The sequence below is a fragment of the Sphingomonas cavernae genome (assembly GCF_003590775.1).
Lineage (GTDB): Bacteria > Pseudomonadota > Alphaproteobacteria > Sphingomonadales > Sphingomonadaceae > Sphingobium_A > Sphingobium_A cavernae.
Window position 1 is genome coordinate 1021942 of sequence record NZ_QYUM01000003.1, and the last position, 53638, is coordinate 1075579.

Genomic DNA, 53638 nt, shown 5'->3' on the forward strand with positions numbered 1-53638 from the left:
GAGCCCGTCTCGGATCGCGGCGGCGGCCTCAGCGGACATGGTGATCCGCCCAGTCGCGACCGCCTCGCGCGCGGTCACGGCCTTGCCCGACACATCGACCATCCGGGCGGCGCCCGCCTCGTCGAGATGTGTCAGCCTGCTCATGCGACGCCCAATAGCTCGCGCGTCGCCTGTTCGACATCGCTCTGGCGCATCAGCGCCTCGCCGACGAGGAAGCATTTGACGCCGTGCTCTGCCATCGCGTCGAGGTCGGCGCTGTTGCGGAGGCCACTTTCGGCGACGAAGGTGCAACCCTTGGGTGCGCGCCCGACAAGTTCATAGGTTCGAGCAAAATCGACCGTGAAGTCCCTGAGATCGCGATTGTTCACGCCAATCAGCCGCGAGTTGAGCTTCAGCGCGCGATCGAGTTCGTCGGCGTCGTGCACCTCGACCAGCGCGTCCATCCCGAAGCGGATCGCCTCGGCTTCGATCTCGGCCATTTGCGCATCGTCCAACGCGGCCGCGATGATCAGGATCGCGTCGGCGCCCAGTGCGCGCGCTTCGGCAACCTGCCAGTGATCGACCATGAAGTCCTTGCGCAGCACGGGGATCGACACCGCTGCGCGCGCGGCCACCAGATAATCGTCATGTCCCTGGAAATAGGGGGTGTCGGTGAGCACCGACAGGCACGCCGCACCCGCGCGCTCATAGGCGGCGGCATGCGCGGGCGGATCGAAATCGGGACGGATCAGGCCCTTGGAGGGGCTCGCCTTCTTGACCTCGGCGATGAGCGCGTGGCCGGTCTTTGCCTTGGCGTCGAGTGCGGCACGGAAGCCACGTGGCGCGGACTGTTCGCGCGCGCGCGCCTCCAGCTCGGCGAGCGTGGTGACGCCCTTGCGACGGGCGACCTCCTCGCGCTTGGTGGCGCAGATTTCTTGCAGCTTATCCATGAACCACCTTCGTCATCCCAGCGAAAGCTGGGATCCATGCGATGACTGACACGGCACCGAGCTTCGCAAATATCGTCTGGATCCCAGCTTTCGCTGGGATGACGTCGGAAAGGGTATCGGGCTTCATCTGTACGCAATCCAGCAATCAAGCAGCGTGTTTGCGAGGCCGTTGTCGAGCACCTCGCGCGCTTCTTCCACGCCTTCTTCCCAACTTTCGACGCGACCCGCGACCATCAGCGCGGCAGCGGCGTTGAGCAGGACCGCGTCGCGATACGCGCCTGGCGCACCTTTCAGCATCGCGCGCAGAGCGGCGGCGTTGAAGGTCGCGTCGCCACCCTGAAGTGCTTCGAGTGGATGACGTTCAAGGCCGACATCCTCGGGCGTGATCCGCATCGTGCCCGCACCGGACGCGCCGACGCGAATGATCGTGCTCGGCCCGCCGATCGAGAGTTCGTCGAGCGGTTCGTCGCCCGAGACGAGCATCGTCGACTCGGTCCCGAGAAGGTCGATCGCACCCGCAACGACGGGAAGGAAATCGGGACGCGCTACGCCCATGAGCTGGCGCGTCACGCGCGCGGGATTGCACATCGGGCCGGTCAGGTTGAACACCGTCCGCCGCCCGATGCTCTTGCGGATCGGCGCGAGCCGGCCAAGCGCGGGATGGTGCTTCTGCGCGAACAGAAAACCGATGCCGATATCGGCAAGGCTGCGCTCCGCAGTCGCGGAGGCGCGGTCGAGATCGAGCCCCAATGCCTCGAGTGTGTCGGATGAACCCGCCTTGCTCGAAGCGGCGCGGTTGCCGTGCTTGGCGACGGGCACGCCGCATGCCGCGACGACGATCGCGACCGCGGTCGAAACGTTGACGCTGTGGCTGCCATCGCCGCCCGTGCCGCAGACGTCGATCGCGCCTTCGGGCGCTTCCACCACGATCATCCGCGCTCGCATCGCGCGTGCGGCGGCGGCGATCTCGACGCTGGTCTCGTCGCGTTCCGCCATGACGGTCAAAAAATGCCGGACGTCCTCATCGCTCGCCCTGCCGTCGAGCATGTCCTCGAACGCCGCATGCGCGGTCTCATGTTCGAGCGGGCGCGAGGCGTCGGGAAGTCGCGCGAGCGTCGTCATGCCAGCTCTTTCACCTTCAGGCCGGCGAGCCGCATGAAATTGGCGAGCATCGCATGACCATGCTCGGTCGCGATGCTTTCAGGGTGGAACTGGACGCCGTGGATCGGAAGGCTTTCATGCCGAAAGCCCATGACCGTGCCGTCAGGGGCGCGCGCATTGACGATCAGGGTCTCGGGCATCCCTTCCTCAGGCACGATCAGCGAGTGATAGCGCGTCGCGGTGAAGGGCGAGGGGAGGCCCGCGAACAACCCCGTGCCGTCATGCGTGACGGGCGAGGTCTTGCCGTGCATCAGCTCGCCCGCGCGGATCACCTTCCCGCCGAAATGCTGGCCGATCGACTGATGACCAAGGCACACGCCGAGCAGCGGCTTGCCCGCGCGTTCGCAGGCAGCGACGAGATCGAGGGAAATTCCGGCTTCATTGGGGGTGCACGGGCCGGGCGAGATCAGGAAGGCCTCCGCGCCCGAGGACAGCGCCTGGCCCGCCGAGATCGCGTCGTTGCGCACGACGTTCACCTCGGCGCCCAGCTCCATCAGATAATGGACGAGGTTCCAGGTGAAGCTGTCGTAATTGTCGATGACCAGTATCATGCGCGGGGCTCTATCGGCTGAGGGAGCGGGGGGAAAGCATTAGCTTCTATGCGCATCCCAAGCGCGGCTGTGGACGCCTAACTTCACTTAGCTTCGCATTTTTCTCACAAACGCGCATGTTGATTCGCTCCTTGCGTTTTCCGGGGCCGAATCGGCTCCGCCGGAACGTGACAGGAACGGGGCGTGTAGGACAGGCCGGATGCTGCGGGGCGTGACGGAGGAATGCGATGGTCCGGGTAAAGGCAGATAACGTCAAACCGTTCGGGCTGAGCCTGTCGAAGCCTTCACTTCTTTTCTCGGCGGGTCTGCGCGCGACACCAGTTTCGTGCGGAGAGGCAAAGCGAGCAAAGGCAAGAAGGAAGGAAAAGGCTTCGACAGGCTCAGCCCGAACGGGGCGGGGGGCGGTCAGCGATCGCCGAAAGCCGTGGTTCCGATATGTTTTGGCGATGCTGGCGCCGATATTGCTCTTCGCCCCGCCCGCGAGCGCGCACCCGCCGTCACAGGCCGAGACCGAGCAGGCGCGCGTCGAGATATTGAAGACGGTTGCCGAGATGCAGGCCGCGTGGAACCGCGGCGATTTTCGCGGCTACATGGCGGGGTTCAAGAACCCCGATGTGATCTTCGTCTCGGGCGGGCGGATCAAGGACGGGTGGCAGGGCGCACTCGACGATTATATCCGCAACTATGGCGCGTCGGACGCGACGCGGGGCACGCTGACCTTTTACGACATGAAGATCGAGCTGCTGGCACCCGATGCCGCGCAACTCATCGGGCATTACCGGCTGGATCGCCCTGAAAAGCCGATGGAGGGGATCAACACGCGATTGTTCCGCAAGGTGAACGGCCGCTGGGTGATCGCGCTCAACCATGTGTCGGCTTATGAGGTGGGGCGGTAGGAGCGGGTCTCTGCTATCGACCCGTCGCCACCTAGTTCCTCCCCGGTACGGGGAGGTGGCAGCCCGAAGGGCTGACGGAGGGGCTGCGCTGAAGTCAGGTTGCGCGCCAGCCCCTCCACCACGCTTCGCGTGGTCCCCCTCCCCGTACCGGGGAGGAACTGGGCGTCCGATTACTCCGCCATCAGCTTCGCAAGATCGTCCTTCCAGAACTTCGCCCAGGTGTGGGTGCCGTGGCCCTTGGTTTCCGCCGTGGCGGGAATCAGGATGAAGCGGACGCTCTTCAGGCGCTTTGTCGCGGCCTCGGTGATGCCGTAGCCGGGCGGGTTGATGAAATCGTCGGCGGAGTTGATCCAGAGCATGGGCGCGGTGATCTTTTCGAGCCCGGGCCAGGGATTGTAGGTGCGCGAGGCGTCGAGCTGGTAGATCAGGTCGTTGGCGTCGCGGGCCTTGATCGTGCGGTCGAAACTGGCTTCGAGATTGGCCTCGGCCTGGGCTCGTGTCGGAAATTGCTGCTGGAGCGCGAGCGGGTTGGCGCCGGCGAGGATGAGCAGATCGGCGGCGGTGCGCAGGCCCATCGGCGGCTGCGCCGTATAGTTGCCGCCGTTCCATGTCGGATCGGCCTTGATCCCGTCGATCGCCATCTTGCGCCACATGCGGTTCATGCCCGCGATCTCCACGGGGAGGCAGGCGAAGGGGGCGAGGCGTTCGGCGAAACCGGGATGCGCCTGACCCCAGACAAAGGCGTGCATGCAGCCCATCGAGGTGCCGAGGATGAGCTTGAGTTTGGTGACCTTGAGCCCTTCGCCGAGCATGCGGCGCTGCGCCTCGACCATGTCGTCATAGTCATATTTGGGGAATGCCATCTTCATGCCGTCGCTGGGCTTTGACGAGGCACCATGGCCGATATTGTCGGGCAGGATGACGTAATAGCGCGTGATGTCGAGCGGCTGGCCGGGGCCGTAGAGCTCGCCCGCGAATTGGGGCGACAGGAATTGCTTGCCGCTGCCGCCGGTGCCGTGGAGCACCATCACCGCATTGTCGATCTCGCCCTTGGCACCCCGATGCGGCGTGCCGAGCGTGGTGTAGTGGATGCGGAGTTCGCCGAGCTTTTCACCCGAGCGGAAGGTGAAGTTTTTGAGGACCGCGTCGGCTTCTTTGGTAGGAAGCGTCTGAGCGGTAGCCGGGAGGGCCGCTGCGAGGAGGAGGGCGGAAATTGCTCGGGAGATCATGTGCATGGGTGGGAGGCTAGCGGCGGTTCGGGAGCGCTGCAATGGCGCCATATTCCGTTCGGGCTGAGCTTGTCGAAGCCCTGCCTTTTCCCTTGCCCCGAAAAGAAGGACAGGGCTTCGACAAGCTCAGCCCGAACGGAGAGGGGGATGTGGAAGCTCGGGGCTACTGCCCGAAACCCGCTTCCCCCGCGATCCTGACCGCCTCCTTCGCGGCGGCGAAGAGCGCACCCGACTTGGCTTCGCATTCGCGCTGTTCATAGGCAGGGTCCGAATCGGCGACGATGCCGGCGCCCGCCTGAACGTGCATGACGCCGTCCTTCACCACCGCGGTCCTGAGCACTATGCAGCTATCCATCGAGCCGTCGGGCGAGAAATAGCCGACGCCTCCGGCATAGGCGCCGCGCGTCTCGGGCTCCAGCTCGGCGATGATCTCGCAGGCGCGCACTTTGGGCGCGCCCGAGACGGTGCCCGCGGGGAAGCCCGCGAAGAGCGCGTCGAGCGCGTCCTTCTTCGGATCGAGGCGCCCGACCACGTTCGAGACGATGTGCATGACGTGGCTGTAGAACTCGACGGTGTAGCTGTCGGTGACCTGCACCGTGCCGGCTTCCGCGACGCGGCCGACATCGTTGCGGCCGAGATCGAGCAGCATCAGATGCTCCGCGCGTTCCTTGGGATCGGCGAGCAGGCTGGCCTTGTTCTCGGCGTCTTCGGCAGCGGTCTTGCCCCGGGGGCGCGTGCCCGCGATCGGACGGATCGTGACCTCGGCATCGCGCGCGCGGACGAGGATCTCGGGGCTCGAGCCGATGATCGCGAAGCCGGGCATGTCGAGATAGTAGAGGAAGGGCGAGGGGTTGATGCGCCTCAAGGACCGGTAGAGGTCGAAGGGCGCGAGCGGGAAGGGCGTGGTGAAGCGCTGCGCCAGCACGACCTGAAATATGTCGCCTGCGGCGATGTAGTCCTTGGCCGCGGCGACCATCTCGCCATAGCGGCCGGGCGCGAGGACTGGTTGAGGTGCGATTTCAGTGTCATTCCCGCGAAAGCGGGAATCCAGAGCGGTGCTCGAAGAAGAAGCTGGATCCCCGCTTTCGCGGGGATGACATGGAAAGCTGGGAATGGGTTGAGCCAATCTGGCGGCTGCCGCCCCAATTCGATCCTCAGCTTCGGCGACCTTGGCCTCGGGCGTGCCCGGCGCGTCGGGCCAGACGGGGGAGACGAGGAACAGCTCGTCGGCCAGCCGGTCGAAGATCAGGATGACCGTCGGCCGCACGAACAGCATGTCGGGCAGTGCGAGCGGATTGGCTGTCGGGCGCGGGAGCTTCTCGACCAGTCCCACGGTCTCGTAGCCGAAATAGCCGACGAGGCAGGCGAGCGCGCGCGGCAGTTCGGACGGCACGTCCATCCGGCATTGGGCGACCAGTGTGCGAAGCGCGGAAAGCGCGTCGGCTTCCACAGGCTGGAACGCTTCGCGATCGGTCAGCCACCGCGCGTTGATAGCGGCGTCATTGCCCTCCGCGCGGAAGACCAGATCGGGCGCAATCCCGATCAGGCTGTGGCGCCCGCGCGTTTCGCCACCCTCGACCGATTCGAGCAGGAAATCGCCGCGATCGGGTTCCATCAGCTTGAGCGCCGCCGACACCGGGGTGTCGGTATCGGCGATCTGGCGGCGCCAGACGAGCGCGGGCCGGCCCGCCTTCAGCGCTTCAACGGCAGCGGCGCTCACTGCACGGAATCGGTGCCGGTGAGCTGGCGCTTCAGCGTGGCGGCGGCCTTGGCGTTGCGCTTCACGCCGAGCTCGGCCTTTGCCGCATTGGCGAACTGCGACACATATTCCTGACCCATCACGCGGCCCATTTCGGCCTGGAGGCCGGCGACGAGCTGGGGCTGGCTGGCGATGTCGCCCGGCGTGATCTTGTCGAGATAGACGATGAACCAGCCCTGCTTGCCCGGGGCCTCAAGGCGCTTGGCGCCCTTTTCGGCCATCGAGAAAAGCAGTGCGAGCGGCGGCGGAACGCGCTGGCCGCCGGCGGTGAGTTCCATGCGCCTGCCGCCGATCGTCTCGGGCGCGGGGAGCTTTACGCCCGCTTCGTTGATCGCCTGCGCCAGCGGCACGCCCTTGGACGCCTTGGCGATGATTGCGTCCGCGATCGCCCTGGCCTGGCGCGAGGCGCGCTCCAGCTCGAACGCCTGGGCCACCTGATCGCGGATCTGCGCGAGGGGGCGCGGAGTCGCGGGCACGATTCGCTCGACGTCGGACAGCGCGTATTGCTCGCCCTGGACGATCGTCTCGACGATCGGGTCGTCATCGACCGTCGCTTCGAAGGCGGGTTCGATGAAGCGCGCAAAGGCGGGGTCGGGGCGGAAGGCCTGATTGTCGGGGTCGATGCCTGCGGCGGTAATCGCGGGAGTGGAGATCGCGGTCAGCCCGTTGGCCTTCACCACCTCGTCAAAGGTCGCGCCGTCGGCAATCGAATCCTCAATCTTCGCCGCCAGATCGGCAAGCGCCGCGTCGAGCTTCTGCTTGCCCAGCGTCTCGGTGATTTCGCCGCGGACCGATTCGAGCGTCCGGGCCGGGACCGCCTTCACCGAATCGACGCGCACGACGTGCCAGCCGAGGCCCGAACGCTGCGGCGCAGTGATCGCGCCCTGCGCTGCGGCGAAGGCGGCGTCGGCGACCGCCTTGGAGGCGAGCTCGGTGAGCTTGGCGCGATCCTGTTCGGCGAGCGCCGCGGGTTCGAGACCCGCCTGCTGCGCGGCGGCGGCAAAGCTCGTCCCGCCTTTCACCTTGGCCTCGAAGGCGCGCGCGGCGTTCTGGTCCTGCAGGATCACCTGGGTCAGGCTGCGCGTCTCACGCGCGCCATATTTGGCGGCATCGGCCTTGTAGGCGGCGGCGATCTCCGCCTCGGTCGGCTTGGCCTTGTCCGCGAGCATTGCCTTGCCGAAGGTGGCATAGCGGATCACCCGGCGCTCGGGGACCGTGTAGCGCGCGACGTTCTGTTTGTAATAGGCGTCGAGCTCAGCCTGCGTCGGCGGGGTGCCCTTTGCCATCGCGGTCGAGGGGACAAAGCCGACAAGGCCGCTGCGCGATTCGAGCGCGAGCGCGGCATAGGGGCGCGCGATCGACGCGGGGATCCGCGTGGCGCCAGCCACGGGAACCAGCATCTGCCGCGTGTAAAGGTCCGCCGCGATGTCGTCACGGAGCTGCTTTTCGGTCACCTTGCGCTGCGAAAGCACTGAAAGGAATGTCGTGCGGTCGAACTGGCCATTGGGGCCGTTGAACGCGGGAATGCTGGCGATGTCGCCGTCGACGAGCCGCTTGCTCACGCCAAGGCCGATCGACCTGGCAAATTCCTCAAGCGCGCGGACGTTGATCATCTGCTCAAGCGTGTCCTCGAAGCCGCCCGCGCTGATGAAGTTCGTCATATCGAGCCCGGGCGACTGGCGCCGCTGGACGTCGAGCTGGTTGTTCACGCGCATCGACAGCTCTTCGGTCGAGATGTCGTGCTTGCCGACCTCCGCGACCGTGCTGCCGCCAAGGCCCGTGCCTGATCCCATCGATCCCGTGATGTCCGCGCCCGCGAACGAGATCGCGACGAGCACGATGAACAGGAAGCTGACGATCAGCCCGATCTTGGAATTGAAGAGGCTGCGGAGAAAGGTGATCATGCTGCGGCTCGTCGCTCGAATTGCGGAAGTGAAGCGCTGCTTTAGGGGGCAGACCTTTTTTCGACAAGGCATCGGCGATAAGGGGCACCGGGAATCATCAAGGGAGCCCGATAGATGGCATTGCGCAAACTGGTCGCCGGAAACTGGAAGATGAATGGCAGTCGCGCCCAACTCAGCGAACTGGATGCGATCGCCGCGGCGGCCGTCGACCACATGCACGTCGATGTCGCCATCTGTCCGCCCTTCACGCTGATAGCGCCCGCGGCCGAGCGGCAGCCGGGACTTGCGATCGGTGCGCAGGATTGCCATGCCGCGCCCAGCGGAGCGCACACCGGATGCGTATCCGCGGCAATGGTCGCCGAGGCCGGGGCGCGGCTCGCGATCGTCGGGCATAGCGAACGCCGCACCGACAATCATGAAACCGATGCCGAAATCCGCGCCAAGGCCGAGGCCGCGATCGGCGCAGGGCTGACCGCGATCGTCTGCGTGGGCGAAACCGAGGCCGAACGCGACGCGGGCCATGCGCTGCTCGTGGTCGAAGGCCAGCTCGAGGGTTCAATCCCGCCCGCGGGAACCGGAGAAACGCTGGTTGTCGCCTATGAACCCGTCTGGGCGATCGGTACCGGGCGCACGCCTTCGGTCGCCGATGTCGCCGAGATGCACGCCGCGATCCGCGCGCGGCTGGTGTCGCTGCTCGGCGGCGAGGGCGAAAAGGTGCGCATCCTCTATGGCGGTTCGGTCAAGCCTTCCAACGCCGCTGAATTGCTGGGAGTGAAGGATGTCGACGGCGCGCTGGTCGGCGGCGCGAGCCTGAAGGCCGCCGATTTCGTTCCGATTATCGCGGCTGCTCGCCAGGCGCTTGCGACGAACGGCTCGAACTAATCGAGACAACCTGCGCGAGACATTCGTATCAGTGCTCCTGCGCAGGCAGGAGCCCATGTCGGCAGGCACTCCGCCGCTTCGGACATGGGCTCCGGGTCAAGCCCGGAGCACTGATAGCTATCGGATTTTGCGCGGCCCTGCGCTACTTGCACTTGCGCTCCTGCTTGTATTCGCCGCTGCTGGTCCGTTCGCGCTTCACCTCGCAGTCACCATCCTTATATTCTTCCTTCCACGAGCCATCGGCCTTTTCCTCGAACTTCCGTTCGCGCCAGCGATCCTTGTATTCCTCCTTATAGTCGCCGCTGCTGGTGAGTTCGCGCTTCACTTCACGATCACCGCGCTTGTATTCCTGTTTCCATTCGCGCGCGCCGGCGGGCTCTGCGACCACAAGGCCGGTTGAAAGCAACGCGCCTGCGACAGTCAGCATCATGATTTTCATCGGATACCTCAGTTGATCCGTTTCGCGTATCGAGAATCGGGCAAGGGGCTTGAATGGCGCCTTAACCCCTCCAATCTCCGCACCACGCTGTCGCGCATGTCAGTCGGTTGAACCGATCGTGTGAACCCGCTATGGGGCAGCGCTTCATCTCTCCAGAATGTCGGCACAAGCACCCATGTTTCAATTCCTGCTCGTCGTTCACGCCATCATCGCCGCAGCGCTCGTTGCGGTGATTCTCATGCAGCGTTCGGAAGGCGGCGGCCTTGGCATGGGGGGCAGCCCGTCGGGCCTGATGTCCGCGCGCGGCGCCGCCGACTTCCTGACGCGGGCGACGACCGTGCTCGCGACGCTGTTCGTCGTGATGTGCATCGTGCTTGCGACGCTGGCCTCGTTCCGCACCTCGGGCACCGAACTCGACACCTCGCTGGCGCGCCAGCCCGCGACCCCGCCCGTCGAGGCGCCGCTGGGCGGCGTCGCGCCCGTGCTGCCGGCGCCCGCGCCCACGACCGATCCGCTCGCGGGTGTTGCGCCGGCCGTTCCCGCCGCTACGCCGCAGCCGGGTACGCCTGCACCGCGCAACGAACGTCGCTCCGCGCCGGGCAATCCCGATCCGGTGACAAGCACCGCGCCTGCGCGGGTTGCGCCGCCGACCGTGGTGCGCACGATCGCTGAACCGAGCACGCCTGCGCGCAACGAGGCGACGCCGGCCAATAATTCGGCGACGCCCAATCCGTAATAACGCCTGATTCACGATTTCTATCGAAGCGCTTTGCGCTTCGATGGCAAACGATCAGGCTTTGAAACCGGCCCGATTTTAGGGTCTTGACGCAATTTTACTGGCAGGCGCCAGATTCGGGCGCTTGCCGTAACCATATCTACAGGTCTAAGCCTTTACTCCCATGGCGCGGTTCATATTCATCACCGGCGGCGTGGTCTCCTCGCTTGGAAAAGGTCTCATGGCGGCAAGCCTTGCCGCCCTGCTCCAGGCGCGTGGATATCGCGTGCGCATTCGCAAGTTCGATCCCTATCTGAACGTCGATCCGGGGACGATGTCTCCCTATCAGCACGGCGAGGTCTATGTGACCGACGACGGCGCGGAGACCGACCTCGATCTGGGGCATTATGAACGCTTTACGGGCGTTCCCGGCCGCCAGTCGGATAACGTCACCTCGGGACGGATCTACCAGACGATCATCCAGAAGGAGCGTCGCGGCGACTATCTGGGCGCGACCGTCCAGGTGATTCCGCACGTGACCGACGCGATCAAGGAATTCGCGCGCAACGAGACCGACGATGTCGACTTCGTGCTGTGCGAGATCGGCGGCACGGTGGGCGACATCGAATCGCTGCCCTTCATGGAGGCGATCCGTCAGCTCAGGAACGATCTCGGCCGCAACAACAGCGTGTTCGTCCATGTGACGCTGGTGCCCTATATCGCGGCCGCGGGTGAGCTGAAGACCAAGCCGACCCAGCACAGCGTGCGCGACCTGACCTCGCTTGGCATCCAGCCCGATGTGCTGGTCTGCCGTTGCGAGCGGCCGCTGCCCGAGAGCGAGCGCGCCAAGATCGCGCTGTTCTGCAACGTGCCCAAGGAAGCGGTCATCCCCGCGCTCGACGCGTCGAGCATCTACGGCGTGCCGCTGCAATACCACGCCGAAGGCCTCGACAATGCGGTGCTTTCGGCGTTCGGTATGGACGCGGGCGCCGCCCCCGAACTGGGGCGCTGGGACGATATCATGGACCGCCTCGGCAATCCCGAGGGCGAAGTCACGATCGGCGTCGTCGGCAAATATGTTGGCCTGGCCGACGCGTACAAGTCCTTGAACGAAGCGCTGGTGCATGGCGGCATCGCCAACCGCGTGAAGGTCAATGTCCGCTGGATCGATGCCGAACTGTTCGAAAAGGGCGAGGCCGACATCGCCGCGCAGCTCGAGCCGATGCACGCGATCCTCGTTCCCGGCGGTTTCGGCGAGCGCGGATCAGAGGGCAAGATCGCCAGCGTGAAGTTCGCGCGCGAACGGGGCGTGCCCTTTTTCGGCATCTGCCTCGGCATGCAGATGGCGTGCATCGAAGGTGCGCGGAACACCGCGGGCATCGCCGATGCTTCGACCACCGAATTCGGCCCGACCGAGGAACCCGTGGTCGGCCTCATCACCGAATGGATGACCGCCGAAGGCCTGCAGAAGCGCGAAGAAGGCGGCGATCTGGGCGGCACGATGCGGCTTGGCGCCTATCCGGCGAAGCTCACGGGCAACAGCCATGTCGCGAGCATCTATGGCGCGACCGACATCAGCGAACGTCACCGGCACCGCTATGAAGTCAACGTCCATTACCGCGATCCGCTGGAAAAGGGCGGTCTGGTATTCTCCGGCATGTCGCCCGACGGCACGCTGCCCGAAATCGTCGAGCGGCCCGATCATCCATGGTTCGTGGGGGTGCAGTTCCATCCCGAGCTCAAGTCGAAGCCGTTCGATCCGCACCCGCTTTTCGCGAGCTTCATCGAGGCGGCACTGAAGCAAAGCCGCCTCGTCTGACGCGTGTCTTTTTGGCGACACTGTCGAGTTTAAGCCACTTCGGAGGCGCGTAACGATTGACTTAGCGGCGCTTTGCAACATTCTTCCCGCATCATTCCTGTCGTGCGCGATACGAAAAAGGGGAAGAATGAAGGCCGAGCAACTCTCCGCGCTGCTGCCAGAACATTCGATCTTTGCGTCTTGCAGCGAGGAAGAGCTTGCCGCGATCATCCTGCACGGGGTCTATCAGACCTATAAAAAGGGCAGGGACATCGTTGCGCAGGGCGATGAGGGCACATCGCTCTTCATCATGCTCACCGGAACCGCGCGGATTTCGATGGTGGCCAGCAACGGCCGCGAGATCATCCTCGACTATGCCGAGCCGGGCAGCGTCATCGGCGAAATCGCGCTGCTCGACGGCGGCGAACGCACCGCATCAGTGACCACGCTCGAAGAGGTGACCGGCCTCAGGCTTTCGCGTGAGAGCTTTGAAGGCATCGTCGCGCAATATCACGGCATGGCGCTGCGCATCCTGCGCGAACTCGCGCGCCGGCTGCGTCAGGCCAATGCGACGATCGAGAGCGACCGCGCCTATGCTACCGGGCCGCGGCTCGCGCGCTTTCTGCAGCGGCTGACACTCAGCGGCGGAACCGATGGGCGGTTGCGCCTCGACCTCAGTCAGGGCGAACTCGGCATGTTCGCGGGAATGTCACGCGAGCAGATTAACCGTCAGTTGGGAGCATGGTCCGACTCGGGAATCATCGCGCTCGAAGGCGGACGGATACGCATCATGGACAGCGCCCTGTTGGCGGAGATTGCCGAAACGGCCGAATAGGCTTGGTCGGCTGGGCCTTTGCGACCCGGGCCCGGACGACACACTTATCGGCGGCAATCACGCACAGGGTGCCTGGGGCAGCCGGAGCTTGATGGACCGGCTGCCCTTTTTCTTTGGAGGGCTCGCGCTTGGAGCATTGTGTGTAAAAACCAGAACCGCTCATCCTGAGGAGGGGCTGAGCTTGGCGAAGTCCCGTCTCGAAGTACCAGCTCAGTGCGTCCTTCGAGACGCCGTTTCGCCAAGCTCAACGGCTCCTCAGGATGAGCGGAGAGATGATGATAGCTTAATGCACAATGCTCGAATGCGCTCGGATAGCGTAGTTTGCCGTGTCGGCGCATCTCATCCCGGAGCCAAATGACAAGTGCCCGGATCGTTTCCGATCCGGGCACCCGCGTGACGAATGCTCGTCAGCCCCCTTGGATTGACTTCAGCGCGCTTCCAGTCCGTTCCCTTATACGTCCCGGTGGGCGAAGCTTTCCCCGAACCACGGCCTTTGGCCTGCGTTTCAGCATGCGGACGCTACGCAAAGCATTTCGGCTTGTCATCGCACGAATCGAGTCCGCACGACGATTGGCTTAACCCTGTGTTCATTTGGCCACAGGCTCAGGGTGTTGCCAGTGTACCAAGTCCTCCCTAGACCGCGTTGCAACATGCCCGCTTTCCCAAGGCTCAACCGATGATCCTTTCCCGCTACGAGCGGATGATCGCCAAACGTTATCTGCTGCCGGGAAAGGGGGAAGGGTTCATCTTCCTTGTCGCCGGGATCAGCCTGTTCGCCGTGATGCTCGGAGTCGCCGCGCTCATCATCGTGATGAGCGTGATGAACGGCTTTCGCGCCGAGCTGTTCGACAAGATCACGGGCCTCAACGGTCATGCGGTCGTCCAGGGCTATGGCGGGCGGCTCGATGACTGGCAGCAGGTGCTGATCGAGGCGAAGAAGACGCAGGGAGTCGTGTCCGCGACTCCGCTGATCGAACAGCCGCTGATGGCAAGCGCCGACGGCCGCGTCGAGGGCGTGCTGGTCCGCGGCATGACGGTCGAGGACATCCGGAACAACCCGCAGATTGCGGACAATGTGAAGCAGGGCAGCCTTTCCGCGCTTCAGCCGGGCAACGACAATATCGCGATCGGCGCGCGCCTTGCGGAGGCGCTGGGCGTTCGGGTCGGCAGCACGATCAGTCTCATCAGTCCGCAAGGACAGACCACGCCCTTTGGCAGCGTACCGCGCATCGTCAGTTACCGCGTGGCCGCAATCTTCGAGGTCGGCGTCTATGACTATGACAAGGCGTTCGTGGTGATGCCGATGCAAAATGCCCAGTTGCTGCTGCTGATGGGCGATGCGGTGGGCATGGTCGAGGTCGAGACCGTCGACCCCGACAATGTCGGTCCGATCCTCGCCCCGCTTGCGGAGGCGGTGGCGGGCAAGGCCGTCGTGTCGGACTGGCGTTCGATGAATGCGCAGCTTTTCGAGGCGCTGGCGGTCGAACGCGTCGCGATGTTCGTCGTCCTCTCGATCATCATTCTCGTCGCGGTGTTCAACATCCTGTCCTCGCTGATCATGCTGGTGCGCGCAAAGAGCCGCGACATCGCGATCCTGCGGACGATGGGCGCGACGCGTGGCGGTTTGATCAAGATCTTCATGACGGTGGGCGTCACGATCGGGACGCTCGGCATCGTCGCGGGGCTCGCGCTCGGCGCGGTGTTCCTGTTCTTCCGCCAGTCGGTGGTGAACTTCATCCAGCTCGTCACGGGGCAGAATCTCTGGGATCCTTCGATCCGCTTCCTGACCGAGCTGCCCGCGAAGACCGATCCCTTCGAAGTGATCGGAATCTGCGCGATGGCGCTGATCTTCAGCTTCCTCGCCACGCTCTACCCTGCCTTCAAGGCGGCGAGCACCGATCCCGTGCAGGTGCTGCGCTATGAGTGACGCCTTCCTTACCGTCACCCTGAACTCGTTTCAGGGTCCATGTGTCCGTCCCACCGCAGCGGAAGCGTTGGAATGGATGCTGAAACAAGTTCAGCATGACGGAGGGAGTCGTGGGTATGAGTGATATCCTCGCCACGACAGGCCTGAAGCGCAGCTTCATCCAGGGCGGTGAGACGATCGAGGTCCTGCGTGGAATCGACCTGCATGTCGGGCCCGGCGAGATCGTCGCGCTGCTCGGGCCTTCGGGATCGGGCAAGTCGACGCTGCTTCAGGCGGTGGGGCTGCTCGAAGGCGGCTTTGAGGGATCGATCCGGATCAACGGGCAGGAAGCCGCGCGGCTGGACAATGACGGGCGCACGACGCTGCGCCGCGACGCGCTCGGTTTCGTCTATCAGTTCCACCACCTGCTCCCCGACTTCAATGCCGAGGAAAATGTGGTGCTGCCGCAACTCATCCACGGTGCGGACAACCCCGCGGCACACGCCCGTGCGCAGGCGCTGCTGACGTCGCTCGGGCTCGGGCACCGGCTCAGTCACCGGCCGAGCCAGCTTTCGGGCGGCGAGCAGCAGCGCGTCGCGGTCGCGCGCGCGCTCGCCAATCGCCCCGCACTGGTGCTCGCCGACGAACCCACGGGCAATCTCGACGAGCACACGGCTGACATCGTGCTCGCCGAATTCCTGCGGCTGGTGCGCGAGGAAGGCTCGGCTGCGCTTGTCGCGACGCATAACGAGCGGTTGGCGGCAAAGATGGACCGCGTGGTAAGGTTGCACGAAGGGGTGCTCGAATAGGGAGATGACGATGACGGCGGTGACGGATTTCGCGGTGAAACTGCCCGACGGGGCGGAAAAGAAGCTCGCCGACTATGCGGGCAAGGTGCTGCTGGTCGTCAACGTCGCGTCCAAATGCGGGTTCACGCCGCAATATACCGGGCTCGAGGCGCTGTACCGCAAATACAAGGATCGTGGCTTCGAGATCCTCGCTTTCCCGTGCAATCAGTTCGGCGCCCAGGAACCGGGCAATGCCGAGGAAATCGCGAATTTCTGCTCGCTGACTTATGACGTGACCTTCCCGCTTTTCGGGAAAATCGAGGTCAATGGCGAGGGCGCCGATCCGCTCTACGACTATCTCAAGGCCGCGAAGCCTGGTTTGATGGGGACCAAGGCGATCAAGTGGAACTTCACCAAGTTCCTCGTCGATCGCGAGGGCAATCCGGTGAAGCGCTATGCGCCCAATGACACGCCTGAATCGCTCGAGAAGGACATTGAAAAGCTGCTTTGAGCATCTGTCATTCCCGCGAAAGCGGGAATCCAGAAGGAGCCGGTGCGCTCGGGCACCGTCTGGATCCCCGCTTTCGCGGGGATGACACATATAGTTCAACTTATATGTGACCGAATCACTTCAAAAATGACTAGGGTGCCCCATGCCCCACGCGCCCTTCGTTCCGCTTCGTATCTTCTCGTCCTTCACCATGCTCGATGGCGCGATCGAACCCAAGAAGATCGCGGTGCGTGCGCGCGAGCTTGGCTTTCCGGCGGCGGCGATCACCGACCGCAACGGGCTTTATGGCGCGATGGCGTTTTCGGATGCGTGCAAGGGCGCGGGCGTCCAGCCGATCATCGGCGGGATGCTGTGCGTCGCGCGGCCCGACATGCCCGACGGTGTCGAGCCGATCTTCGACTGGCTGGCGCTCTACGCGCAGGACGAGCAGGGCTATGACAATCTCTGCGCGCTCGTGTCCGCAGCGCATCTTGACCGCCCCGTCGAGCAGCAGGCGCATGTTCGCTTCGAGGCGCTTGAGGGCCGGACCGACGGTCTGATCGCACTCACCGCGGGGGCCGAGGGCGGTCTGACCAGGCTCTTCGCCGAAGAACAGATGGCGCGCGCGGAAGGCTATGCGGACCGGCTTCAGGCGCTGTTTCCCAACCGCCTCTATATCGAGATCGTCCGCAGGCTCGACGAGGTCGAAGGCAAGGCCGAGCCGCATCTGCTCGACCTCGCCTATGCGCGCGATATTCCGCTGGTCGCGACCAACCCCTGCTGTTTCTCCGATGCGGGGTTCCACGCCGCGCATGACGCGATGCTGTGCATCGCGGGCTCCTCCTATGTCGAAAGCGACGACCGCAAGAAGAGTTCGCCCGATGCCTGGCTGAAGCCCGCCAAGGACATGAAGCTGCTGTTCGACGACCTTCCCGAGGCGCTGGCGAACACGCTCGTCGTGGCCCAGCGCTGCGCGGTGATGGCGCCCAAGCGCGCGCCGATCCTGCCCAGCCTTGCGGGCGACCGCGAGGGAGAGGCAAGGAAACTGCGCGAGGATGCGCATGCCGGGCTGGAGGCGCGGCTGGAGAAAGCGGGAATCGCCGACGACGAGGCGCGCAAGACCTATTTCGACCGGCTCGATTTCGAGGTCGGCATCATCATCCAGATGGGCTTTCCCGGCTATTTCCTGATCGTCGCCGACTTCATCAAATGGGCGAAGGACAACGACATTCCGGTTGGACCGGGCCGCGGATCGGGCGCGGGCTCTGTGGTCGCATGGGCGCTCACCATCACCGATCTCGATCCGATCAAGCTGGGTCTGCTCTTCGAACGCTTCCTCAACCCCGAGCGCGTCTCGATGCCCGACTTCGACATCGACTTCTGCGAAACACGGCGCGAAGAGGTGATCCGCTACGTCCAGCAGAAATACGGTCGCGATCACGTAGCGCAGATCATCACCTTCGGGCGATTAAAGGCGCGCGCGGTGCTCAAGGATACGGGCCGCGTGCTCCAGATGAGCTATGGCCAGGTCGACCGGCTCGCCAAGCTTGTCCCCAACCACCCGACCGACCCGTGGACGCTGGAACGCACGCTGGAGAAGGGCGGCGTGCCCGAATTCCGGCACGAGTACGAAACCGACAAGGATGTGCGGAGACTCGTCGATCTCGCGATGAAGCTCGAGGGGCTGCCGCGCCACAGCTCCACCCACGCCGCGGGCGTGGTGATTGGCGACCGCCCGCTCGACCAGCTCGTTCCGCTCTACCGCGATCCGCGCTCGGATATGCCCGTCACCCAGTTCGACATGAAATATGTCGAGGGTGCGGGGCTGGTGAAGTTCGACTTTCTTGGCCTCAAGACGCTGTCGGTGCTGCAAAAGGCGGTGCAACTGCTTGAAAAGCGAGGGACGACGGTCGATCTGGCGGCGCTCGAATGGGATGATCCCAAGGTCTACGAACTGCTCCAGCGCGGCGACACCGTCGGCGTGTTCCAGTTGGAATCCGAAGGCATGCGCCGCACGCTCGCTGCGGTGCGCCCGTCGAACTTCGGCGACATCATCGCGCTCGTCTCGCTCTACCGTCCGGGCCCGATGGACAACATCCCGATGTTCGGCGCGCGCAAGAACGGCCGCGAATCCATCGAGTATCCGCATCCGATGCTCGAGGGCATATTGTCGGAAACCTACGGGATCTTCGTCTATCAGGAACAGGTGATGCAGGCCGCGCAGATCCTTGCGGGCTACAGCCTGGGCGACGCCGACCTGCTGCGCCGCGCGATGGGCAAGAAGATCAAGGCTGAGATGGACGCGCAGCGCGCGCGCTTTGTCGACGGCTGCGCCGCGAACCAGATTTCCGCGGAAAAGGCCAATGAGCTGTTCGATTTGATCGACAAGTTCGCAGGGTACGGCTTCAACAAGAGCCACGCGGCCGCCTATGCCCTTCTCGCCTACCAGACCGCCTGGCTCAAGGCGCATCACGCGCCCGAATTCTTTGCCGCGTCGATGTGCTTCGATATGGCGCTGACCGACAAGCTCGGCATCTTCGTCGAGGATATGGGGCGACTCTCGGTCCCGTGCCTGCCGCCGTGCATCAATGGGAGCGAGGCCGAATTCTCGGTCGAGGACGGGCCCGACGGGCTTTCGGTGCGCTATGCGCTCGCGGCGCTCAAGGGCGTCGGCGAAAAGGCGATGGAATCGCTCGTCGCCGAACGTGTCGCGAAAGGCGCTTACGCCTCGCTCGACGACTTTGCCGACCGCGTCGATCCCCGCGCGCTCAACCGGCGCCAGATGGAAAGCCTTGCCGCGGGCGGTGCGTTCGACACGATCAATTCGGACCGCGCGGGCGTGTTTGCGGTGGCCGAGACGATCCTCGCGGTCGCCTCGCACGCCGAGGAACAGCGCACCAGCGGGCAGGGCGGCCTGTTCGGCGGCAACGAGGCGAAGGCTGCCGCAATCCAGATACCCCAGAGCGCGCACTGGACGCTCGCCGACCGCATGGCACAGGAAAAGGATGCCTTCGGCTTCTATTTCTCGGCGCATCCGATCGACCGTTTCCGCCATCTTGCCGATGCGCATGGGGCGCGGAGCTACGCCGCACTTTGCGCCCAGCCTGCGCCCGCGGATGCCAGCCGCACCCCTGGCATGATGGCGGGGCTGATCGAGGATGCGCGTTGGCGCACCTCGGCGCGCGGGCGGCGCTATCTGATGGCGACCTGTTCGGACGCCTCGGGCCAGTTCATCGCCACATGCTTCGACGACGACGTCGCGAAGGACCTCGAGGACGCCGCGCGCGAAAACGGGTGCGGCTTGCTGACCGTGGAGCTCGATCGCCGCCCGGGTGAGGAAACGCCGCGCGTGACGGTCAAACGCATCCAGCGTTTCGAGCAGCTCGTCGGCAATGTCCGGCTGATACTCGACGTCACGGTCGACGATCCGTCGGTCGTCGTGCTGATCGCAGGTCTCGTCGCAGGCGCGCGGGGCAGCCGCGGCGAACTCGTGCTCAACGCGCAACTCGCCGATGGCGCGAGCGCACGCGTGCTGCTCGGGCGCGACTATCTGCTCGATGCCGAACTCTCCGCGCGGATCGAGGCGCTTCCCGGTGTCCTCGCGGTATCGCTCAGATCCGCCGATCAACCCCGGCTTGCGCTCGTCTCCTGACCAGCTAACATTCCCGTAAACAAGAATACGGGAGAGTGAAGAATGCTTGGCGGAATGCAGGATTTCGAGCTGCGCGTGCCGCGTCTGATCGACCATGCCGAGCGCGAGCATGGCCAGCGCGAAATCGTCAGCTACTGGGCCGATGGCACGACCACGCGGACCAACTGGGTGGGCATTGCGCGCGATGCACGGAAGCTGGCGCAAGCGCTTGAAAAAATGGGCGTGAAGCGCGGCGATCGTGTGGCGACGCTGGCGATGAATCACAGCCGCCATCTTGTCGCCTGGTACGGCGCCATCGGCATGGGCGGGGTCATCCACACGGTGAACCCACGGCTGTTCGACGAGCAGCTTGTCTATATCGCCAACCATGCCGAGGATAAGGTCCTGTTCTACGACAAGGCGTTCCAGCCGATCATCGACCGGCTGAAGCCCGAATGGACCTCGATCGAGCATTTTGTGTGCTTCGATTCGGATAGTTCCGACGGCCCCTCGACTTCGCTCGGGACAGGTTTCGAGGCGTTGATCGCCGCCGAGGACGGAGACTATCGCTGGGTCGAGGGCTCCGAGCGCGAGCCCTGCATGCTCTGCTACACCAGCGGGACGACGGGCAACCCCAAGGGCGTTCTCTACGAGCACCGCTCCTCGGTGATCCATTCAATGGCGGAGGTCGCGCCCAATGTGTTCGACCTGTCGAACCAGTCGGTGGTGCTGCCGATCGTGCCGATGTTCCATGCGGCTGCCTGGGGACTGCCCTTTGCGGGCGCGCTCGCGGGCGTGAAGTTCGTCTATTCCGCGGTCAATGACGGCGCGGTGCTGTGCCGCCTCTTCAATCAGGAGAAGGTGACGCATTCGGCGGGCGTGCCCACCGTCTGGCTCGCCATGTTCCAGCACATGGACGCGACGGGCGAGACGCCCGAGCATCTGAAACTTGTCACCATCGGCGGCTCGGCCGCGCCGCGTGCGATGATCGAGCGGCTGATGAAGATGGGAATCCGCGTCGGCCATGCATGGGGCATGACCGAAACCTCGCCGATCGGCACGATGGGCGCGCCGACCTGGAACTGGGACGAGATGAGCTTCGAGGAGCAGGTCGATCAGGTCGCCAAGCAGGGCCGGGTGCCATTTGGCGTGGAACTGCGCGTTGTCGGCGAAGACGGCCGGGAGCAGCCGCGCGACGGCGTGAGCTCGGGCCGGCTCCAGATCCGCGGCCCATGGGTGATCAAACGCTATTTTCAGGACGCCTCGGGCGATTGCGTCGATGCCGAGAGCTGGTTCGACACGGGCGATGTCGCGGTGATGCACCCCTGCGGGACGATGCAGATCACCGACCGTTCGAAGGACGTGATCAAATCGGGCGGCGAATGGATCAGCTCGGTCGAGCTTGAAAATGCGGCGGTGGGCCATCCGGCCGTGGCCGAGGCCGCGGCGATCGGCATATACCATCCCAAATGGGATGAACGTCCACTGCTCCTCGTGATCAAGAAGGCGGGCGCCGAGGTTTCGGCCGCCGAGATCACTGCCTATCTGTCTGACAAGGTTGCGAAATGGTGGCTGCCCGATGAAATCCTGTTCGTCGAGAGCCTCCCGCACACCGCGACAGGCAAGCTGCTCAAGACCGCGCTTCGGACGGAGTATAAGGATCACAAGCTGCCGGGGGTGACCGAGGCGGCGTGATTGGCGGTGATCGGTCCTTGATGGCGGGATGTTCTGCGACCCAGTGCATTGAGCGTAAAATGTGCATCATTATGCCGCTCATCCTGAGGAGCCGTTGAGCTTGGCGAAGTGAGCAGGTTCGAACGTCCCCCGGATACGCAGCCATGCCGAGGGCATGGCAGGCCTGCTCACCGTCTCGAAGGACGCATTGAGCAGGTCCTTCGAGACGGGTCTTCGCCAAGCTCAGCCCCTCCTCAGGATGAGCGGTTCTGATTTTACGCTCGATGCTCAATAAACCGACAGCCTACAGAAAGCTGTACGGATCCACGTCCACCGCGACGCGCACTTTGGCCGACCATTCGAGCTTGCCCAGCCAGTCGCGGATGACGTCCTGCACGTCAAGCGCGCGGCGGGCGTGGACGAGCAGTCGGAAGCGGTGGCGGCCGCGCAGCATGGCGAGCGGGGCGGGGGCGGGGCCGTAAACATGCATGCCCTCGACGCGCGGAGCGGTGCGGCCGATCAGATTGGCGGTCTCCAGCGCGAGCTTCTGGTCCTCCGCCGAGATGATGATCCCCGCATAGCGGCCGAAGGGCGGGGCGCCGGCGTGACGCCGCGCCTCGGTTTCCGCCTCGTAGAAGCTGACGGCGTCGCCCGAGACGAGCGCCTCCATCACCGGCGCCGAGGGGTTGTGCGTCTGGATGAAGACATGGCCCGGCTTCTCGCCGCGGCCCGCGCGGCCCGCGACCTGCATGATCTGCTGGAAGGTGCGCTCGGCGGCGCGCAGGTCGCCGCCCTCCAGCCCGAGATCGGCGTCGACCACGCCGACGAGCGTCAGATTGGGGAAGTGATAACCCTTGGTCACGAGCTGCGTGCCGACGACGATGTCAATCTCACCCGCTTCCATCCGGCCGACGAACTCGGCGGCCTTGGCGGGTGACCACATCGTGTCGGAGGTGACGATCGCGGTGCGGGCGTCGGGGAAGAGCGCCTTCACCTCATCGGCGATGCGTTCGACGCCGGGGCCGCAGGCGACGAGGCTATCCTCGTCCTGGCATTCGGGGCAGTTCGCGGGCGGCTGCATGACGTGCCCGCAATGGTGGCAGGCGAGCCGGCGGACGAGCCTGTGCTCCACCATCCACGCGGTGCAGTTGGGGCACTGGAAACGGTGGCCACAGGTTCGGCAGAGCGTCAGCGGTGCATAGCCGCGGCGATTGAGGAAGAGCAGCGCCTGTTCGCCGCGCTCCAGCGTTTCGGTGACGCTCGCGACGAGCTTCGGTGCCAGCCAGCGGCCGCGTTCGGGCGGGTCCTGGATGAGGTCGATCGGCTCGATCTCGGGCATCGTCGCGGCGCCGAAACGTGCGGCAAGCTTGAGTTCGCGGTAGCGCCCGATCTCGACCTGCTGGCGCGTCTCGATCGCGGGTGTGGCGGAGGCGAGGACGACGGGGCAGCTTTCGAAATGGCCCCGCATCACCGCGACGTCGCGCGCGTGATAATGGACGCCTTCTTCCTGCTTGAAACTCGTCTCATGCGCCTCGTCGACGACGATCAGGCCGAGATCGGCATAGGGAAGAAACAGCGCCGAGCGCGCGCCCACCACCACCTTCGCCTCGCCGCTTGCGATCGCGCGCCACGCGCGGCGGCGCTGCGACTGGCGCAGGTCCGAATGCCAGGCGACGGGGGCGTGCCCAAAGCGCGCGGCGAAGCGCTTGAGAAACGGTTCGGTCAGCGCGATTTCGGGGAGGAGGACGAGCGCCTGCCGCCCCTGACGCACGACTTCGGCGATCGCCTCGAAATAGACCTCGGTCTTGCCCGACCCGGTGACGCCGTCGAGCAGAAAGGGCTCGAAGGCGCGCGCCGTCACCGCGTCAACCAGCGCGTCGGCCGCTGCCGTCTGGATCGCCGAAAGATCGGGCGGCGCATGATCGGGATCGGGCGTGTCATAGGGAGTGTCAGTGCTCACCTCGACCGGCTCGATCGCGCCCGCCTTGACGAGCCCGCGTATGACGCTGTCCGAGACATCGGCGATAAGCGCGAGTTCGCGGATCAGCCCCTGCCGTTCGCCGATCCGGTCGAGTGCCTGCGCGCGCTGCGGCGTCAGGCGCTCGGGACGGAAAGCGGTGAGGCGGTATTCGGTGATCATCTTCGCGCCCTCGAGCGCGGAGGAAGACGGAAGCGCCATGCGGACCACCGCGGCGGGCGGCGCCAGATAATAATTCGCGGTCCACTCGATCAGACGACGCAGGGGATCGCGCAAGGGCGGCAGGTCATAGACCGCGATCAGGTTGCGCAGCCGGTTGTCGCCGACCTCGGCGTCGGAGGGCATGCGCTCGGGCTCCCACACGACGCCCACGAGCTGGCGCGGCCCAAGCGGCGCGACGACGATCGAGCCCGGCTCGACCTCCATGCCACGCGGCACACGATAGTCGAGCGGGCCGAGCGCACTGTTGAGGACGAGGACGCGGGCGCGAGTCATGCCGCCCTAGTTAGGGAGTGTTTGGCCGAAAGGGAATCATCCAGCGAAGTCCGGCGCTTGGAAAGACCCGCTGACGCACGGACGGCGTGTCAGCGGCTCAGCCGGCGTGATGCGCCGCGCCGCTCCGCGCAAGAAATGGCGTGGCTGTTATGAAGACGATCAGCGCCAGCAGCAGGCCGATCAACGGATCGCCGATGGCGCGCGCGAGCAGCATCAGCGGTACGGATAGCGTGAGAACGGCTGCGACGATCGCCGCCGCAGAGAGGATGCGGGACATCAGCGAGCAGCCTTTGCGACATGCTGCTCGAGCACGGCCAGGTGACCCTGTGAGAAGCCGAAACCAAGAAAGCGCGCGATCTCGTCGGGCGACAGGCGCGCAAGGCCGCGCCGGAGCAGCACCGCCATGCGGCGCAGCGCCTCGAGCCGCGGGTCGGCGAGGGGATTGGCGCGACGGATGCCGAATATAGTCTCGACGAGGCGCCGGCCGCGGCCGGGCTCGTAAAGGCTTGCCGGGCTATCGTGACGCGCGAGTTCGACTATGGTCCACTCGCATGCGCTGAACGTCGCAGTGGCAGCCGTCACGGCGCGCATGCGCGTTGCGGGGATCGTCGGGACGGTGATCGAATTGGCGAGGTCGAGATAGGCCATGATCCTGATCCTGCTTCCTGATGGGCCCGGCCGGTTGGGAGGGAAGGCCGGCCGGGCCTCTGGGAGGGGCACAATCTGTTTACGGCAGATCGCAGGGTTTCATTAGATGGGCATTTTGCTACGCATCGTTTCCATAATTGCGATGATCGGCAATTCGGGCGTCACGACGCTCGTCGAAGCGCGGCAGCGCATCGGCACAGCATTTCGAATTGAGCGTGGACGCTTGAGGCTGTCGTCTTACCCGACAGGCTCGGCGTCATAGGCAGCCTTGAGCCCGGCGACGTCGAGCTTGACCATCTTGAGCATGGCCTGCGCGACGCGGCGTCCCCGATCACGATCGGGATCCTTCATCATTTCGATGAGCGTGTTGGGCACAATCTGCCACGCCACGCCGTAGCGGTCCCTGATCCAGCCGCATTGTTCGGGCGTGCCGCCATCGAGCAGCGCGTCCCACAGCCGGTCGACCTCGGCCTGGTCCTCGCAGTCGATCGTGAACGAGATCGCGTGGTTGAAGGGATCGAGCGGGCCTGCTTTTATCGCCTGGAACTGCTGTCCCGCGAGCGTGAAATCGACGATTACGACCGAGCCTTCGGGACCGGCCGGGCTTTCCGCGGGCATCGTCATGACGCTATCGATCCGCGAATCGGGGAGCAGCGAAACATAGAATTTCGCGGCTTCCTCGGCCTTGTCCGCGAACCACAGGCTTGGGATGATCTTGGACATGATCAGTCTCCCTTGTTGGGGCGTGGCCCGACCGCGGCGAACATCGCGCCTTGCGGGTCGAGCGCGTTGATGATCCACATGCCGCCGGGCACCTCGCTCGGGCCGTAGAGCAGCTTGCCGCCCTTGTCGGTGACGCGCTTGAGCGTCGCGTCGATATCGTCGACGCTGACATAATAGAGCCATGCCGGGTGCGGGAACTCCTTATCGTCCAGCATCCCGCCAAGATCGTCCTTGCCGGCGTTGAAGATCTGATATGTGCCCATCGGCCCCATATCCAGCGCCTCCGATTTGCGCCAGCCGAACTGCTTCTCGTAGAAATCGAAGCCCGATTTCCAGTCGGTTGAATGCAGCTCGTTCCAGCCGATATGCCCGGTCTTCATCGAGCGCGCGGCGTTCGTCCCCTCGCTTGCGGTGCTGAAGAGACAAAAGGCCGCGCCCTGCGGATCGGCTGCCACGGCGAAGCGGCCGACGCCGGGAATGTCGTCGGGATCGCGGTGAATCGTGCCGCCGTCCTGCGCCACCTTCGCCGCTGCGGCGTCGACATCCTCGACGCCGACATAGCCGACCCAGCCGGGCTTGCCGCCGGCATCACACAGCTCGGCCGGCAGCTCCATGACGCCGCCGATATCGGCGTCGCTCGCCGAGAGCAGCGTGTAGCGCATGTCCGGCATGCCCGCGTCACGGGCGTTCCAGCCGAAGACGTCGCTATAGAAGCTCTCGGCCTTTTCGGGTTCGGTGGTCAGGAGTTCGTACCAAACGAAATCGCTTTGGGAGCTGGACATCGTCAATCTCCTTGCGTGGCGGGTTCAGCCGGCTTCGACGATCGGCTCGAAACCGCCGAAGAACATGCGCTTGCCGACAAAGGGCATGTCGCCGTCGGGCTTCATCCGTTCGTCGGCCATGATCTTTTCCCAGGCGGCGTCGCGCACCTCGCGCGACGGCCAGGTGATCCACGAGAAGACAACGTTCTCGCCCTCTTCGGCCTTCACCGCCATGTAGAAGTCGGTGACCTCGCCCTTTTTCACATCGTCACCCCAGGCCTCAACCACCTGAAGCGCCCCGTATTCCTGGAAGATCGGGGCCGCCTTGGCCGCCATTTTCCGATAGGCTTCCTTGTTCGCCGTGGGTACGGGCACCACGAATCCGTCGATATAGGCCATTGCATAACTCCTCTCTGCCAAGCGTGACTGGCCTCAGGCAGCCACAGGCTCCGTGGGCGAACCGGCGGCAAGCGCGGCTTCGACATCCATCCACATCACTTCCCAGATATGGCCGTCGGGATCCTCGAAGCTGCGGCCATACATGAAACCATAATCCTGCTTCGGCGTCGGATCGAGGACGGCGCCGGCCGCTTCGGCCTTGCCGACCATCGCGTCCACATCCTCGCGGCTGTTGGCGGACAGGGCGAGCAGCACCTCGCTCGTGCTGTGCGCGTCGGCGATGGCCTTGGATGTGAAGTGGTTGAACTTCTCATGCGTCAGCAACATCACGGCTATCGTATCCGAAAAGCTCATCATCGACGCGGTCTCGTCGGTGAACTGTGCGTTCTGTTCGGCGCCTACCGCCTTGTAGAAGGCGATGGACCGGTCCAGGTCGCTGACGGGCAGGTTGATGAACACCATTCTGGGCATTGAACTCTCCTCTCGAATCGCTGTTTGACGATGATGCCAATGAAAGTTATAAAAAACAACTATGAAGTCACAAAAAATAACTGAGTCGGGTGCAAAGACCGGCGGACGGCGCTACGAGGATGCCTGTGCGACGGCGCATGCGCTTGATTTACTTGGCGAACGTTGGGCGCTTCTGGTGATCCGCGAGCTGATGTTCGGGCCCAAACGGTTCAGCGATCTCCGCGCCGATCTGCCTGGAATCAGTGCCAATGTGCTGACACAGCGGCTCGAGGGGCTCGCCGCGGCGGGCATCCTCGTACGCCGCAAACTGCCCCCGCCGCATGCGACGCATGTCTATGAACTGACCGATTGGGGTTATCAGACCGAGCCGGTCTTTCAGGCGCTGGGGCGCTGGGCAGTGCACTCGCCGCATCATGATCCGAGCCTGCCCTTTGGCTCGACCTCATTGTTCCTGTCGTTCCGGACGATGCTCGATCACGCGCGCGCCCAAGGCCTCGATGCGCGGATCGGCTTCCGGCTGGGGCATGAAACCTTCGTCGCGAGGCTCTCGAACGGGCAGATCGCGATCGCGCGCGCGGCGATCGAGGATGTCGACCTTATCTTCACGGGCACCGCGCAGATGATCGCGGCAATCGTTTACGGGGGCCAGCCGCTCGCCGACCTCGAGGCGGCGGGCGCGGTGTCGATCGAGGGTAACCGGGCGCTTGCCGAGCGCTTCGTGACGCTGTTCCCGATACCCGCAAAGGAGACCGGAGGCGGCTGATCGCACCGCGGCTTCGCGAATGGGCGCGCTGGCACTATAGAGCGCCCCAACGAATCACCTTTCCAAGCGAGCGCATCCCATGAAGTTCTTCGTCGACACCGCCGACACCAAGGAAATCGCCGACCTGGCCGCCACCGGCCTGCTCGACGGCGTTACCACCAATCCTTCGCTGATCCACAAATCGGGCCGCGAGTTCCTCGACGTCGTCAAGGAAATCTGCGGCATCGTCGCCGGTCCGGTTTCGGCCGAGGTCGTCGCGCTCGACCATGATGGCATGATGCGCGAGGCCGAAATCCTGCGGAAGATCGCCGACAATGTCGCGGTCAAGGTGCCGTTGACCATCGACGGTCTCAAGACCTGCAAGAAGCTGACTTCGGACGGCACGATGGTCAACGTGACGCTCTGCTTCTCGGCCAATCAGGCGCTGCTCGCGGGCAAGGCGGGCGCGACCTTCATTTCGCCCTTCGTCGGCCGCCACGACGATGTCGGTTTCGACGGCATGGAACTGATCGCCGACATCCGCCAGATCTATGACAATTATGATTTCCCGACCGAAATCCTCGTCGCCAGTGTCCGTCACCCGATCCATGTGCTTCAGTCGGCCAAGATCGGCGCCGACGTGATGACTGCGCCGCCCGCGGTCATCAAGGCGCTGTTCAACCACCCGCTGACCGACAAGGGTATCCAGGGCTTCCTCGCCGACTGGGAAAAGACCGGCCAGAAGATCGGGTAATATCCCTGCCGTCATCCCGGACCTGATCCGGGATCCATGAACACGGACCGCACAAATCCTGCGCCGACCGTGTTCATGGACCCTGAAACAAGTTCAGGGTGACGAAGACAGGGGAAACGGGGCATGGTGCCTCGATGACCGGGGCACCCTCCCTTATCGCCGCGTGGCGCGACCATCTCCGTACCCAGCGGCGTCGTTCCGAGCATACGGTGCGCGCCTATGTCGCGACCGCCGAGCGGTTGCTCGCCTTTGTGCAGGAGCATCGCGGCGAGGCGGTCGATCCCGCGCTGCTCGCGACGCTGACACCCGCAGACCTCCGCGCCTTCCTTGCCTTTCGTCGTGGCGAGGGCCTCAGCAACACATCGGCCGCGCGCGAATTGTCAGCGGTGCGGGGGTTTCTTGCCTTTCATGTGATGGAGGGCGCGTCGCCGCCTCGGCTCAAGGGGCCGCGCGTCAAGAAGGGCGTGCCGCGCCCGATTTCTCCCGATGAGGTGATCGCACTTGCCGAAGATGCCTCGGAGCACGCGCGCGAACCGTGGATCGGAGCACGCAACTGGGCGGTGCTGCTGCTGCTCTACGGCGCGGGACTGCGTATCGGCGAGGCAATGGCGCTTACCGGCAACGTCCTTCCACTGGGTGAAACGATGAGCGTGACGGGCAAGCGCGGCAAGACGCGGATCGTGCCGATGCTGCCGCAGGTGCGCGACGCGATCGAAGCCTATGTCTCGCAATGCCCCTATGCCCAGTCCAGGGACGCTCCACTGTTCCGTGGCGCTCGTGGAGGCCCGCTTTCGGCGGCGCTGATCCGACGCGCGGTGCAGGGCGCGCGGGGGAGGCTGGGACTATCGGACCGGACGACGCCACATGCGCTGCGCCACAGCTTCGCGACGCACCTGCTCGGTCGAGGCGCCGATCTGCGCGCGCTGCAGGAGCTTCTGGGGCATGCGAGCCTTAGCTCGACGCAGATCTACACCGCGGTCGATGCAGCGCACCTGCTCGACGTCTATCGCAATGCCCACCCTCGCGCCTGATCAACTGATCAGGCTTTGGGCCGCCAGAAAATCACGCGCCAGAGATAGCTGCCCACGATCAGGACGATCACAGCGGTGGATACGGGCCCGATGAAATCGTCGATCTTCTCGACATTGTTGCCCAGCGTCCAACCGACCAGCGCCAGCACGCTCGTCCAGCCCGCGGTGCCGATCGTCGACCAGATGACGAAGGTCGACAGCCGCATGTGCAGCAGCCCTGCAGGGATCGAGATCAGCGACCGCAAGGTCGGCAGCATCCGCCCGAAAAAGACGAAGGCGTAGCCGAACTGGCCGAACAGCTTTTCGGCGCGCTGGATCTCGTGCCAGTCGAGCGTCAGCCAGCGGCCATATTTGTCGATAAAGGGCTTGAAGCGCTCGATCCCGACGACGCGCGCGGCGAGATACCAGAAATAGTTGCCGAGCATCGCGCCCGCGGTGCCGCTGCCGATCACGCCGGCGAGAGTCATGTGCCCCTGCGCCGCCTTCACGCCCGCGATCGACATGATCACCTCGGACGGGATCGGCGGGAACACCGTTTCGAGAAACATGAGAAAGGCGACGCCGAGATAGCCCGATTGCTCGATGAGCCTGATGATCCAGTCTGACAAATTGGGGTCCTTAGCGTGCGAGCCGCTTGTCGATCGCATCCCAGATCATCGCGGCGGTGTCGGTGCCGTTGAAATGGTCGATCGCGACGATGCCCGTCGGAGAGGTGACGTTGATCTCGGTGAGCCAGCCGCCGATCACGTCGATGCCGACGAAGAGGAGACCGCGCTTTTTGAGCTCCGGTCCCAGCGCCTCGCAGATTTCCTGTTCGCGCGCGGTGAGCGTGGTTGCCTCGGCGCGGCCGCCCGCCGCAAGGTTGGAGCGGATCTCGCCCTTGCCGGGGATGCGGTTGATCGCGCCCGCGACCTCGCCGTCGACGAGCACGATGCGCTTGTCGCCGCCCGACACCTCTTTCAGGAAAGCCTGCACCATGAACGGCTCGCGCCATACTTCGCCGAACAGCTCGACGAGCGAGGCGAGGTTGGCGCCGTCTGCGCCGATGCGGAACACCGCCGAGCCGGCATTGCCGTGGAGCGGTTTGACGACGATCTCGCCATGCTGCTCCTGAAAGATGCGCACTTCCTCGAGCGAACGCGTGATCAGCGTCGGCGGCATGAAATGGCCGAAATCGAGGACGAACAGCTTTTCGGGCGCGTTGCGGACCGATGCGGGGTCGTTGACCACCAAAGTCTGGTGCCTGATGCGCTCGAGCAGGTGCGTCGCGGTGATGTAGCCGAGGTCGAAGGGCGGATCCTGCCGCATCAGCACAACATCGACCTCCAGACCAAGATCGAGCTTCACGGGCTCGCCGAAGCTGTAGTGATCGCCGTTGACGCGCTGGACGGTCACGGGGTGCGCCCTCGTCCACACACGGCCATCGGCATAGCTCAGGTCATGCGCGCCATAATGATAGAGCCTGTGCCCGCGCTGTTGCGCGGAGAGCATGATCGCAAAGGTGGAATCTCCCCCGATCTTGATGCTTTCCATCGGGTCCATCTGGACGGCGACCTTGAGGCTCATAGCTTTCTCCGAACAAACGCGCGTCGCGCTTTAGAGCCTGATCGGTTGAGGTGGAAGCACTTCGTGCTTCGGCCGATCGGTCCTGTCACCCGTGCCAGGCGTTGGCGATGTGGCGGGGCAGGCGCCAGGGGCACAGCAACAGCACGTCGATGCGAATGTCCTCGCCGTGCCGGGCGAAGCGCGGGGCCAATGCATTGGCGGCTGCGGCGACGCGCTTGAGCCGGTGGCGGTCTATTGCAAGATCCAGCTCGGCCGAAGTCCCGCGCGTCTTGACCTCGACGAACGCGACGGTCCGGCCACGTTTCGCGACCAGATCGACCTCGCCCATCGGTGTCTTGACGCGCCGTGCGACGATCCGCCAGCCTTGGAGCCGAAGCCACCATGCGGCGGCAGTTTCGCCCGAACGTCCGCGGCGCTCGGCGCGCTGGCGCCCCTTCATTTAGTCCCTCCCGAGAAGATTTTTGAGGTTCTGCGCCGCCTTCCCCCTCCGTTCGGGCTGAGCCTGTCGAAGTCCTGCCCTTCTTCTACATCGCAAAGGGAAGGACAGGACTTCGACAGGCTCAGCCCGAACGGAGGGGGACAGGGTGAAAGCCGATTGCCGCTGTTCACGCCCCTCGCATCTCCATCGCGCGTGCGTAAAGCGCCTTGCGGTCTAGCCCGAGCCTTTTTGCGACCTCGCCCGCGGCCTTGGCGGGAGGGAGGCGGGTCAGCGCCTCCGCCAGCGCAGCGTCGGCGTCGTCCTCGCTCGCGGGGGGCGCTTCACCTGGCGGGGCGACGATGACGACGATCTCTCCCTTGGGCGGATTGTCGGCATAACGCGCGGCGAGCGCCGAAAGGCTCTCGGTCACGCATTCCTCGAAGCGCTTGCTGATCTCGCGCGCGACCGCCGCCTCGCGGTCGCCCAGCCCCTCGGCAAGCGCCGTCAGCGTGACGGCCAGCCGCGGCCCCGATTCGTAGAGTATCAGCGTCGCCCGGACCGCCGCGACCTCGGCGATCGCATCGGCGCGCGCCTTTTGCTTGGGGGGCAGAAAGCCGAGAAAGAGAAAGCGGTCGCTGGGCAGTCCGGCCAGCGTCAGCGCCGCGATCGCCGCGCAGGGGCCGGGAATGGTGACTACGGGCACCCCGGCGGCGCGTGCATCGCGCACCAGCTTATAGCCCGGATCGGAGATCAGCGGCGTGCCAGCGTCACTCACCAAGGCAATGGATTCATTGCCCATTCTGTCGATCAGTCCCGGCCGAACACGATCGGCATTGTGATCGTGATAGGGCATCATCGGCCGCTTGACGCCAATGTGCTGGAGCAGCTTCGCTGTCACGCGACTGTCTTCGCACGCGATCATATCGGCCTGCGACAAAATCGTCGCTCCGCGGGGCGACAGATCGGAAAGATTGCCGATCGGGGTCGCGACGATATAGAGACCGGGTTCAAGTTTTGCGTTCATGAGAGGATGGTCATGGCAGAAGCGGTGCTCAGGCTGCAACCGGCGGTTACAAGAAAATCGCGGTTGTTCGGGACGTTCGGGGTGCTGGTCGCGGGGCTGGCGCTCGCGGGCTGCCAGACGATGATCCCCAAGGGCAAGCCCGCGCCCAAACCCGTCACCGAGCAACCCGACGGGCCGGTGGGGCCGGGGCTTCCCGAGGATCAGTTGCGTCACCGCGTCGCGCTGCTCGTGCCGATGACCGGAAGCAATGCCGGCGTCGGTGAATCGATCGCGAACGCCGCCAACCTCGCGGTGCTCGACACCGGCGGCAAACAGATCCGCATGACCACCTATGACACCGCGCTCGGCGCGGCGGCGGCGGCGCAAAAGGCGATCGCCGACGGCAACAAGGTGATCCTGGGACCGCTGCTGGCGGAAGATGTCCGCGCGGTGGCGCCGATCGCGCGCAAGGCGAACGTGCCGATCATCAGCTTTTCGAACGATGCGAGCGTGTCGGGAGGCGGCACCTGGCTGCTCGGCTACAGCCCGGCCCAGTCGATCGAGCGTGTGGTCGGCTTCGCGCGCACCAAGGGCGCGGCGAGCTTTGCGGGGCTGGCGCCCAACGGCGTTTATGGCCAGCGCGCCTCGAGTGCGATGATCCGCGCGGTCGAGGCCGCGGGCGGCCGCATGGTCGGCATGCAGAATTACGACCGGTCGCAAAAGTCGATGCAGGCGGCGGTGACGCGGCTGGCGCAGACGAGTTCCTATGATGCGCTGCTGATCGCCGACAGCGGCGGTGTCGCGGTCCAGCTCGCGCCGATGGTGCGCAAGGGCGGGGGTGCCAACGCGCATCTGCTCGGCACCGAATTGTGGAACACCGAAGGCGCGATCGCGAATAGCCCCGTCCTGCGCGGCGCCTGGTTCGCGAGCGTTTCCGACGGGCTCTACACCCAGCTTTCGACCAAGTACCGCGCGCGGTACGGCAAGGCGCCCTATCGGCTTTCGAGCCTCGGCTATGACGCGGTGCTGCTGGTCACCCGTGTCGCGCGCGACTGGAAGGTCGGAACCGCGTTCCCGGGGCGCGTGCTGGGCGATGCTGGCGGCTTTGCGGGCATCGACGGCGCTTTCCGCTTCGACAAGGACGGCATCGCGCAGCGCGCGCTCGAGGTGCAGCAGGTCGATGCGGGCCGGTTCACGGTCGTCTCGCCCGCACCCAAGACGTTTGGCGACTGATCGGCGCGCCGCCTTCTCGTCGGTCACGCGGCAACCACAATCAGGCTGTCCTTTCCGCGCGCCTCGGCTATGGCCGCACGCGTGACACACAGCCAACCCACTGGATTCGGGCCGCGCGACATCCTGGTCGCAGCCATGATGAACATCCTGTGGGGCTTGAACATCGTCGCTGTGAAGCTGGCGGTGGAGGCGACAGGCCCGTTCACCGCGGCGATGCTGCGTCAGGCGATCGTCTTCATCGTCTGCGCCTCGGCGCTCAGGATCGTGCCGGGCAAGATGCGCGAGCTGATCGGGCTGGGGTTCCTGTCGGGCGGCGTCTTCTACGTCTTCGTCAACTGGTCGCTCGCGGTCAGCGACAATGTCAGCGCGCTCGCGATCGCGGGGCAACTCAGCGTGCCATTTTCGCTGATCCTGGCGGTCATCTTTCTGGGTGAGCGTATCCATATCGTCCGGATTGGCGGGATCGCGCTGTCCTTTCTGGGCGTCGTATTGCTCGTCTTCGACCCATCGGCGGGCAGCGAGGTTACGGGTATCGCGCTGACCGCAGCGGGCAGCTTCATCTGGGCGCTGGCTTCGCTCATCCAGCGGCGAATGGCGGGGGTGCCCGTGCTCACCATCTATGCGTGGATGGGGCTGATCGGCACCATCGTGCTGCTGCCGCTGACCATCTGGCAGGAAGGCGACGTGCTGAAGGCCTTGCCGACGTTGCCCTTGCGCGATTTCGGCTGGATCGCATTCTCCGCGATCGGCTCGACGATTTGCGGGCACGGCGCGATGTCGTGGCTGCTCCAGCGCCACCCGATCACCAGCGTCGTGCCGCTCATGCTCGCGTCGCCCGTGATATCGGTCATCGCCGCGTCGCTTTTCTTTGCCACACCGCTCACGCCGATTATGATCGCAGGCGGTTCGATAGCACTGGTTGGTGTCGCGATCGTCACGATCCGCACCGCGCGCGCGAAGGAGCATCAGGGTTGAACGCGTATATCGAGACGCCCTCTCCCAATTTCGACGAGCGCGCGCTACCGATTTCGATGATCGTGCTCCACTATACAGGGATGCAGGATGCGAGGTCCGCGATCGCGCAGCTCGCCAATCCCGAGGCCAAGGTCTCGGCGCATTATGTCGTGGCGGAAGACGGCCAGATCATCCGCATGGTGGCGGAGAACAAGCGCGCCTGGCATGCGGGGCGCTCGCACTGGCGCGGGGTTACGGATATCAACAGTGCTTCGATCGGCATCGAGATCGTCAATCCGGGGCATGAATTCGGCTATCGCCCGTTCCCTGACGAGCAGATCGATGCACTGATCCCGCTCGTCGCCGACGTCATGGCGACCTACCACATCTCGCGCGGCAATGTTGTCGGCCATTCGGACATCGCGCCTGCGCGCAAGCGCGATCCGGGCGAGCTTTTCCCTTGGGCGCGGCTCGCGCGGCACCGGCTCGCGCTGCCCAGGCCGACAAAAAACCTGATGGACCCCAACTGGTCGGACGCGGGCTTTCTGCTCGCGCTCGAGCGCTTCGGCTATGAGGTGACCGATCCGCTGGCCGCGGTCGTCGCCTTCCAGCGCCGCTTCCGTCCCGAACTGATCGACGGCGAGATCGATGGAGAAACGCGCTCGATCCTGCTCGCGTTGCTGCTGCCGAAACCGCAGGGAGACGATTAGGCGCGGGACGATTGATGGTTGGCGCTCAAACCGGTTCCTGATAGGAGCGCCGCCATGTCCGATCGCAATCTCCGTGACGCCGCGCTACGTGGCCTCAAGGGACGGTGCCCGTCATGCGGCGAGGCGCGGCTCTTCGCGCGCTTCCTGAAGCCCGTCGAAATCTGTCCGTCGTGCGGGCAGGACTGGCAGCACCATCAGGCAGATGATTTTCCCGCCTATCTGGTGATCCTGCTGCTCGGCCATCTGTTGGTGCCGATCGTGATCGAGGCCAACCTGCTGCTCGATCCCCCGATGCTGTTCCAAATGATCTTCTGGCCGCTCTTGTGCGGTATCGCCGCGCTGTTGCTGATCCAGCCGATGAAGGGCCTGGTGATCGGCTTCCAGTGGGCGCGGCGCATGCACGGCTTCGAAAAAGGCTGAAGCATTGCGCGAAAAGCTGGTACCCGGCTTTTCGCACCAGCAATGCGGCAACCGAGCGACTTGGCAACGCGCGCAAACGCGCCTATCTCGCTCCAGCCAGAGGGTCGGGCGGCCGCGGCTCCTGCTATGCAGGGGGCGAGGAAAGTCCGGGCTCCACGGAAAAACGGTGCCGGGTAACGCCCGGCGGGGTGCGCAAGCGCTTCAGGGACAGTGCCACAGAGAGCAGACCGCCACGCTTCGGCGCGGCAAGGGTGAAAGGGTGCGGTAAGAGCGCACCGCGGGACCGGCAACGGAACCGGCATGGTAAACCCCACCGGGAGCAAGACCGAATAGGGGCGGCACATGGGCCTTTTTCCGGCCCGTCGCCCGGGTTGGTTGCTTGAGGCGCGGAGCAATCCGCGTCCTAGAGGAATGGCCGCACAGCCCGCGCAAGCGGGTGGACTGAACCCGGCTTACAGACCCTCTGGCATTATTTCGGCGGCGCGCATGGCAAAATCACGCCCGCACCGCTACATGGGGCAAATCTATGGCCCGTTCCTCCCGATCCTATGACTGGGGTTTTCCCCGCTGGCGTGGTTACGAAGCGACGCGCGAGGCGGCGAAGGTGCGCCTGTGCGATCGGCACGGCTGCGACAAGCCCGGCGACCGTCCTGCGCCCAAGGCGCCGAACAGCCCCGAACGCTGGTATTTCTGCGAGGAGCATGCGGGCGAATATAATCGCAACTGGGACTATTTCGCTGGCCTGACTGCCGAGGAGGCCGCCGCGCGCGAGGCGCGCGAACGCGCCGATTTCTCGGGCTTCAAGGAGGCGCAGCATTATGGTTGGGGCGGCCCGGGCGATGGCAGCCGATCGCGCGACGAACTCCACGCGCTCAAGGCGCTGGAACTTGACGATGACGCCGATTTCGAAGCCGTCAAAAAAGCGTGGCGCAAGCTCGCCAAGGAAAATCACCCCGATGTGAAGCCGGGAGACGCCGCCGCCGCGGTGCGATTTCAGGCGATTCAGGCCGCGTTCGAGGTATTGCGCAAGGCCGAGGAGCGCCGCCCGCGTTGACGCGTCACGTCCGATCCAATTGGGAAACCGCGCTGCTCGTCTGCAGGAAATGCTCGAAGCGACAGCATGGCGGCTTCGGCCCCAGGGGCAGGACATCGCTTGCCAAGGCGCTGAAAAAGGAAATCGGTGGCGGGAAGGGCAGGAAGGCCAGCGTTGGCGTGGTCGAGGTCAAATGCCTTGGCGTCTGCCCCCGTCATGCGGTGACGATGATAGACACGCGTCACCCGCGCGAATGGCTGCTGGTAAAGCCGGGGGCGGATATCGCGCAAATTGCGGGCGAACTCGAACTGCCCGACGGCTGATCGCGGCTTAGAGTTTGTCCTGAAAGGATTGAATCGTCATGCTGAACTTGTTTCAGCATCCATTGATGCCGCTGGCCCCGCGGAGGCCCGGGCATGGACCCTGAAACAAGTTCAGGGTGACGACACTGCTTCGATCTGAACAGGACATACTTTAGACCTGATCGTTTCAGGCAGGTCGCGGCTCAGCGCTGCGTTCCGCGCGGCGCGCATATTCGTCGGCGAAGCGCTTGTGGATCCGTTTCACGCAGCCATCGCGCGAAGCGGCCGCCAGCCGGCGTTCCTCGCGCTCGCGGCGGGTGAAGTAATCATGGTCGTCGGGTCTGGTCACGGTGGGCCTCCGGGTCGCGCCCTCCTTTCTATCGGTTGGGACGGCGGTGCGCATTAATCTCGATCAGTGCGCGCGGGGCAGCTCAATCGGGCGTGCCGTCGACATAGAGATAGGCGTCGTCGAACTCGCCCGTCGCCTTGAGCGCCTCCCAGTCCAGCACGCGTGCCTCGCCGCGCTGGAATTCGAGCTGCCCGCTGTCGCGCAACTGGCGCAGCACGCGGTTGACGTGGACGGACGTCAGGCCGCACGCCTCTGCGATATCGGACTGGGTGACGGGAAGGTGGAAGCGGTTGCCGCTCGACAGGCCGACCATCGCGAGGCGCACGTTCATTTCGCAGAAGAAGTGCGCAACCCGTCCCGTCGCGCCCAACCGGCCGAGCCGGAATATCCATTCGCGGTGCATCGCGGCGTCCAGCAGCGTGCTGAACCACAGCATCCGAACGAGATGCGGATGATCGCGCGTCAGCGCGAGCAGCGTCTCGCGGGGAAAGGTCGCGACCTTTGCCCGGCTTATCGTCGCGACATCATGGTCGAGTTGTTCGAGCGGGAAGGCGTGCAGGTCGACAAAGTCGCCGGGGACATGCAGGGCGACAAGCTGCCGCTGCCCATCGCGACCATCCATGTACCGGCACATCAGCCCCTCGACGAGCAGCGTGCTGCGCGTGACGGTTTCGCCTTGCCGGACCATGACGTGCCGCGCGGGCAACACCCGCACCTCGGCGACGGCGGCTTCCAGCGCCTGCTTCTCCTGCTCGGACAACCGGTCGCGGCGGCGGCGTTGCAGGAACAGCGCGGTAATTTTGACCAAGGGCGCCCCCTTTCTGGCATGTCCAGCCGTCTACTCGGGCGCCGATGGTGCCGCCGATCGCGCCGTCCGACAAGCTGAAGTCGTAACTAGACCAGAATAAATTTCGTCACCTTGATCGAGGTTAGTCGCAGACAATGCGCAGTGTGCAAGTTTCGCGGGTGCTGCTTTGGACCCGAGCAGCATCACGCGCAGGCGGGCTGTCCCTTAGCGACCCGGGGATAGCCCGCCCGCCAGAGGAGCGAGGTGCCATGTCGGATCACTATCGCGACGGCGTTGCCCAGGCCGTTCCGTGCACCCAGAGCCAGATCTATGCCGATCACGCGCGCAAGGCGCTTGCCGAAGCGGAGGCATCGGCGCTTCCCAATGTCAGGAATCGTCTTGTGACAGCCGCAAAACGCTGGATCGCCCTAGCTCAACAGGCCCGAAGGATGGAGTTGCGGCACGAATCCGCGTCCGTTGCCGATGATGCGGCGCGCGATCAACCAGCGTAACGCGCTCTCACTTCTTCGGAAACAGCAGCGTCAGCACCAGCCGCACGCCCCAATCGGGCCCGCCCGTCGGCTTTTCGATATAATAGCGCGCGCCGACACCGATCTGGATCGGCTGCTTCCCCATTTTTGTGAGCTGCGACATGGAGAGATTGACGGGTACAACCCAATTTTCGCCCTTCCAGTCATAGCTGGTCTCGAGATTGACGCCATAGGTCGTCGCCGTTGCTGTGGTATGGCTGTAAAAGGGCTGAAAGAAGGTCGAACTGATGTCGTTGCGCGTGTCGCTGCCGGCTACCGACCAGATATGATTGGCGAGCAGGCCATAGGTGTCCTTGCCAGATTGCTTGAGCAGGACGACGGTGGGCCCGAGCCCCCATTTGTCGCTGCCGAGCACGCGGTCGGTTGCGGTCGGATAAAGTATCGCAGGCCCCACGCCCCAGACGATCCCGCCCGATCCCGTTTGCTTGGGCGAGAAGAAGAAGCTCTGCGTGGTGTCGCCCAGTCCGAACTCGTTGGCCCCCGGCGCCGAAATATCGGACTGATAGACGACGGGCAGGATGGTCCTGACGATCACATTCCATTTCGGTCCGAGGCTGACGGGCACGACCGGCTGGATATTGAGCGTCGACTTGACGCCGCCGCCGTCAGGGCCGCCGCCAAAGTCGATATTCTGCTGCAAGGGCACGCTGATGAGCGAGGCAACCGGGTTCGATAGCTGCTTGGCCAGATCTTGCGATTTGTCCACGGATTCCTGGGCGAGGCTGGCGCCGGGCACCATGACCAGGGCTGTTGCCAGAAGTTTGCGCGCGACGTGGGCCATGAAGTCCTCCACAAATACGCAGATGGCGTAACATTGGGACCACAGGGACGGTATCGGGGTTTAACCCTAGCGCGCAGGGGGAAAAGCGGCACTGGAACGGGCGCCGCAGCGACAAACGTCCGCCCCATAGCGCATAGCCGACTTTACTGAGGAAAATTCGCGTGATGGCCGGTTCGACCTCAAGCGGAGGTTGCTGTCCTCTAAACCGCGTAGCGTTCGGCGGTCTGGCGGATTAGTGCGATCATGTTGGGGATGCCCTGTGTCCGGTTGGAGCTGAGCTGGTTCTTCAGGTCGAAGGGCTCGAGCACATCCTCGATGGCCAGCGTCACCAGTTCCGCGGGTGTCCGGTCCTGAACGATCTGCAGGATGAGCGCGATGATGCCCTTGGTGATCGCGGCGTTGCTGTCGGCAAGGAAATGGAGCCGCCCGTCCCCGGTGCGGGTGGGATAGACCCACACCGCCGCCGAACAGCCGCGCACCAGCGTCGCATCGGTCTTGAGCGCGTCGGGCATGTCGTCGAGCGCGCGGCCCAGATCGATCAGCAGGCGATAGCGATCGTCGGCGTCGAGGAACTCGTACTCTTCCTGGATCTCGGTAATTGCGTTCACGACAGTCATGTCGTGCGCGCTAGCAGGGCCCGCAAGGGGTGGTCTAGCGCTTTTGTCTGCCGGCACACCCTCATCGTCATTCCCGCGAAAGCGGGAATCCATGAACTCGAAATCGTCCGGAAAATTCGGTGTTCCTGGATTCCCGCTTTCGCGGGAATGACGGACTATTGCATTCGGCGCTCAAAGCTCGACGCCGGCGGCGATGGCTTCGAGTTTGCGGATCCGTTCCTTGAGGTCAGCGATCTCGATCCGCGATCCCGCCGTGCTGGGCTGCGCGTCAAGTCGCGCATGCTGAAGCTCGGCGCGCTTGAGGTCGAGCCATCCGCGCCAGCCGCGCAGCGCCGCCCCGGTCATCATGGCGATCGCCGCGAGCGCGGAGAGCGCGATGGTCAGATAGAAAGTCGGGTCTGTCATGTTGCTTCCCCATCCTTGGCGGGCGGGCCTCAGGCCCGGTCCCGTTCGCGCAGCTTCTCGATCTCCCGGTCGAGTGCGCTTGTGTTGTCGGTCGCGAGCCGTTCGAGCACCGCAACCCTTTCTTTCAAAGCCTTCACCTCGTCGCGCAGCCGCTGGGTGTCGGGATCGTGAAGGGCGACGTTGTTGCCCTTCCAGTCCTTGCCCGCGCTGTACCGTGCACGGAGGATGCCGCCGATGGTGACGATGAAGACGATCGCCACGACCATCGAGAACGGATTGTCAAACATCTATGGTCTCCCTGAACCGTCAAATCTCAGTTGCTCTTGCTGCGCAGCGTTTCGATCTCGCGCGTCAGCATGTGGGCCTCGTCGGTCACGATCCGCTCGACATTGGCGAGCCGGTCCTTGATCGATCCGATCTCGGCGCGAAGCTGCGCATTCTCCTGCGTCAGAAGCTTCACGCGCTCGACCGCCTCGTCGCTATGCTTCGGATAGACCGCCTGACCCCAGGCGCCGTCGAGCGGGTAGCCATGACGGATGCGCAGCCAGGTGGTGACCACCCATCCAAGGACCCCGGCCACGCCGACGATTGCGATCAGTGGCATGATACCCTGAACAAAAGCCATTTTCTCGTTCATTTTCTTGTCCCAGTCCTGATGTCTTGGTCAGCGCAGTGCGTCGATTTCGCGGGCGGTGCGGTCGGCGGGATCGGTGGCGATCCGCTCGAGCACCGCGATGCGTTCCTCAAGCCGCGTGATCTGTCCCTTTAACTGTGCGTTTTCATGCGACAGAAGCTCGATTTTTCGATCAGCGTCGGGGTCCTTTCGATCAACGGTGCCACCCCATTCGTTTTCTATCGGATAGCCGTGTTTCGCGCGGATCCATGTCGAGAGCAGCCAGCCCCCCATGCAGATCGCGACGATCGCGATGATGAAACCCGTACCCTGAAACATCATTTTCCTCCCTGTTGACAGCGACTTGCTTAACGCAGGCTGTCGATCTCATCGGCCAGGCGGGTGTTGCGGCTCGTATAATAGAGCTCCACATCCGCCAGGCGGCGATCGATGTCGCGGAACTTGGCGCGGACGTCGCGGGTGGTGCGGGCGGGCGACTGGCGCACGCCCTGCCAGAATTTGGCGTCCTCGGGGCTTTCATAGAGGCCCATCGGCTTGGGGTTGGCGACCCAGGCCGCGACCCAATAGGCGATCAGCGTCCATGGGAAGCCGCCCGCCAGCGTCAGAAGCACCGTGCCGATGCGGACCCAGGTGACGTCGACGCCGGTGTAATCGGCGATCCCCGAACATACGCCCAGCCACTTGGCGTTCTGCTTGTCGAGGTAGAATTTGGTGCGGCTCGCGGACATTTTCGGTCTCTCCCTGTGCGATGCGTTTGATGGTGGGCCGCCGGTCAGCGGCGCTGTTCCAGCCGGGTGATGGTGGTCGGGCCTTCGATGTCGCCCGATTTCCAGTTGGGGTTGTCGGCGGTGATGATGCGCTCGACGGTGTTCAGCCGCTCCTCGAGCCGCCTTGCGGTGTCGTGGAGCTCGTCGAGCAGATTCTCGTCCTCGCGCGTGATGTTTGCGCCCTTCTTCCACTGGGTGACGTAGTGAAGGATGATCCAGGGCATACCGATGAAAAGCATGCCCACGACCACGATGGGGACCAGGACGTCTTCCATCGGATCAGCCCTCCTGTCCGGCGGCCTTGGCCTTCAGCGCGGCAAGCTCGGCCTCGACCTTTTCGGACGAACGGAGCTCGGCGATCTCTTCCTCGAGCGTCTTCTGCGGCGCGCCAAGCTGGAGCGCATCGGCGCGACCCTCGGCCATGTCGACGCGGCGTTCGAGCAGGTCGAAGCGAGAGAACGCCTCCTCCACCTTCTGGCCAGCATAGGCTTCGCGGACCTTGGCGCGGTTGTGCGCGCTTTCGAGGCGGGCGACGATCGAGTTCTGCCGTGCACGCGCTTCGCGCAGCTTCGCCTGCAGCTTCGAGATGTCCTCTTCAGCGGCGCGGAGCGCGTCGTCGAGCACCGCGATCTCGGCATTGAGCTGCCCGGCCATGTCGCCGGCCTTCTGCTTTTCGACCAGCGCGGCCTTGGCCAGGTCCTCGCGGTCCTTGGACAGCGCCAGCTCGGCCTTTTCGGTCCAGCTTTCCTGAAGCTTGTCGAGCTTCACGATGTGGCGGCGCATTTCCTTCTGGTCGGCGATCGTGCGCGCGGCGGAGGCGCGAACCTCGACCAGCGTCTCTTCCATCTCCAGGATGATCATCCGGACCATCTTCGCCGGGTCTTCCGCCCTGTCGAGCAGGTCGGTGACGTTGGCGGCGATGATGTCGCGGGTTCGTGAGAAGATGCCCATTTTGTTGAAACTCCTGAGATGAAATTCTTGGCGGATCCGAAGGGGGGCCGGGGCGGGGCAAGGGGTTCCCGCCCCGGCAGGTTGTGTCGTCAGGCAAGCATCCGGACGACGGGGGTGGGGGCTTCGGCGGTGGTGTCCGCCGCCTGTGCCGGGCCAACCGCGCTCAGCACGCAGGTGGCGCTGAACAGGATGGTGCAGACGATGGCGGTCATGGTGTTGCCGAGCTTGCTGTTGGTCATTTCATGTCTCCCTGACACTTGGCCTGAGTTGTTGTCATGCTGTTGTCCCTTGCTTTGCAGGAGGCGTGCCAATTCTGAAAAATGAAGAAATTCTGCCAATTTTCTTCATGCTGCGTTCATCGGCAGGAAATTTACATTGCCAAGAGTTGGGAAATTTCACTAAGCATCGGGCATGGAGCGCGACAGCACATTCATCGGCCAGTCGATGGCCTTTCTGGACTCGGTCGAACGCGCAAGCCGCGCCGCTGCGCTCAACCGCCCCGTGCTCGTCATCGGCGAACGCGGCACGGGAAAGGAGCTTGTCGCCGAGCGCCTTCACCGGCTGAGCCCGCGTTGGGACGGCCCGCTCATCATCATGAACTGCGCCGCGCTCCCCGAGACGCTGATCGAGGCCGAATTGTTCGGCCATGAACAGGGCGCCTTCACCGGCGCGATGCGCGCGCGACCCGGTCGCTTCGAAGAAGCCGATGGCGGCACGCTGTTCCTTGACGAACTCGGCACGCTCTCTTCCGCCGCACAGGAACGGTTGCTGCGCGCGATCGAATATGGCGAGGTGACCCGGATCGGCTCGAGCCATCCGGTGCGCGTCGATGTCCGCATCGTTGCGGCCACCAACGAGCATCTGCCGGGGCTCGTGGAAGAGGGAAAGTTCCGCGCCGACCTGCTCGACCGGTTGAGCTTCGAAGTTCTGACCTTGCCTCCGCTCCGCGCGCGCGAAGGCGATGTGCCCGTGCTTGCCGATCATTTCGGCCGGCGCATGGCCTCCGAACTGGACTGGCGGCACTGGCCCGGCTTTTCAGATGCTGCGGCGGCGATGCTGCTGGCGCACGACTGGCCCGGCAATGTCCGCGAGCTGCGCAATGTCGTCGAGCGCGCAGTCTATCGCTGGGATGATCCCGAGCGGCCGATCGACGTCATCACCTTCGATCCCTTCGCTTCACCCTGGCGCCCCAGGCCGGTGCCTCGCCAAAGGAGCGAACAGGCTGCGTCCGCACAAGCTGCTGGAGCGTCCCCGGCGTTGCGCGCCGAGATGCAGGGAGTGAACGACCTCAAACTGGCGGTCGAGGCGCATGAGCGGTCGATTCTCGAAGCCGCGCTCGCCCGCCACCGCTTCAATCAGCGCGCGACCGCCAAGGCGCTCAATCTGAGCTACGACCAGTTGCGCCATGCATTGAAGCGGCACGATCTGCTCTGACTTCGCCGATCAGGCGAAACATGCTAGATTTGAGTCATAACAGGAGAGGAGGACGTCATGCGTATCGCATTGAAGTCGGCCATCCCGGCGATCGTCATGATCGCCTGCCTGGGCGCCCCGGCATTTGCTTCCAAAGTGGTGATCGGCGGCGGCATGGCGCGACAATGCTATCTCGACGCCGAACATGAACGCGCAACCAGTTTCGCGATAGCAGGCTGCACCGAGGCGCTTGAAACCGAGGCGCTGACCGCCGACCACACCGTGGCCACCTATGTCAACCGCGGCATACTCTATCTGCAGATCGGCGATCACGATGTGGCAATGCGCGATTTCGATCAGGCCACGCAGCTCGATCCCGATGAACCGGAGGCGTATCTCAACAAGGCGCTGACTTTGTTCCGCACCGAAGACCGCTGGCGGGAGTCGCTGCCACTGTTCGATCTCGCGATCGAAAAGAAGACGCGCCGGCCGGAAATCGCCTATTTCGCGCGCGGCCTCGCGCATGAAATGGCGGGCAATCTCCGCCAGGCCTATAACGATCTCAGAATGGCGGAACAGATTGCGCCCAAATGGAAAGACCCGACGCGTGAGCTTACGCGCTATTCGGTGGTGCCCAAAAGCGGCACGTGACGCGCGCAAAAATTTTGTTTTGAGGTCCACATAAACTGGAGGGACCATTTTGCGGCCGATGCGTTAGGAGGGCGTGCTTTCAACCCCCCAAGAGGTGAATCATGCCCTTCAAATTGCCGGATCTTCCCTATCCCAAGAACGCGCTTGAGCCGCATATGTCGGCCGAGACTTTCGACTATCACCACGGCAAGCATCACAAGGCCTATGTCGACAAGGTCAATGGCTGGATCGGGGAAAAGAAGCTCGAGGGGCTTAGCCTGATCGCGGTCATCGAAAAGGCGAAGAAGGACGGCGACAAGGGCCTGTTCAACAATGCCGCGCAGATCTGGAACCACAGCTTCTTCTGGGAGTGCCTGAGCCCCGATGGCGGCAAGCCCTCGGCTGCGCTGCAGAAGCAGATCGACGACGCCTTCGGTTCGACCGACGACCTTCTCAAGAAGCTCAAGGAAGAATCGATCGGCCATTTCGGCTCGGGCTGGGGATGGCTGGTGCTCAAGGACGGCAAGCTGGCGGTCACTTCGCTCCATGATGCCGATACGCCGGTCGTCTATGGCGACATCAAGCCGCTACTCACGCTCGATGTGTGGGAGCACGCCTATTATGTCGATTATCGCAATGCGCGCCCCGATTATCTCGAGGCGGTGCTCAAGAACCTGATCAACTGGCAGTTCGTCGAACAGAATCTCGACGGCAAGGGCGCCAGCCGCGCCGATCAAACGCAGTAGGTAAGATCCTCCCCAAGCTCTGCTTGGGGAGGGGGACCATGCGAAGCATGGTGGAGGGGTATGGCTCAACGCTATCCCCCTCCACCACTGACCTTCGGTCAGCGGTCCCCCTCCCCGAGCAAGCTCGGGGAGGAACTCAAGTCAGCCCTGCGGCGGTGCGCTTTCGGCGGCTTCCTCGGCGCTGACGGCAAGCCCGTGACGCATCATCATCGGCACGTTGGCGATCATGAACAGCATCGACAACACCGTAACGCCCCACACCTTGAGCGTGAGCCAGAGATCGAAATCAATCGTCAGGCGCATCCCTTCGTTGAGCAGCGCCATGCCTGCGAAGAAGATCGCCCAGTTGCGCGAAAGCTTCATCCAGCCCTCGTCGCTCAGCCCTTCCATCGCGGCCTGCATCAGGGATTTCAACAGCGGCTTGCCCATCAACAGCCCGCCAAAGAGCAGGACGGAGAACATTGTGTAGATGATCGTCGGCTTGATCTGGATGAACTTCGGATCGTTGAAATAGATCGTCAGCCCGCCAAAGCCCACGACAAGCGCGGCCGAGAGCCATAGCATCGGTGAAACCTTGCCGAGCTTCCATTTGGAAACCAGCACCGCAACGACGATCGCGGCCATGAACGCCATCGTGCCCGCGATCAGCCCGATGAACTTGAAGGTCAGGAAGAAGACAAGCAGCGGGCCGAAATCGAGCGCCAGCCCGAGCCCGTCATGCTGCTGTTTTTTGATTTCGGTCGTCATTCTCCGCTTCCTGCAATCGCGTGCGCCAGCTCCGCCGCTTCGAACGGTCGCAGGTCGTCAATGGTTTCGCCGACGCCGATCGCGTGGATCGGCAGGCCATATTTCTCTGCCGCTGCGACGAGGACGCCGCCGCGGGCGGTGCCGTCGAGCTTGGTCATCACCAGCCCGGTGACGCCCGCCACTTCCTTGAACACTTCGATCTGCGACAACGCATTCTGCCCCGTCGTCGCGTCGAGCACGAGAACGACGTCATGCGGCGACGCGGGATTGAGCCGGCCGAGCACACGGCGGATCTTGGCGAGTTCGTCCATCAGCTCGCGCTTGTTCTGCAGGCGCCCCGCGGTATCGACGATGAGCACGTCGATGCCCGTCTCGGTCGCCTGCTTGACCGCCTCATAAACGATGCCCGCAGCGTCGCCGCCCTCGGGGCCGCTGACAATGGGTACGCCGATGCGTTCGGCCCAGACCTTCAATTGCCCGATCGCAGCGGCGCGGAAGGTATCGCCCGCGGCCAGCATCACGCCGTAATCCTGCTCGAGGAACAGGTGTGCCAGTTTAGCGATCGTCGTGGTCTTGCCCGACCCGTTGACGCCAATGACGAGGATCACCTGCGGCCGCGGAAACGCCTCGACCTCGAGCGGCCTGGCGACGGGCGCGAGCACCTTCTCGATCTCTTCGGCGACGAGCGCCTTCACGCCCGCCTCGTCGATGCCCTTATCGTAGCGACCATCGGCGAGCCTTTCGCGGACGCGCGCCGCCATGCCGGGGCCAAGGTCGGAAATGATCAGCGCCTCCTCGATCTGGTCGAGCGTCGCGTCGTCGAGCGCGGATTTGGTGAAGATCCCGGTCAGGTTCTCGCCCAGACGGTCGGACGTGCGCTTGAAGCCGCTGAACAGCTTCTTGTGCCAGGGCGTTTCGCTCATGCGGGCACGCCGGTCAGCGCCGTGCCGTCAACGCCGGTAATCTCGATCTGCATTATCATTCCCGTGTCATTCCGACGAAATTGGGGCGCCAGCCGCACGCGCGCGAAATTCCCGGCATGGCCCGATTGGCCGTCGAGTTCGATCAGTACGCGCTGCCTGCTTCCCATCAGCGATTCGAGCCAGCGCCTTTGCCTTAGCGCAGCCGCGTCGCGCAACCGTCGCGCGCGATCCTTGATCACCGCGCGGTCGAGCTGCGGCATCCGCGCGGCGGGCGTGCCACGGCGTGGCGAATAGGGGAAGATGTGGCCATAGACGATGTCGCAATCGTCGAGCAGTGCCATCGTGTTTTCGAACATCGCCTCGGTTTCGGTCGGGAAACCCGCGATGATGTCCGCGCCGATCGCGAGGTCGCCGCGCGCTTTCTTCAGCCTTTGCACGATCTCGACCGATTGCGCGCGGCTGTGGCGGCGTTTCATGCGCTTCAGGATCATGTCGTCGCCCGCCTGCAGCGACAGGTGGATGTGCGGCATGATCCGCGGCTCGTGCGCTAGAAGATCGAACAGCCGTTCGTCGATCTCGACCGAATCGAGCGAGGAAAGCCGCAGCCGGGGCAGGGCAGGGACGTGACGAAGGATGCGCTCGACAAGCTGGCCCAGAGTGGGGCTGCCCGGCAGGTCGGGGCCGTAGCTGGTGAGATCGACGCCGGTCAGCACCACCTCGCGATAGCCTTCATCGACCAGCGCCTTGATCCGTTCCACCACCGCGCCCGCGGGAACCGAGCGGCTGTTGCCGCGGCCATAGGGGATGACGCAGAAGGTGCAGCGATGGTCGCAGCCATTTTGCACCTCGACAAAGGCGCGCGCATGCTCGGCAAAGCCCGAGGCGAGCTGCGGCGCGGTCTGGCGCACTGCCATGATGTCCGAAACGCGGATATCAGCTCCCTCGCCCCCTTTAGGGGGAGAGGGCCGGGGAGAGGGGGAAGACAGGGCAGGAAGGGACTCCCACGTCGAGGCTGCCTCGGACTCCCCCCTCTCCCGGTTCGGCTTCGCCTCACCACCCTCTCCCCCTAAAGGGGGCGAGGGTCGAAGATAGCTCTCCGCCCGCATCTTTTCGACATTGCCGATCACGCGCGCCACTTCGGGCATGGCCGCGAAGGTTTCCGGTTCGATCTGCGCAGCGCAGCCGGTCACGATCACCTGAGCCTGCGGCCGCGCGCGCTTGGCGCGGCGGATCGCCTGGCGCGTCTGGCGCACCGCCTCGGCGGTAACCGCGCAACTGTTGACGATCACCAGATCGTCGATGTCGGGCACAAGCGCGCGGATCGCCTCGCTCTCGGCGATGTTGAGCCGGCAGCCCAGCGTGATCAGTTCGGGGCCGCTCATCCCAGCCAGCCCGTGTCGATCTCACCTGAATAGACGTGCGTGGCGGGACCCGTCATGCGGATCGTCTCGCCTGGCTTCCAGTCGATGATGAGGTCGCCGCCGGGCAGCGTCACCGTCACCGGTCCCCCCGCAAGCCCGAGGCGGATCGCTGCGACCGCGGTCGCGCACGCGCCTGTGCCGCATGCCTGGGTCAACCCGACGCCGCGTTCCCAGACGCGCAGGTCAATGGCGTTGCGGGTACGGACGGTCGCGATGTTGACGTTGACGCGTTCGGGAAAGAGCGGGTCGGTTTCGATCACCGGGCCGATTGCATCCAGCGCCACCGCATATGTGTCGGGCACGAAGAAAATGACGTGCGGATTCCCGACATTGGCGGCAGTCGGGCGTTCCAGCCCCTCCCAGCCCACGGGCATGTCGCGCGTGTCCATCGCATAGGCGAGGGGGATGGTCTCCCAGTTGAAACGCGGCTGGCCCATGTCGATCGTCGCGCCGGTGCCATTGGTCTTGCCGTGCAATATGCCTGCGAGCGTTTCGATCCTGACATCCTCGCCGAGCAACCGCGCGACGCAGCGTGTGGCGTTGCCACATGCCCCAACCTCACCGCCATCGGCGTTGAAGATGCGCATCCGCGCGTCAGCCACCGTGGACGTCTCGACAAGGATGAGCTGGTCGCAACCCACACCCGTCCGCCGGTCAGCGATCGCGCGAACCTGCGGCTCCGAGAGCGCGACGGGCGCGACGCGCGCGTCGATGACGACGAAGTCGTTGCCAAGCCCGTGCATCTTGTGAAAGCGTACGCCCATGGCCCGCGATCTAGGCATGAGCAGCACCGAAGTCCACAGATGGACCCACGAAATCCTCGATTTCTGGTTGGTCGAAACGCCTCCGGAGGGGCATTTTGCGAAGGACGACGCGCTTGATCGCGAGATCGCGGCGCGCTTTGGAGCCTTGCGCGCGCGCGTGAAGGAGGAAGATGCGGCTGGCTGGCGCGACGACCCCAAGGCGCTCCTCGCCGCGGTCATCCTGTTCGATCAGTTCTCGCGCAACATGTTCCGGGGACAGGCCGAAGCCTTTGCGACCGATGCGCTGGCGCGCGATCTGGCCCGGCTGGCGTTGTCGCGCGGGTGGGATGCGACAATGACGCCCGAAGAACGGCAGTTTCTCTATCTGCCCTTCATGCATTCCGAGGATGATGCCGATCAGGCGCTGTGCGTCCGGCTGTTCGCCGCGCTGGATGAACCCGAAGCGCTCGATTACGCCCGGCGTCATGCCGATCAGATCGCGCGCTTCGGCCGCTTCCCGCAGCGCAATGCAGCGCTCGGCCGGGAAAGCACGCCTCAGGAAATCGAATTGCTCAGCCGGCCTGGCGAAATGTTCTGACGCTGGCGCTTTTGCTCGTCTCGCTCCGCTGCCGCGCGGCGGGGAGCAAATTCTTGTCGGCGAGCAGCTTCCGCACCTGGCTGACCGGCATCGGCTTGCCAAAATGCCAGCCCTGGCCCTTGTGGACGCCGAGGACGCGCAGCCGCTGCTCGATCTCGGCGTCCTCGATTCCTTCCGCGGTTACGGGCAAGCCGAGGCTGTCGCCCAGCCGCGTGATCGCGTTGACGATCGCTGCGCTTTCGGGGTTGTCGTTGATCGACGAGACGAAGCTGCGGTCGATCTTGATGCGATCGAAGGGTAGCGCGCGCAGATGCGCGAGCGAGCTGTAACCCGTGCCGAAATCGTCCAGCGCCAGCTTGATGCCCTGGTTCTTGAGGCTGCCGACGATCGACTGCGCGAGGACGAGGTTCTCGAACAGCGAGCTTTCGGTGATCTCGACCTCGAGCCGTTGCGCTGGATAGCCCGTCTCGACGAGCAGCTTGACGAGTTTCTGCGCGAGCCAGGGATCCTTGAGCTGCCCTGGCGAGATGTTGACCGACAGCGTGAGCGACGGATCCCAGTCGCGGCCATGTTCCATTGCCTGGCGGATCACCGACATCGAAAGATCGCCGATCATTCCGGTTTCCTCGGCGACGGGGACGAACTGGTCGGGCGAGACGAGGCCCTGGGTCGGGCTATCCCACCGGGCAAGGACTTCGAAGCCGTGGAGGCGGCCGGTCGTGAGGTCGATCTGCTGCTCGTAATAAGGAACGAATTCGCCCTTGGGGATGCCGCTCCTGAGCCCTGCCTCGATTGCGTTGCGGATCTGGAGCGCGCGCTCCATCGACGAATCGAACCAGCAATGGCGGTTGCGCCCCGAATTCTTGGCGGCGTACATCGCGATGTCTGCGCGCCGCATCAGCGCCTCGATCGTGTCGCAATCGGTCTCGGATCGCGCGATGCCGACCGACACGCTGATATGGGTGTGGATTCCACCCGCGTCGAACGGCTGCGACAGCCGCGACACGATCTTTTGGGCGACCCGGTTGACGGCTTCGGGGCTGGACGGATCGAACAGGAATGCGCAGGCGAACTCGTCGCCACCCAGCCGCGCCGCGAGCGCGACCGGCGGCATCGCTTTTTCGATCTCCGTTGCCACCGCCTTGAGCAGCGCGTCGCCCGCGGCATGCCCGTGCATGTCGTTGACGTTCTTGAAATTGTCGAGGTCGAGCATCAGCATCGCCACGCATTTTTGACGGCGGTTTGCGCGCGCGAGCATCGCTGCGCCCATTTCGGCAAGCGAGCGGCGGTTGAGGAAACCCGTGAGGGGGTCCTTGGACGCGAGTTCGCGCGCACGCTCTTCGGCGGCGCTGCGTTCCTTCACCTCCCGCGACAGATCGGAATAGCGCCGCCAGCCGAACAGGATGAGCGCGATATTGAGCAGCAACGCGATGACGAGCGTGCGATCGGCGCCGCCGCCTACGCCCGAAATGGCCTTCACGGTGTCGCCGATGACGCTGCCCCCGGTCCCGGCAAACAGCACGATTGCGGCGACGGTGACGCTGCCGGTGATGAGATCGCGCCGCGCGCTGACTACCGCGGAACCGCGCCTTCTCACTGCGCCGGTCTCGTGCGCTTCGGCCATTGGTCCAGTCCCCATTTCCCCAGATGATTGAGCTTTTGGTCAAAAAGCGTGTAGATCAGGTTAAGCGTTAACGGGCCTTGCGCTTGTGCGGGGTTTCCACTATTTGCCCGCCCAAATCGTTCCGACCATGGACGAACCGCACGCGCCCAAGGGTGCCCGCCGACCGACGAGGTTTCGTCCGCCGGCGTGTTTTGCGTTTTGTCCGTGATCGGCGCGGGAAAGGAAACCGGACGATGTTTGAATCCTTGAGCGAAAGGCTCGGCGGCGTATTCGACAAGCTTCGCGGGCGCGGCGCGCTTGGCGAGGCCGACGTGCGCGCGGCCATGCGCGAGGTGCGCATTGCGCTGCTCGAAGCCGACGTCGCGCTCCCCGTCGTCCGTGATTTCGTCGAGAAGGTCACCGAGCAGGCCGTTGGCCAGCAGGTGCTGAAATCGGTCACTCCCGGCCAGCAGGTCGTCAAGATCGTCAACGACGCGCTTGTCGAAATGCTCGGCGCCGAAGCGTCCGAGCTCGAACTGGCGGTCACCCCGCCCGCGATCGTGATGATGGTCGGTCTGCAGGGTTCGGGTAAGACCACGACCACCGCCAAGCTCGCCAAGCGGTTGACCGAGAAGGACCGCAAAAAGGTCCTGATGGCGTCGCTCGACGTCAACCGTCCGGCCGCGCAGGAGCAGTTGGCGACACTCGGCACGCAGACCAGCGTTGCGACGCTGCCGATCGTCGCGGGCCAGCAGCCCGTCGACATCGCACGCCGTGCGCTGCAAGCCGCGAAGCTTCAGGGCTTCGATGTGCTGATGCTCGACACCGCGGGTCGTCTCCACGTCGATCAGGCGCTGATGGACGAGATGAAGGCGGTGGCGGATGTCGCGCAGCCGCAGGAGATCCTGCTCGTCGTCGACTCGCTCACCGGTCAGGACGCGGTCAACGTCGCCAAGAGCTTCTCGGAGCAGGTGCCGCTGACGGGCGTCGTGCTCACCCGCATGGACGGCGATGCGCGCGGCGGTGCGGCGCTCTCGATGCGCGCGGTGACCGGCAAGCCGATCAAGTTCGCGGGTGTTGGCGAAAAGCTCGACGCGCTCGAGGCCTTCCACCCGAGCCGCGTCGCGGGCCGCATCCTTGGCATGGGCGACGTCGTCAGCCTCGTCGAGCGCGCCGCCGAGACGATCCAGGCCGACGAGGCTGAGAAGCTCGCGGCCAAGATGGCCAAGGGCCAGTTCGACCTCAACGACCTGCGTTCGCAGCTTGAGCAGATGAAGCGCATGGGCGGCCTCGGCGCTCTCGCCTCGATGCTTCCGGGCATCAAGAAGGTGCAGAATGCGATGGCCAATGGCCAGGTCGACGACAAGATCCTCGTCCGCCTCGACGCGATCATCGGTTCGATGACGCCCAGGGAACGCACGAAGCCTGAATTGATGAACGCCAAGCGCAAGATCCGCGTCGCCAACGGCAGCGGGACGACGGTGCAGGAGGTCAACCGCCTTCTCAAGATGCATCAGGAAATGTCCACCGCCATGAAGAAGATCAAGAAGATGGGCGGCCTCAAGGGGCTCGGCGCCATGTTCGCGAAAGGCGGGATGGGTGGTCTTGGCGGAATGCTCGGCGGAGGTGGTGGTCAACCGCCCGCCGGCTTGCCCGGAATGCCGGGTCAGGGCGGCATGCCCCAGCTCCCGCCCGGGTTCGACAAGTTTTTGAAGAAGTGATCGTTAAGATTTAGAAAGAAGGA

60 protein-coding genes, 1 other RNA gene and 1 pseudogene (1 of these 62 cut by a window edge) are annotated in these 53638 nt (G+C 64.4%); 26 read left to right on the top strand and 36 right to left on the bottom strand.

All coding sequences use genetic code 11. The features are described from left to right. The 4 genes from moaC to D3876_RS12550 all read right to left on the bottom strand — a co-directional run. Positions 1–144, bottom strand: the 5' portion of a protein-coding gene (moaC, locus tag D3876_RS12535; RefSeq protein ID WP_119762637.1) for a cyclic pyranopterin monophosphate synthase MoaC. The gene continues 324 nt to the left of window position 1, outside the view; only the first 144 of its 468 coding nucleotides appear in the window; the start codon lies at positions 142–144; the stop codon falls past the left edge of the window. Beyond that, positions 141–929, bottom strand: a complete 789-nt coding sequence (gene trpC, locus D3876_RS12540; RefSeq protein WP_119762639.1) for an indole-3-glycerol phosphate synthase TrpC — start codon at positions 927–929, stop codon at positions 141–143. Before trpC ends, moaC begins: the two co-directional genes overlap by 4 nt. Positions 930–1052: 123 nt before the next feature. Then, positions 1053–2051, bottom strand: a complete 999-nt coding sequence (gene trpD, locus D3876_RS12545) for an anthranilate phosphoribosyltransferase (protein WP_119762641.1) — start codon at positions 2049–2051, stop codon at positions 1053–1055. Then, positions 2048–2641, bottom strand: coding sequence for an anthranilate synthase component II (locus D3876_RS12550; protein WP_119762643.1), 594 nt, complete (start codon positions 2639–2641; stop codon positions 2048–2050). Before D3876_RS12550 ends, trpD begins: the two co-directional genes overlap by 4 nt. A gap of 446 nt (positions 2642–3087) precedes the next feature. Between D3876_RS12550 and D3876_RS12555 the strand changes: the two genes are divergently transcribed. After that, a complete protein-coding gene (locus D3876_RS12555; protein ID WP_119762645.1) occupies positions 3088–3537 on the top strand; it encodes a nuclear transport factor 2 family protein in 450 nt (149 codons plus the stop codon). A 170-nt stretch (positions 3538–3707) separates the two neighbouring features. Here D3876_RS12555 and D3876_RS12560 read toward each other — a convergent pair whose 3' ends face one another. The 3 genes from D3876_RS12560 to D3876_RS12570 all read right to left on the bottom strand — a co-directional run bounded on the left by D3876_RS12560 (position 3708) and on the right by D3876_RS12570 (position 8429). Then, positions 3708–4772, bottom strand: coding sequence for an alpha/beta fold hydrolase (locus D3876_RS12560; RefSeq protein WP_420801960.1), 1065 nt, complete (start codon positions 4770–4772; stop codon positions 3708–3710). 157 nt (positions 4773–4929) lie between these two features. Next, a complete protein-coding gene (gene trpE, locus D3876_RS12565; RefSeq protein WP_119762647.1) occupies positions 4930–6486 on the bottom strand; it encodes an anthranilate synthase component I in 1557 nt (518 codons plus the stop codon). Then, positions 6483–8429, bottom strand: a complete 1947-nt coding sequence (locus D3876_RS12570) for a peptidylprolyl isomerase (protein ID WP_182912003.1) — start codon at positions 8427–8429, stop codon at positions 6483–6485. Before D3876_RS12570 ends, trpE begins: the two co-directional genes overlap by 4 nt. 114 nt (positions 8430–8543) lie before the next feature. Here D3876_RS12570 and tpiA point away from each other — a divergent pair, with 114 nt between their 5' ends. Continuing rightward, positions 8544–9311, top strand: a complete 768-nt coding sequence (tpiA, locus tag D3876_RS12575; RefSeq protein ID WP_119762651.1) for a triose-phosphate isomerase — start codon at positions 8544–8546, stop codon at positions 9309–9311. Between the two features lie 142 nt (positions 9312–9453). On the opposite strand, the gene D3876_RS12580 is transcribed toward tpiA, so the two are convergent. Continuing rightward, positions 9454–9750, bottom strand: coding sequence for a hypothetical protein (locus D3876_RS12580; RefSeq protein ID WP_119762652.1), 297 nt, complete (start codon positions 9748–9750; stop codon positions 9454–9456). Between the two features lie 175 nt (positions 9751–9925). Here D3876_RS12580 and secG point away from each other — a divergent pair. From secG to D3876_RS12620, 8 genes and pseudogenes are all read left to right on the top strand, one after another. Then, positions 9926–10285, top strand: a pseudogene (secG, locus tag D3876_RS20885) (preprotein translocase subunit SecG); the annotation flags it as partial. A 364-nt stretch (positions 10286–10649) separates the two neighbouring features. Then, positions 10650–12284, top strand: a complete 1635-nt coding sequence (locus tag D3876_RS12590; protein ID WP_119762656.1) for a CTP synthase — start codon at positions 10650–10652, stop codon at positions 12282–12284. Between the two features lie 127 nt (positions 12285–12411). After that, positions 12412–13098, top strand: coding sequence for a Crp/Fnr family transcriptional regulator (locus tag D3876_RS12595; RefSeq protein WP_119762658.1), 687 nt, complete (start codon positions 12412–12414; stop codon positions 13096–13098). Positions 13099–13774: 676 nt separating this feature from the next. After that, complete coding sequence (locus D3876_RS12600; RefSeq protein ID WP_119762660.1) at positions 13775–15025, top strand: lipoprotein-releasing ABC transporter permease subunit; 1251 nt, start codon at positions 13775–13777, stop codon at positions 15023–15025. 116 nt (positions 15026–15141) lie between these two features. Further along, the gene (locus D3876_RS12605; protein ID WP_119762662.1) at positions 15142–15813 is read left to right on the top strand and encodes an ABC transporter ATP-binding protein; all 672 of its coding nucleotides are present in this window, start codon (positions 15142–15144) and stop codon (positions 15811–15813) included. Positions 15814–15823: 10 nt separating this feature from the next. Further along, positions 15824–16303, top strand: a complete 480-nt coding sequence (locus tag D3876_RS12610) for a glutathione peroxidase (protein ID WP_119763823.1) — start codon at positions 15824–15826, stop codon at positions 16301–16303. Positions 16304–16445: 142 nt separating this feature from the next. Further along, positions 16446–19934: a DNA polymerase III subunit alpha gene (dnaE, locus tag D3876_RS12615; RefSeq protein ID WP_119762664.1), complete on the top strand. Its 3489-nt coding sequence runs from the start codon at positions 16446–16448 to the stop codon at positions 19932–19934. Positions 19935–19976: 42 nt separating this feature from the next. Continuing rightward, positions 19977–21608 (top strand): long-chain fatty acid--CoA ligase, encoded by a 1632-nt coding sequence (locus D3876_RS12620; RefSeq protein WP_119762666.1) that lies wholly within the window; start codon positions 19977–19979, stop codon positions 21606–21608. A gap of 283 nt (positions 21609–21891) precedes the next feature. On the opposite strand, the gene D3876_RS12625 is transcribed toward D3876_RS12620, so the two are convergent. From D3876_RS12625 to D3876_RS12655, 7 genes are all read right to left on the bottom strand, one after another. Beyond that, a complete protein-coding gene (locus tag D3876_RS12625) occupies positions 21892–24060 on the bottom strand; it encodes a primosomal protein N' (protein ID WP_119762668.1) in 2169 nt (722 codons plus the stop codon). A gap of 97 nt (positions 24061–24157) precedes the next feature. Beyond that, positions 24158–24337 (bottom strand): hypothetical protein, encoded by a 180-nt coding sequence (locus D3876_RS12630; RefSeq protein WP_119762670.1) that lies wholly within the window; start codon positions 24335–24337, stop codon positions 24158–24160. Beyond that, the gene (locus D3876_RS12635) at positions 24337–24708 is read right to left on the bottom strand and encodes a hypothetical protein (RefSeq protein ID WP_119762672.1); all 372 of its coding nucleotides are present in this window, start codon (positions 24706–24708) and stop codon (positions 24337–24339) included. The genes D3876_RS12630 and D3876_RS12635 overlap by 1 nt, the downstream gene beginning before the upstream one ends. Before the next feature lie 237 nt (positions 24709–24945). After that, the gene (locus D3876_RS12640) at positions 24946–25431 is read right to left on the bottom strand and encodes a VOC family protein (RefSeq protein WP_119762674.1); all 486 of its coding nucleotides are present in this window, start codon (positions 25429–25431) and stop codon (positions 24946–24948) included. A gap of 2 nt (positions 25432–25433) precedes the next feature. Continuing rightward, a complete protein-coding gene (locus tag D3876_RS12645) occupies positions 25434–26213 on the bottom strand; it encodes a VOC family protein (protein WP_119762676.1) in 780 nt (259 codons plus the stop codon). Positions 26214–26237: 24 nt separating this feature from the next. Beyond that, positions 26238–26591, bottom strand: a complete 354-nt coding sequence (locus D3876_RS12650) for a DUF1428 domain-containing protein (RefSeq protein ID WP_119762678.1) — start codon at positions 26589–26591, stop codon at positions 26238–26240. A 33-nt stretch (positions 26592–26624) separates the two neighbouring features. Next, complete coding sequence (locus D3876_RS12655; protein ID WP_119762680.1) at positions 26625–27062, bottom strand: VOC family protein; 438 nt, start codon at positions 27060–27062, stop codon at positions 26625–26627. A 61-nt stretch (positions 27063–27123) separates the two neighbouring features. Between D3876_RS12655 and D3876_RS12660 the strand changes: the two genes are divergently transcribed. The 3 genes from D3876_RS12660 (at position 27124) to D3876_RS12670 (ending at position 29589) form a co-directional block, all read left to right on the top strand. Next, on the top strand, positions 27124–27825 hold the full coding sequence (locus D3876_RS12660; RefSeq protein ID WP_119762682.1) for a winged helix-turn-helix transcriptional regulator: 702 nt from the start codon (positions 27124–27126) through the stop codon (positions 27823–27825). A gap of 79 nt (positions 27826–27904) precedes the next feature. Next, positions 27905–28558 carry a fructose-6-phosphate aldolase gene (fsa, locus tag D3876_RS12665; protein ID WP_119762684.1) on the top strand — a complete coding sequence of 218 codons (654 nt, stop codon included), beginning with the start codon at positions 27905–27907 and terminating at the stop codon, positions 28556–28558. A 134-nt stretch (positions 28559–28692) separates the two neighbouring features. After that, a complete protein-coding gene (locus tag D3876_RS12670) occupies positions 28693–29589 on the top strand; it encodes a tyrosine recombinase XerC (RefSeq protein WP_119762686.1) in 897 nt (298 codons plus the stop codon). A gap of 8 nt (positions 29590–29597) precedes the next feature. Here the strand turns inward: D3876_RS12670 and D3876_RS12675 are convergent, their stop codons facing one another. The 4 genes from D3876_RS12675 to rsmI form a co-directional block, all read right to left on the bottom strand. Continuing rightward, complete coding sequence (locus D3876_RS12675) at positions 29598–30197, bottom strand: DedA family protein (protein ID WP_119762688.1); 600 nt, start codon at positions 30195–30197, stop codon at positions 29598–29600. Positions 30198–30207: 10 nt separating this feature from the next. Continuing rightward, positions 30208–31155, bottom strand: a complete 948-nt coding sequence (gene gshB / locus D3876_RS12680) for a glutathione synthase (RefSeq protein WP_119762690.1) — start codon at positions 31153–31155, stop codon at positions 30208–30210. Positions 31156–31240: 85 nt separating this feature from the next. Beyond that, positions 31241–31594, bottom strand: a complete 354-nt coding sequence (locus D3876_RS12685; RefSeq protein ID WP_119762692.1) for a YraN family protein — start codon at positions 31592–31594, stop codon at positions 31241–31243. Positions 31595–31760: 166 nt separating this feature from the next. Beyond that, positions 31761–32597, bottom strand: coding sequence for a 16S rRNA (cytidine(1402)-2'-O)-methyltransferase (gene rsmI, locus D3876_RS12690; protein WP_119762694.1), 837 nt, complete (start codon positions 32595–32597; stop codon positions 31761–31763). Positions 32598–32609: 12 nt separating this feature from the next. Between rsmI and D3876_RS12695 the strand changes: the two genes are divergently transcribed. The 7 genes from D3876_RS12695 (at position 32610) to D3876_RS12725 (ending at position 37249) form a co-directional block, all read left to right on the top strand. Further along, entirely contained in the window at positions 32610–33809 is a 1200-nt protein-coding gene (locus D3876_RS12695) for a penicillin-binding protein activator (protein WP_119763825.1), read from the top strand. 69 nt (positions 33810–33878) lie between these two features. After that, positions 33879–34784, top strand: coding sequence for a DMT family transporter (locus tag D3876_RS12700; RefSeq protein WP_119762696.1), 906 nt, complete (start codon positions 33879–33881; stop codon positions 34782–34784). 56 nt (positions 34785–34840) lie between these two features. Next, on the top strand, positions 34841–35473 hold the full coding sequence (locus tag D3876_RS12705; RefSeq protein WP_119763827.1) for an N-acetylmuramoyl-L-alanine amidase: 633 nt from the start codon (positions 34841–34843) through the stop codon (positions 35471–35473). Between the two features lie 54 nt (positions 35474–35527). Continuing rightward, positions 35528–35893: a DUF983 domain-containing protein gene (locus D3876_RS12710; RefSeq protein ID WP_119762698.1), complete on the top strand. Its 366-nt coding sequence runs from the start codon at positions 35528–35530 to the stop codon at positions 35891–35893. 96 nt (positions 35894–35989) lie between these two features. Next, positions 35990–36364: RNase P RNA component class A (gene rnpB / locus D3876_RS12715), an RNA gene on the top strand. A 55-nt stretch (positions 36365–36419) separates the two neighbouring features. Further along, the gene (locus D3876_RS12720) at positions 36420–36947 is read left to right on the top strand and encodes a J domain-containing protein (RefSeq protein ID WP_119762700.1); all 528 of its coding nucleotides are present in this window, start codon (positions 36420–36422) and stop codon (positions 36945–36947) included. Then, positions 36944–37249, top strand: a complete 306-nt coding sequence (locus D3876_RS12725) for a thioredoxin domain-containing protein (RefSeq protein WP_119762702.1) — start codon at positions 36944–36946, stop codon at positions 37247–37249. Before D3876_RS12720 ends, D3876_RS12725 begins: the two co-directional genes overlap by 4 nt. A 166-nt stretch (positions 37250–37415) precedes the next feature. On the opposite strand, the gene D3876_RS20510 is transcribed toward D3876_RS12725, so the two are convergent. Further along, entirely contained in the window at positions 37416–37577 is a 162-nt protein-coding gene (locus D3876_RS20510; protein WP_182912004.1) for a hypothetical protein, read from the bottom strand. Between the two features lie 82 nt (positions 37578–37659). Continuing rightward, positions 37660–38385: a Crp/Fnr family transcriptional regulator gene (locus tag D3876_RS12735; RefSeq protein WP_420801961.1), complete on the bottom strand. Its 726-nt coding sequence runs from the start codon at positions 38383–38385 to the stop codon at positions 37660–37662. Positions 38386–38633: 248 nt separating this feature from the next. Between D3876_RS12735 and D3876_RS12740 the strand changes: the two genes are divergently transcribed. Next, on the top strand, positions 38634–38876 hold the full coding sequence (locus D3876_RS12740) for a hypothetical protein (protein ID WP_119762706.1): 243 nt from the start codon (positions 38634–38636) through the stop codon (positions 38874–38876). Positions 38877–38883: 7 nt separating this feature from the next. On the opposite strand, the gene D3876_RS12745 is transcribed toward D3876_RS12740, so the two are convergent. The 10 genes from D3876_RS12745 to D3876_RS20515 form a co-directional block, all read right to left on the bottom strand. Next, a complete protein-coding gene (locus D3876_RS12745) occupies positions 38884–39696 on the bottom strand; it encodes a hypothetical protein (RefSeq protein ID WP_119762708.1) in 813 nt (270 codons plus the stop codon). 200 nt (positions 39697–39896) lie between these two features. Continuing rightward, complete coding sequence (locus D3876_RS12750; protein WP_119762710.1) at positions 39897–40313, bottom strand: SufE family protein; 417 nt, start codon at positions 40311–40313, stop codon at positions 39897–39899. A gap of 171 nt (positions 40314–40484) precedes the next feature. Further along, on the bottom strand, positions 40485–40718 hold the full coding sequence (locus D3876_RS12755; protein WP_119762711.1) for a hypothetical protein: 234 nt from the start codon (positions 40716–40718) through the stop codon (positions 40485–40487). Between the two features lie 29 nt (positions 40719–40747). Further along, positions 40748–41005, bottom strand: a complete 258-nt coding sequence (locus D3876_RS12760; RefSeq protein ID WP_119762713.1) for a hypothetical protein — start codon at positions 41003–41005, stop codon at positions 40748–40750. A gap of 26 nt (positions 41006–41031) precedes the next feature. Next, positions 41032–41343 carry a hypothetical protein gene (locus D3876_RS12765; RefSeq protein ID WP_119763832.1) on the bottom strand — a complete coding sequence of 104 codons (312 nt, stop codon included), beginning with the start codon at positions 41341–41343 and terminating at the stop codon, positions 41032–41034. A gap of 39 nt (positions 41344–41382) precedes the next feature. Continuing rightward, entirely contained in the window at positions 41383–41673 is a 291-nt protein-coding gene (locus tag D3876_RS12770; protein WP_119762715.1) for a hypothetical protein, read from the bottom strand. Positions 41674–41699: 26 nt separating this feature from the next. Further along, the gene (pspC, locus tag D3876_RS12775; RefSeq protein ID WP_119762717.1) at positions 41700–42080 is read right to left on the bottom strand and encodes an envelope stress response membrane protein PspC; all 381 of its coding nucleotides are present in this window, start codon (positions 42078–42080) and stop codon (positions 41700–41702) included. Positions 42081–42124: 44 nt separating this feature from the next. Continuing rightward, entirely contained in the window at positions 42125–42394 is a 270-nt protein-coding gene (pspB, locus tag D3876_RS12780; protein WP_119762719.1) for an envelope stress response membrane protein PspB, read from the bottom strand. A gap of 4 nt (positions 42395–42398) precedes the next feature. Beyond that, entirely contained in the window at positions 42399–43070 is a 672-nt protein-coding gene (gene pspA, locus D3876_RS12785) for a phage shock protein PspA (protein ID WP_119762721.1), read from the bottom strand. 89 nt (positions 43071–43159) lie between these two features. After that, on the bottom strand, positions 43160–43309 hold the full coding sequence (locus D3876_RS20515; protein WP_182912005.1) for a hypothetical protein: 150 nt from the start codon (positions 43307–43309) through the stop codon (positions 43160–43162). A gap of 172 nt (positions 43310–43481) precedes the next feature. Here D3876_RS20515 and pspF point away from each other — a divergent pair, with 172 nt between their 5' ends. The 3 genes from pspF (at position 43482) to D3876_RS12800 (ending at position 45859) form a co-directional block, all read left to right on the top strand. Further along, positions 43482–44504, top strand: coding sequence for a phage shock protein operon transcriptional activator (gene pspF, locus D3876_RS12790; RefSeq protein ID WP_119762723.1), 1023 nt, complete (start codon positions 43482–43484; stop codon positions 44502–44504). A 57-nt stretch (positions 44505–44561) separates the two neighbouring features. Next, on the top strand, positions 44562–45134 hold the full coding sequence (locus D3876_RS12795; protein ID WP_119762725.1) for a tetratricopeptide repeat protein: 573 nt from the start codon (positions 44562–44564) through the stop codon (positions 45132–45134). A 101-nt stretch (positions 45135–45235) separates the two neighbouring features. Next, positions 45236–45859, top strand: a complete 624-nt coding sequence (locus D3876_RS12800; RefSeq protein ID WP_119762727.1) for a superoxide dismutase — start codon at positions 45236–45238, stop codon at positions 45857–45859. Between the two features lie 141 nt (positions 45860–46000). On the opposite strand, the gene ispZ is transcribed toward D3876_RS12800, so the two are convergent. The 4 genes from ispZ to dapF are packed head-to-tail and all read right to left on the bottom strand — an operon-like array spanning position 46001 to position 49714. After that, complete coding sequence (gene ispZ, locus D3876_RS12805) at positions 46001–46606, bottom strand: septation protein IspZ (RefSeq protein WP_119762729.1); 606 nt, start codon at positions 46604–46606, stop codon at positions 46001–46003. After that, positions 46603–47529 (bottom strand): signal recognition particle-docking protein FtsY, encoded by a 927-nt coding sequence (gene ftsY / locus D3876_RS12810; protein ID WP_119762731.1) that lies wholly within the window; start codon positions 47527–47529, stop codon positions 46603–46605. Before ftsY ends, ispZ begins: the two co-directional genes overlap by 4 nt. Further along, a complete protein-coding gene (gene mtaB, locus D3876_RS12815) occupies positions 47526–48911 on the bottom strand; it encodes a tRNA (N(6)-L-threonylcarbamoyladenosine(37)-C(2))-methylthiotransferase MtaB (RefSeq protein WP_119762733.1) in 1386 nt (461 codons plus the stop codon). Before mtaB ends, ftsY begins: the two co-directional genes overlap by 4 nt. Then, positions 48908–49714 carry a diaminopimelate epimerase gene (gene dapF / locus D3876_RS12820; protein ID WP_119762735.1) on the bottom strand — a complete coding sequence of 269 codons (807 nt, stop codon included), beginning with the start codon at positions 49712–49714 and terminating at the stop codon, positions 48908–48910. Before dapF ends, mtaB begins: the two co-directional genes overlap by 4 nt. On the opposite strand from dapF, the gene D3876_RS12825 reads away from it, so the two are divergent. Continuing rightward, positions 49713–50291: a DUF924 family protein gene (locus tag D3876_RS12825; protein WP_119762737.1), complete on the top strand. Its 579-nt coding sequence runs from the start codon at positions 49713–49715 to the stop codon at positions 50289–50291. The two genes, dapF and D3876_RS12825, sit on opposite strands and share 2 nt — an antisense overlap. On the opposite strand, the gene D3876_RS12830 is transcribed toward D3876_RS12825, so the two are convergent. Further along, the gene (locus D3876_RS12830; protein ID WP_119762739.1) at positions 50266–51915 is read right to left on the bottom strand and encodes a putative bifunctional diguanylate cyclase/phosphodiesterase; all 1650 of its coding nucleotides are present in this window, start codon (positions 51913–51915) and stop codon (positions 50266–50268) included. The two genes, D3876_RS12825 and D3876_RS12830, sit on opposite strands and share 26 nt — an antisense overlap. Before the next feature lie 233 nt (positions 51916–52148). On the opposite strand from D3876_RS12830, the gene ffh reads away from it, so the two are divergent. Next, on the top strand, positions 52149–53615 hold the full coding sequence (gene ffh / locus D3876_RS12835; protein ID WP_119762740.1) for a signal recognition particle protein: 1467 nt from the start codon (positions 52149–52151) through the stop codon (positions 53613–53615). The last annotated feature ends 23 nt before the right edge of the window (positions 53616–53638 follow it).

Bases quoted from the DNA above. Each gene is read 5' to 3' on its own strand.
- D3876_RS12800 (WP_119762727.1), top strand. From the start codon at position 45,236: ATGCCCTTCAAATTGCCGGATCTTCCCTATCCCAAGAACGCGCTTGAG.
- D3876_RS12670 (WP_119762686.1), top strand. From the start codon at position 28,693: ATGACCGGGGCACCCTCCCTTATCGCCGCGTGGCGCGACCATCTCCGT.
- D3876_RS12695 (WP_119763825.1), top strand. From the start codon at position 32,610: ATGGCAGAAGCGGTGCTCAGGCTGCAACCGGCGGTTACAAGAAAATCG.
- D3876_RS20515 (WP_182912005.1), bottom strand. From the start codon at position 43,309: ATGACCAACAGCAAGCTCGGCAACACCATGACCGCCATCGTCTGCACC.
- D3876_RS12555 (WP_119762645.1), top strand. From the start codon at position 3,088: ATGCTGGCGCCGATATTGCTCTTCGCCCCGCCCGCGAGCGCGCACCCG.
- D3876_RS12755 (WP_119762711.1), bottom strand. From the start codon at position 40,718: ATGACAGACCCGACTTTCTATCTGACCATCGCGCTCTCCGCGCTCGCG.
- D3876_RS12705 (WP_119763827.1), top strand. From the start codon at position 34,841: ATGATCGTGCTCCACTATACAGGGATGCAGGATGCGAGGTCCGCGATC.
- pspA (WP_119762721.1), bottom strand. From the start codon at position 43,070: ATGGGCATCTTCTCACGAACCCGCGACATCATCGCCGCCAACGTCACC.
- trpD (WP_119762641.1), bottom strand. From the start codon at position 2,051: ATGACGACGCTCGCGCGACTTCCCGACGCCTCGCGCCCGCTCGAACAT.
- trpC (WP_119762639.1), bottom strand. From the start codon at position 929: ATGGATAAGCTGCAAGAAATCTGCGCCACCAAGCGCGAGGAGGTCGCC.
- D3876_RS12655 (WP_119762680.1), bottom strand. From the start codon at position 27,062: ATGCCCAGAATGGTGTTCATCAACCTGCCCGTCAGCGACCTGGACCGG.
- D3876_RS12650 (WP_119762678.1), bottom strand. From the start codon at position 26,591: ATGGCCTATATCGACGGATTCGTGGTGCCCGTACCCACGGCGAACAAG.
- ftsY (WP_119762731.1), bottom strand. From the start codon at position 47,529: ATGAGCGAAACGCCCTGGCACAAGAAGCTGTTCAGCGGCTTCAAGCGC.
- D3876_RS12830 (WP_119762739.1), bottom strand. From the start codon at position 51,915: ATGGCCGAAGCGCACGAGACCGGCGCAGTGAGAAGGCGCGGTTCCGCG.
- D3876_RS12635 (WP_119762672.1), bottom strand. From the start codon at position 24,708: ATGGCCTATCTCGACCTCGCCAATTCGATCACCGTCCCGACGATCCCC.
- D3876_RS12605 (WP_119762662.1), top strand. From the start codon at position 15,142: ATGAGTGATATCCTCGCCACGACAGGCCTGAAGCGCAGCTTCATCCAG.
- D3876_RS12750 (WP_119762710.1), bottom strand. From the start codon at position 40,313: ATGACTGTCGTGAACGCAATTACCGAGATCCAGGAAGAGTACGAGTTC.
- D3876_RS12570 (WP_182912003.1), bottom strand. From the start codon at position 8,429: ATGATCACCTTTCTCCGCAGCCTCTTCAATTCCAAGATCGGGCTGATC.
- gshB (WP_119762690.1), bottom strand. From the start codon at position 31,155: ATGAGCCTCAAGGTCGCCGTCCAGATGGACCCGATGGAAAGCATCAAG.
- D3876_RS12645 (WP_119762676.1), bottom strand. From the start codon at position 26,213: ATGTCCAGCTCCCAAAGCGATTTCGTTTGGTACGAACTCCTGACCACC.
- D3876_RS12595 (WP_119762658.1), top strand. From the start codon at position 12,412: ATGAAGGCCGAGCAACTCTCCGCGCTGCTGCCAGAACATTCGATCTTT.
- D3876_RS12720 (WP_119762700.1), top strand. From the start codon at position 36,420: ATGGCCCGTTCCTCCCGATCCTATGACTGGGGTTTTCCCCGCTGGCGT.
- D3876_RS12620 (WP_119762666.1), top strand. From the start codon at position 19,977: ATGCTTGGCGGAATGCAGGATTTCGAGCTGCGCGTGCCGCGTCTGATC.
- pspB (WP_119762719.1), bottom strand. From the start codon at position 42,394: ATGGAAGACGTCCTGGTCCCCATCGTGGTCGTGGGCATGCTTTTCATC.
- mtaB (WP_119762733.1), bottom strand. From the start codon at position 48,911: ATGAGCGGCCCCGAACTGATCACGCTGGGCTGCCGGCTCAACATCGCC.
- D3876_RS12710 (WP_119762698.1), top strand. From the start codon at position 35,528: ATGTCCGATCGCAATCTCCGTGACGCCGCGCTACGTGGCCTCAAGGGA.
- dnaE (WP_119762664.1), top strand. From the start codon at position 16,446: ATGCCCCACGCGCCCTTCGTTCCGCTTCGTATCTTCTCGTCCTTCACC.
- pspF (WP_119762723.1), top strand. From the start codon at position 43,482: ATGGAGCGCGACAGCACATTCATCGGCCAGTCGATGGCCTTTCTGGAC.
- D3876_RS12625 (WP_119762668.1), bottom strand. From the start codon at position 24,060: ATGACTCGCGCCCGCGTCCTCGTCCTCAACAGTGCGCTCGGCCCGCTC.
- pspC (WP_119762717.1), bottom strand. From the start codon at position 42,080: ATGTCCGCGAGCCGCACCAAATTCTACCTCGACAAGCAGAACGCCAAG.
- D3876_RS12600 (WP_119762660.1), top strand. From the start codon at position 13,775: ATGATCCTTTCCCGCTACGAGCGGATGATCGCCAAACGTTATCTGCTG.
- fsa (WP_119762684.1), top strand. From the start codon at position 27,905: ATGAAGTTCTTCGTCGACACCGCCGACACCAAGGAAATCGCCGACCTG.
- D3876_RS12590 (WP_119762656.1), top strand. From the start codon at position 10,650: ATGGCGCGGTTCATATTCATCACCGGCGGCGTGGTCTCCTCGCTTGGA.
- tpiA (WP_119762651.1), top strand. From the start codon at position 8,544: ATGGCATTGCGCAAACTGGTCGCCGGAAACTGGAAGATGAATGGCAGT.
- dapF (WP_119762735.1), bottom strand. From the start codon at position 49,714: ATGGGCGTACGCTTTCACAAGATGCACGGGCTTGGCAACGACTTCGTC.
- D3876_RS12580 (WP_119762652.1), bottom strand. From the start codon at position 9,750: ATGAAAATCATGATGCTGACTGTCGCAGGCGCGTTGCTTTCAACCGGC.
- D3876_RS12765 (WP_119763832.1), bottom strand. From the start codon at position 41,343: ATGGCTTTTGTTCAGGGTATCATGCCACTGATCGCAATCGTCGGCGTG.
- D3876_RS12550 (WP_119762643.1), bottom strand. From the start codon at position 2,641: ATGATACTGGTCATCGACAATTACGACAGCTTCACCTGGAACCTCGTC.
- D3876_RS12795 (WP_119762725.1), top strand. From the start codon at position 44,562: ATGCGTATCGCATTGAAGTCGGCCATCCCGGCGATCGTCATGATCGCC.
- ffh (WP_119762740.1), top strand. From the start codon at position 52,149: ATGTTTGAATCCTTGAGCGAAAGGCTCGGCGGCGTATTCGACAAGCTT.
- D3876_RS12610 (WP_119763823.1), top strand. From the start codon at position 15,824: ATGACGGCGGTGACGGATTTCGCGGTGAAACTGCCCGACGGGGCGGAA.
- rsmI (WP_119762694.1), bottom strand. From the start codon at position 32,597: ATGAACGCAAAACTTGAACCCGGTCTCTATATCGTCGCGACCCCGATC.
- D3876_RS12760 (WP_119762713.1), bottom strand. From the start codon at position 41,005: ATGTTTGACAATCCGTTCTCGATGGTCGTGGCGATCGTCTTCATCGTC.
- D3876_RS12640 (WP_119762674.1), bottom strand. From the start codon at position 25,431: ATGTCCAAGATCATCCCAAGCCTGTGGTTCGCGGACAAGGCCGAGGAA.
- D3876_RS12630 (WP_119762670.1), bottom strand. From the start codon at position 24,337: ATGTCCCGCATCCTCTCTGCGGCGGCGATCGTCGCAGCCGTTCTCACG.
- ispZ (WP_119762729.1), bottom strand. From the start codon at position 46,606: ATGACGACCGAAATCAAAAAACAGCAGCATGACGGGCTCGGGCTGGCG.
- D3876_RS12700 (WP_119762696.1), top strand. From the start codon at position 33,879: ATGGCCGCACGCGTGACACACAGCCAACCCACTGGATTCGGGCCGCGC.
- D3876_RS12685 (WP_119762692.1), bottom strand. From the start codon at position 31,594: ATGAAGGGGCGCCAGCGCGCCGAGCGCCGCGGACGTTCGGGCGAAACT.
- D3876_RS12560 (WP_420801960.1), bottom strand. From the start codon at position 4,772: ATGCACATGATCTCCCGAGCAATTTCCGCCCTCCTCCTCGCAGCGGCC.
- D3876_RS12770 (WP_119762715.1), bottom strand. From the start codon at position 41,673: ATGATGTTTCAGGGTACGGGTTTCATCATCGCGATCGTCGCGATCTGC.
- D3876_RS12825 (WP_119762737.1), top strand. From the start codon at position 49,713: ATGGCCCGCGATCTAGGCATGAGCAGCACCGAAGTCCACAGATGGACC.
- D3876_RS12745 (WP_119762708.1), bottom strand. From the start codon at position 39,696: ATGGCCCACGTCGCGCGCAAACTTCTGGCAACAGCCCTGGTCATGGTG.
- D3876_RS12740 (WP_119762706.1), top strand. From the start codon at position 38,634: ATGTCGGATCACTATCGCGACGGCGTTGCCCAGGCCGTTCCGTGCACC.
- D3876_RS12660 (WP_119762682.1), top strand. From the start codon at position 27,124: ATGAAGTCACAAAAAATAACTGAGTCGGGTGCAAAGACCGGCGGACGG.